The following is a 57267-nucleotide window of genomic DNA, read 5'->3' on the forward strand; positions in this document are numbered from 1 at the left end:
AGATCAACCTAAATGGAGGGCGCTTGCCTTTCACCGACCGAATATTCGACGGCTATCCAGGCGTCGGCCCAGGGGTCAATCAACGACCTGCCGTTGGCCGTGCTCTCGATATGCCTCGATATTGGCAAGCCAGAAACGCCTCGGCGGGAATGGAAAAGTGATCCTGCTGATGCCTTCGCGGGCTGCATGAGTTAGGCTCACACGGGTGTCCTAGCCATACCATGATTGCTTGATTGTACCTGCAGCAGCGCAAAACACCGATGGCTATGCGGGTCAGCTCCTGCCGAGAAATGCCATTTGAGACATTGGAACAAAACGGAATCGTACTTGGAACATCGTCCGTCATGCGATCTGAACGCTGCCTGACTCATCCCGCGAGCGAGATGACGGTGCACAGTCTCCCACAGGCTATCTATCAGCTCTAAAATGAAAAAACACCCACATCGCAATCAAGGCGCCGAGGCATCCGTCATCAAACCTGTAACATCAAGATTTGTCCAGCTATCAGATCTTCACGAACGCTGGACCGTGTGGGACCGTGATGCCCGAATGCCAGCAGTTTTTGGTCGTGAGGCATGCATTGGCTTAAGCAGGAAAGCAGCCGACGAAATGTGCAAAATCCTCATTGAAGTCCATGGCGCTTCCATCCCGTGGACGTGGGAGAAGACATGAAGCTGTCAAGAGAACGTTGCAGACTTGCCCCCCATCGCGTTGTCCGACGTGAGCGCTCCCGCGGATTTGCTTCGACAATATTACAATAGCAAGCAGAATTCCCCATAATAAAATCGAATTGCAACCTGATTCATGCATGCGTCGTCTCGCTTGTGTTCAATTACGAGGAAGACGATGACTAAGTATAAGCTCGAGTACATTTGGCTCGATGGGTACACTCCGGTACCGAACCTGCGTGGCAAGACGCAGATCAAGGAATTCGATGCATTCCCGACGCTGGAACAGCTTCCGCTCTGGGGCTTTGACGGCTCCTCGACCCAGCAGGCTGAAGGCCGCAGCTCCGATTGCGTGCTGAAGCCGGTCGCCATCTATCCCGACCCGGCCCGTACCAACGGCGCTCTCGTCATGTGCGAGGTCATGATGCCGGATGGCGTCACGCCGCACGCATCGAATGCCCGCGCCACCATCCTCGACGACGAAGACGCCTGGTTCGGCTTCGAGCAGGAATATTTCTTCTACCAGAACGGCCGTCCGCTCGGCTTCCCTGAGCAGGGCTACCCCGCTCCGCAGGGTCCGTACTACACCGGCGTCGGCTATTCCAACGTCGGCGACGTTGCCCGCGAAATCGTCGAAGAACATCTCGACCTCTGCCTCGCTGCCGGCATCAATCACGAAGGCATCAATGCCGAAGTGGCCAAGGGCCAGTGGGAATTCCAGATTTTCGGCAAGGGCTCCAAGAGGGCGGCCGACCAGATCTGGATGGCACGCTACCTCTTGCAGCGCCTGACTGAAAAGTACGGCATCGACATCGAGTATCACTGCAAGCCGCTCGGCGACACCGACTGGAACGGCTCGGGCATGCATTGCAACTTCTCGACCAAGTACATGCGCGAAGTCGGCGGCAAGGCCTATTTCGAAGCGCTGATGGCGCAGTTCGAAAAGAACCTGATGGACCACATCGACGTCTACGGTCCTGGCAACGACAAGCGCCTGACCGGTAAGCACGAAACGGCTCCGTGGAACAATTTCTCCTACGGCGTTGCCGACCGTGGTGCTTCGATCCGCGTTCCGCACTCCTTCGTCAAGAACGACTACAAGGGTTATCTGGAAGATCGTCGCCCGAACTCGCAGGGCGACCCCTACCAGATCGCTTCGCAGGTTCTGAAGACGATTTCGGAAGTTCCGCTTCTCAACAGGCAGGCCGGATGACGTGAAAAACTGAACGCACCGATTGCCTGCTTCAAGCCAGGTGTCGGCAATTGGCTGCAATCCAGCAACGCCCGCGGCGCAAGCGGCAGATTGCCCATGAAATGCCATGGCCAATCTGTCGCATGGAGGTGACTTTGGCCCACGGCTTGCACGTCCCCCTTGTTCGATTGTCGTGCATACTTCGAGACAGCTTTCGGATGAATATTCACCGCAGCAAGATCATTGCGGCGAGGAGATAGATGAATCCTTTGAAATGGATTGCTCTGCGGTCGTATCGAGTGGCGAAGCGTCGGAAGTGCTTCATAAGTTTTTCCGAGCCGCACACCGAGGATCTGCCCAGTATCGAGCTTGCACCGCGCAGATTGCGCAATCGCTATTCCGAAAACGCGCTTGAAGCCTGCTCACGCGGTCCATACGATCATCCTAATTTCCAGCGGCAAACCTTGCCTGGCCTCGGTGAGCGTTTAGAGATGCGTGTAATCAACCGGCACCTTCAAAAACCGCCTCCCATCTAGCGCTTTCAGCGGGGGCCGGCCACCGTTCAGGTTGACCTGCAGTGCGAGTAGCATAAGGTCGGGAAGCGGCAATGTGGCGTCTCTCGATTGACGCCATGCGACGAAATCTACCGCAGAGCGCCCCGCTAAGTGGATATTTTCCCGCTGCTCGTCGATCGAGCATTCCCAGGCAGCAGTTCGACCTTGCGGCGGATAGTCATGCCCGACCATTAATCGCACCTGTTTGGGAAGCGCTACGATGGCGGAGATCGTCTGCCAGAGTTCTTCGGCGCTTCCTCCTGGAAAGTCGGCTCGAGCTGTCCCGACGTCCGGCAAGAAAACGGTATCGTTTACGAACGCTACGTCTTCATTGTACAGAATGATCGATGCGAGTGTATGCCCTGGTGCATAGGCCACCGCGAGGTCGACACTGCCGATGGTAATCGTGTCACCATGTCGAAGCAACCGGTGCCATTGCCGTCCATCGACAGGCAGCTCCGGTAGATCATAGCGCTCCCGCCACATCTGCTGAACGATTGCCACTCGTTCGCCGATTGCCGTCGGCGAGCCAGTGCGGTCTGAAAGATACGCCGCCGCCGACATATGATCGGCATGCGGGTGGGTATCGACGATCAATTCCACTTTCAGCTCATGCCTCCCGACAAAGCGAAGCAGCTCGTCCGCGCTGGTGGCGCTGAATGTCGCCGAGCCTCTGTCGAAGTCGAGCACCGGATCGATGATGGCGCACGCACGGCTGGCAGGATCCCAGATGATGTACTGGACCGATCCTGTCGGTTGATGGAAAATGCCATGAACATTTGGTTGCATCGGACTCCCGCGCCTATGAGACATTGTTGATAATTGTGAACCGCCTCAGTCATCGTATCGATGTCGTCCGCCTCATCCGAAGAGTTTGAATTGTAGTCCGAGGGGTCGCCGCTTGCCGATGGCTGGCGCTTCGAGGCCTATAGGCAACCGGAGCTTGGCTTGTAGCGCTGAAATCGAGCTGTACTTCCACGGTTTGCCATTGACAACGACATTTGCGAACGAACCACCGCGGGAGTACTCCTTCGACAACCTCAATGTTTCTACATCGCCAAATTTATTGCAGTCGATATCACCCGTATTTCAAATATCCGCTGATCTATTACAGATATAGTTGAGAACTTTGCATGATCACAATGTAAATGTGAGACCAGCCCAACGACAGCGGCAGACCGCCATCGGACCCTTGGCGGCCAACCTGCCACATAGTGACCGCCACTCAGTCATCAGGTGTTGGCGACATCGGCGATAGGCGGGCGGCTTGCGCCGCCCCACAGAATTTCACGCTACTTCGAGACGGCCTTGGCTGCCTCGTCAATCGTATCAGCGATGGCCTTTGGTTGCGTCATGAACAGCGCATGGCTAGCGGATACTTTGGTTACCTTCGCGCCGATGCGCTCCGCCATATGTATCAGCATCTTCTGGTCAAAGGCTTTGTCTTCGGTCGCAATCACTGCCCAGCTTGGCTTGGTCCGCCAGGCAGCGTTGGTGAGCTTTGTGCCGAAAACTGACATGTTGATCGGAATCTGCGAGTCCCGCATCAACGCAACATCTGCATCGCTTACATCACTGGCGAAAGCAATCTTGAAATTCTCAGGCTTTACATATCCAAAACCATCCTTGGTAGTTTCGATTACGAAGTCGGTCTGCGGTGCGAAGCCCTCATATTGCTGGCCGGTCGTCTCGCCGGCATCGGGAGACAGGGCAGATACATAAACGAGACCGGCGACCTTCGGATCAACGCCAGCTTCTGTGATGACAGTTCCGCCCCATGAATGTCCAACGAGAATAGCTGGTCCCGTCTGTCGTTCCAGAGCCCGATTGGTAGCTGCAACGTCGTCAGCGAGTGAGGTGAGCGGGTTTTGCACAATAGTGACTTTGTATCCGCGCTCGGTGAGATTGTCATACACGGAACGCCAGCCGCTGCCGTCTGCGAATGCACCATGAACAAGGACTACGTTTTTGACAGCTTGGGTGTCCGGAATCGTCTGTGCGCTTGCCGAGTTGATGACAAGAAGAGCGCCGGCCGCAGCGAGGGCGCCAATCAATTCGAATTTCATGATCCTTCTCCTTTTATAGCGCAATAACAGTTATCGCGATAACTTATCTAATTTCACAGGAAAATTCTGTCAAGTCATTATTTATCGCGATATTGTTTTTCGCGATTGAAATGCAAATACTCCGGTTGAAGGAGGACTCATGCACAAGATTGCGAACGACAAACCGGTCCCGCTCGGCGACCAACTTTGCTACGCGATCTACTCGGCTGGCGATCCAACGCTTCTACAAAACATTGCTCGATGACCTCGGGCTTACTTATCCACAATACCTCGCACTGAACGTCCTGTGGCGATCCGACAACCAGGTGCCCACGGCTACCTTTCCGATATCGATTCCATTTGACACGAGAGACGCGTGTGGCGCCGCGCGATTGAGATCAATTACGCTGCCCCAGGTTTTACAGAACTGAGTGGCGTAATGGTTCATCCGCTGGTCGGGCCGCCAGTGCGAATTGCTGGTCTTAAACCCTCCTTATATTCACCGAGCTCCGCTGTAAGATTCAAGAACTGGGCGCGGGCTTCCGAGCATCACGGTTAGCTTTACGCACCGCTGATCTCAGATCTGACGACAGTTTGTAAAATCGCTCCGCCCCCGCACATTTCGAGTTCGCAATTCGGCGGCAAGAATCACCGATCTGAAAAGGTGACATGATTTCGGATCTCCCCAATTCGTAGCATAAGCTAAGACATAACGCGCGAAATGTGCTTTCTTAGTTGCTCTTTTTATGATCGAAGTTAAGCTAGCTTATGTGAAATTTTTGGCGATTAAACATGCAAGTTACACAAAAAATGAAAGAATCTTCCGAAGAGTCTCTCGACCGGATTGATCTCAAAATCCTGCGTGCGCTGCAATCTGAAGGTCGCCTCACCAACGCTGACTTGGCTGAAAGGGTCAATGTCAGCGCCGCCACCTGTCATCGACGCACCCAACGGCTGTTCCAGGAAGGTTTCATCACAGGCGTTCGCGCCGAAGTCGCGCCGACGGCCATCGGGCTAGGCGCACTGGTCATGGTCGGAGTGGTGCTCGATCGCTCAACACCGGAGAGCTTCGCAGAGTTCGAGGGCGCCGTAATGGTGATGAAGGAGGTGCTAGAGTGCAACCTCGTAGCGGGTGATTTCGACTACCTGCTGAAGATAAGGGTGCGGGACATGGCCGATTTCAATAAGCTCCACGGTCAAAAGCTGATTGCGCTCCCCGGCATTCGACAGACGCGGACCTTCTTCGTGATGAAGGAAGTCAAGGAAAACGCGAGATTGCCGTTCTAGATCGTGACGGCACCAAATGCGTTGGTGCAATGTTCCTTGATCTGAAACCGTTTTTTCCCCGGTTTTCAGAAGCGCCTTGCGACAACTCAGCTTTTAGCCTGTGGTTCATTTGGCCAGTTGTTGCCACATTCAAGTCAACCCATACATCGTGGGCGCAATGGAATTCCGAGCACCCCGCCGGGCTGTTACTTTGGCGGCAGTACTGGAATTTCCTCGTCCGCCACCGTCTCATATCCGTCGAAATCGCCTGAAACGAGATCGTCGGGAAGCGGATAATATGGAGAAAAATAGAGCGCAGCAGGGCCTGCAAATCCAAGCCCGCTTAAGTTCGACAGACGTGAAATGCATCCGCTGAAAATATTGATGCTGCGTAATTTTCTCTTCAAATAAGATGGTGTAATCACGTGATATACTTTCACGACATCGTCTCCAATTTCCATAAATCGCAACAAGCTGCAGATAGCAGACTCGAATCGCCGCGTTTCGCGTTCGTGTCCAAGGCTGGAGCGAATGTTGCATTTGAGATTGCTGCGTTCGGAGTTCGCAATGTCGCAAGGTCATCACCGTCAAGCCGGCGCCCCGACAGAATTCCCAAAAACGCTTCGTGTCGCGTTCTGCTCGCGGAATTATGGCGCTGTGGGATCGCAGCGGTGGTGCTTTTGAGCATCGTTGCGATGCTTTCCCTCGCGGTCTTCTCGATAATTGCCAGGTCGGTTCCGACGTATTTTGAGTAGCTGGCGCCGGCTCCGCCAGGCGGTTTTCTACAATCCAGATCGTCGCCTGGTCACTGGTGACGGCCCCCCACTGCTTCCGGCGCAATTGGTCAGCGGGCTAAACCCCGCCTGACGGATTTCGTCAGCTAAGCCGGCAAAGCCAGCTCGGGATGAGTGAACGAAGAACGACCTCGTTTTCGAAATACTTCGGTAACATGGGTGTTCGATACATCTCCTGCGGCATCCAGAGGTGGGGTGACAGGCACCGATAAACGGTGACTTTCTCCACCACACGGCTGTCGCTTGTATAGTTGGAAAAGGAAAACATATGAGCTTGCGTATCAACGATATCGCCCCCGATTTTACCGCCGACACGACCCAGGGACCGATCAGCTTCCATGATTGGATCGGCAGCGGCTGGGCCGTCCTGTTCTCGCATCCGAAGAATTTCACGCCGGTTTGCACGACCGAACTCGGCGCCATGGCCGGCCTTGCGGGAGAGTTTTCCAAGCGTGGCGCCAAGATCATCGGCATCTCCGTCGATCCTGTGGAAAGCCATGCCAAGTGGAAGAGCGACATCAAGACCGCCACCGGCTTCGACGTCGAATATCCCCTGATCGGTGACAAGGACCTGAAGGTCGCCAAGCTTTACGACATGCTGCCGGCCGGCGCCGGCGAGAGCTCGGAAGGCCGCACGCCTGCCGACAACGCAACGGTGCGTTCGGTCTTCATCATCGGTCCCGACCAGAAGATCAAGCTGATCCTGACCTATCCGATGACGACGGGCCGCAATTTCAATGAGATCCTGCGCGCCATCGACTCCATCCAGCTGACGGCCAAGCACCAGGTAGCGACGCCAGCGAACTGGAACCAGGGTGACGACGTTATCATCACCGCCGCGGTGTCCAACGAAGACGCAATCGCGCGTTTCGGCTCCTTCGATACGGTTCTGCCTTACTTGCGCAAGACCAAGCAGCCTGGCGCCTGATATATCCCAACGGGCCGGCGACACATTCGTGTTGCTAACTGTCTGACGCGATTTGTGGATGAGCCAGGTTGCGATGCAGCCTGGCTTCTGAGCGCTTGGCCTCGATCGCCCGCCATTATGCGATCTGTCCACGAGGGGCTACTATGCCGATCGCCGGGAGAATGTGTAGGCACAAGCTAGTCGCCGATATGGCACTTGCCTCGATGTTTGCCGTGCATGGCGGTCCTAGCTGGCTTGCCCCGTTGGGCAGGTCTTCAAAGGCAATTCGTATTGCCATCGTCAAGCCCAGCGGCAGAGGCCACGCGGTTCTGGTCGTCGACGCCAGCCGCGAAGACCATGGTACTCGACAACAGTGGGAATGCGCTCAACGGCTGGCAGAAATGCGGGACGACGGATGCCGACACGACTACAGCTCATTGACGGGAGGCCATGCACTGGTCGCGAACGCAGCCGTCAGCAGCATGACGGGCGGCGGCAGTTACGGTGAGCGCTTCCGCCCTCTTGCGCAGTGCCGCGAGAGCCGAACACGGCGAACATCACACTTTCCGGCACCGGACACTTCATCAGCCTGGCTAGCGACGACCGTCCGGCGCGCGCTCCCCTCCAGCGGCTGCGGACACTCTGATCGGCCCACTGTACTTGCTTAGATCCAGGAATGTATCGGAGGCTCGATATCATTTAAGTAGTATTGTCCGATCGCATGGAATTTCCAGCGAACGGGGTCGTGGAGCGTGTGTGTTCGCGCATCGCGCCAAAGGCGGTCCAAATTCAACTTCTCGAGGGTCGAGCGCGCTCCTACGAGTTCGAACAGCTTATTCGATGCAAGGAGGACAAGTTCCGTGGACAAAACCTTCGCTTCCGCAATTGCGATTTTGGCCAAGCCGATCGTCCTTTCATCAACATTGGCGATCGTGGCATCAAGCTGACGTCCGCTGCGTTCAAGCATTGCTTCGGCAGCGTTGTATTTGATTTTCAGGTCCCCAACAGCCGCGATCGTGTAGGGATCATCACTTGCGCGTTCCTGTCCGCTGTCGATCCAAGGGCGCGCATAGGTCTTGATGAGATCGATTGTGACATCGATAGCATATTTGGCAATCCCGAGGTCGATCGCGGCATGGATAATTTGGCTCTGCGGACCGACGGCGCTCGGCTTTTCGTATACGATGTGGGCAGGCAATACTCTAGAGGCAGCAACGCGCACGCTATCCAGCACCACCGTGCCGCTGGCGGTCGTGCGCTGGCCGAAGCCTGACCAATCGTCTACAACTGTTAGTCCGCTCGCGGTTCGATCAGCCACGGCAACGACGACATGGCCACCTTCATCCAATGCCACGATCGGGACCAGGTGAGCGAAGAGCGCGCCGGTCGAGTAAAATTTCTGTCCCGAGACGAGAAACTCATCTCCGTCACGGACCAATCGGGTCTCAAAATCTTCGACATTCTTGCCCTTAAATTCCGAAAACGCGTTTCCCAATCTCTGGCCGGCGAGCACCATGCCGAAGAGATCTCTCTTCTGCTCTTCGCTTCCGGTGAGTCGAATGACGTCGATGATTTCAAAGTTACTCTGCGGCATTTGCGCTAGCGAGGCATCGGCTGAAGCAAGGAGTGTGAAAACCTTGGCGACCGTGACCTGCGAAACTCCTGCACCGCCGTAGTTTTTCGGGATTGTGATCCCCCAAAGACCGCTCTGCGAAAAAATATCGACCTCCTCGAACGGAAGCGTTCTATTTCTGTCCCTTGGGCCGGCGTCGGCAAGAAAGCGCAAGCGCAAATTCTCGGCAATCGCAATCGCTTCCTCGTCGCTGCTGATCACGTGGGCATGTTCTGTTGGGGGGCAGGGCGCCGACTCCGGAGCTGGCATGGACTCCGATTCTTGAGAGGCTTTCGGGATAGTATTACTCATGGCATCGTCTTCCTAGTCATTGGTTGGCTACTAGTTCGAGGAAGCAGCTATTCGACCGCGGTGAAAGTGATCACCTTGACCGAGGAACTGCGAACTGTGAGGTGCAGTGGGCCGTCGAGAGGCAAGCGCTCCGAAGCCGAGGCCTTGCCCGTATTCAGGAAAGGCAGTTACAGCTTCCTACATTTCACGATCGTTGCTGGTATGGAGTGCCGTACGTCATTCGTAACAAAGCGGTCTATCCCGAGCGCAACAACAATCGCCGTCTGGATCGCCAAGCCGTTCGCTGGAATGTGCCAGCACGAACGGACGCTCCGCAAACTTAATGACCAAGGGCCGGAATCTCTCTAATTCATGAAGGTCGAGGTCCGGGGCCCGGCATGCTGGACTGTATGGCATAACCTCGACCTGATCCGCGATTACAACGATCATCTCCTGGTCTCTCGAACACGAGGGGATGTGGCAACCTATATGATGATCAGCGGGGTCGATGTTGATATGCTCGGCGCGGTTGCAGATCCAGAGGCGCGCCCAGATGACGATGCTGCCGCGGTTGAAGCCACCTTCTACGGGCGGGTCGCATTTTTTCGTGGTTACCGTCCGGTTGACCATCGCCGGAGAAAGCCGGCTCCCATTGTTGGAGTGTACAAATGATTTTGAATGCCTTGGGACAGGCTGAAGCTGAGGCAGTAGTCGAAGGATGATTTCAAGGACCGTCGCCGAAATCGCTTTGCTGAAGGGCAAGAGCGTCGCCGATATCGAGGGTTACCTCCAGCGCGCACTGCCGCGCTGGAGGCAAGATCAACGGGGCAGGCATTCGGAGGCGTGGCTGATCATGCAGATTCTTGTAATGAAGGGATGGATACTTTCGCGAGTCCCCCCAAGCTATTCCACAATAGCTTTTGCACCCTCTGAAGCGACAAAGACAGCCTCCGGGCAAACTGATCATTCCGACATCTCGTGCGGACGGGCAATCGGTTATGTGTCACAGGACCAGCCTCTAGCTGCCAACGGTCATTTACATCATGGACGTCAGTTCAGCGCTTTAGAAGCGCTGAAAAACTTGCAGTGCCTTTAAAGGCTGCGGTTGTTGCGCCGCCCACCGTCCACTATCCACTCAATGTCACCACGGCCGATCCCGATATCGTTGAGCATGTTGTCGTCTAGTGATTGAAGGTCCCTTATCGCCTCTCGAATCCTCTTTCGACGCACCAAAGCAGCATAGACTTGCTGCAGTCGCCCGAGGGATGTCCGCTGGTTCACTCTCATGGTCTTCTCCGACGTTTGCTTAATAAGTGTTCGCGACGCACAAATAATGTGCGCGTCGGGTCCAAATCTTTGGCGCGCTGGCTATCGGAGTGTTTCTCTAATGCGGAAAACCATTTCATATGTAGTACACATTCAGTGATGGGCGGAGCTGTTCCGCCCGCCGTGCCCGTAAGCTCGCTTGGTCCAATGCAAAGGACAAATGGCCAAGTTATCCCTCGCCGTGTCGACAGGCTGCCGCATTTTCGAACATCGTGTCATTTGCAACAAGCAGGCCGGGAACTGAAACAGCGCCATAGCGCATCGCAGACATGATCACATGCCGAGAGACGGCTTGAGTCCTTTTTTGCATGATAGGCGATCACGCATCCGAAGGCCGGATTAAAGGTCAGATGTGCTGGTGACTTGGCTTAGAAGAAACCGCGATGAACAATTCAACATTGAGATTTGATGTCATTTTGATGCCAACCGAGAGGTGGATGGTATGGGACGACCATCACGAAGCGCCCGCCACGTTTGGCGGGGAAATCCTATCGGGCCTGCATCACGAGGCGGCTGCCCGGCTCGCTGATATTCTTAACAAGGTTTACCCGCGGACGACGGGGTAATCTCCGCGTGGAAGCAACATTCGCTAGCTGGAATCAATTACGGCAGATCTCGCAGTTGCAAGCAAAGAATCGGGCCCAAACTAACTACAATTTCCTAGTCATTTCCCTTATGCGGATAAAGTGAACGCCGTGAAAAAAATCGAAGCGATTTTCCCCCCTTCACGCGTCGGTGATGTGCGCCAGGCATTGCTGGATCTAAACTTACTCGAGTTCGTGCTGTCCGATGTTAAGGATTTTGCGCCGCGAAACCGCAGAGTGACCCGGTATCGAGGTGTTGAGCATGTCGCTGACGACAAATCCGCCGTCAGGCTAGAGATTGTTACCAGAGACACCCAGACGGAAATCGTTGCGGAAGCTATCTTGATGGCGCTTATCGGCTATGGCGCCGATACCAGAATTCTGGTGAGCGACGTCTATGAAATATTGACTCACTAACGGTATTGCTGAAGATTCCGCAATTTCCCGCTCGTGCGACCCTTCGGGCGATTGGCTGACTGCAATCAGTAGCGCGAGTCCCGCGAGCTGACTTGCGGCGAGCAAAATCATCGATCCGCCGAAGTGTAACGGCCGCTTCCAGAACACAAGTTCCAAACCTGAGATCTCAACGGCTTGCTTATCGATTAAGCGCCTCGGTCTCAGCCTATAGCCGACGTCGCGCTAGGAAGCGCGAGATCATAATTGACTGCAGGAATGACACATTGACATTCTTCCGCCGGACCGCGACGAGATGTTTGCTGCGGATGCAGCGACTTGTCCGTGTTGTCGAAAGCTACGTCTGGCCTCAAGCATGGATGACGATGGCTGCGGGATCTGCGACGAATGCCTGGCACCGGGGAATGGATGAAGCAGGTGATTCCGTTCGGCAGGCTCGCCGCGACTGAAGAGGTCGCCAAAGCTGTTCTGTTTCTGGCGTCGAGCGAGAGCAGCTTCGTTGGAGGCGAGGAGCTAATGGTGGATGGCGGAATCGTAGCAGTTTGAGGCCGGTAGAGAGACCGGCCCTGCCATATTGCCTTTAAGTGGAAGACCGTAATCACCTCTAGCGGCGATAGGCTTCACCAAAAAAAGCGGATCAGATGCTCATTCACAAGTGCAGACTTTTCTAAGATAGACATGTCGACAATGTCGGCTTCCACAAAAGCGAGCGAGCCGAGCAACTGTCAAGGCAAAGGGCGCGTGGCTTCTCTTCCTGCTACCCTATTCGCAGGACCTGAACCCGATCGAGGTGGCGTTCTCGAAACTCCAGGCGCTCCTGCGAAAGTGGGTCGCCAGGCCTTCGATGCCATCGCACAAGCCTTCGGCCTCTTCTCAGTCACTCAATGCCGAAACTTCTACCGGGCTGCTGGGTATGCGGCAGAATAGATGTGAAAGGCTTTAGCGTGAGTGTCCTTTCGACGCCGGGCGAGAGCAGGCGTCAGACCTGAGCCATACCCCCATCGACGGCTATTTCTGCCCCTGTCGTAAAACTGCTCTCTTCACTTGCAAGGAAGAGGGCTGCGGCCGCCACCTCATCAGGTCTACCCATGCGCCCAAGAGGGATCATACTGGACAGTGCGACTCGAATTTCCTGTGAGGCCGCTGCCATCATCGCCGTATCGGTCGGTCCAGGGCTGACGACGTTGACGCGGATGCCTTTCGGAGCGAGTTCGTTTGCCCATGTGCGTGTGAACGATCGGACTGCGGCTTTCGTCGCACCGTAGACCCCATAGCCCTTGGTGCCGATGTCTCCCGCGATGGAGCCGATCAGCACAATCGTTCCGCCGGGCTGCATGATGTCGATGGCACCCTGCGCCGCGAATACGAGGGATCGGACGTTCAGGCCGAATGTCCGATCGAAATGATCCTCGGAAATGTCTTCAAGAGGTGCATATTCCGATAGGCCAGCGTTCACGACAAGCACGTCGATGCGACCATGTTCCGAACGGATCCGGTCGAAGACGCGCTGAAGATCGGCGCTGTTACTGGCATCCGCTTGGATCGTGCGGATGCTGCCCAAGCCGGCTACGTCTGGTTGGCTCTCCGCAACCTTGCGGCTGGTCGCGTAGACCTGCGCTCCCTCTCTGGCGAACCTCTGAGAAACGGCTCCGCCGATGCCACCGACCCCGCCGATAACGAGGGAAACCTTATTTGCTAGTCTGCTCATGCTAACTCCATCATCAGTGATGATGCTTAGATATATACTCTATACCTACGGTCAATTACGCACTATATGTAAAGCAGATATCAGGGAGTATATCTATGGCTGCGACGAACGAAGGTCCGATCATCAAAGCTTGCACGTCTCAAAGCCACAAAGCTGTCTCCGCCGAGGCGTTGCTTGACGTTGAGAAGGCGCGGCCCGTGCTTGAGCAGATCGCCAACAAGTGGTCGGTCCTGATCCTCACCGTCCTGTGTACCAGACCGTCACGGTTCAACGAGATCATGCGGCGCCTCGACGGTATCACGCACAAAGCGCTGGCCGACGCGTTGAAGCGCTTGGAGCGTAATGGACTCATTCGCCGTGAAGTGCTCACGACAACGACACCGGTCGGCGTCGAATATACCATCACCTCGCTCGGCCGCTCCCTTCAGCAACCGTTCGAGGCGCTCTATGCGTGGTCCATGACCTACGGTCCCGAGCTTGAGCGCGCGCAAGAAGAATACGATCAGGTTCGAGGCTAGCGCGACAGGTATCGGCCGAAATTCACTTGCTCGGCCGGGCCGGTCATCACGCGGCCCCGTTGACAAGATGGTGCGACACGGTCGAGATGAACGCACGAAGACGCTGAAGACGTCGTAGGTCCCGGTGATATCCCATCCAGATGTCTCGCGCCGGCGGCGACATTGGCAGTTCCAGTCTCCGGATACCGGCGATCTGATCGCCGACCACGCGGGGCAGGACGGCGATCCCGACGCCTTGCCTACACATGCGCCCCTGGACGTTGCGGTTATTCGATCGCAGGATTGGTTTCGCGTTGGGAAAACTCTCGATGAGCCAAGCGATATCGGGGAACTGCCCGGTCGACGTATCGTGAGTGATCAGCCGGAAACCAGCCCCGTCGCCATATTGGGGATCGGGCGACTCCTCGGCGATATAGACCCCATACTCCAGCCTGAAGAGCCGCCGCTGAACAACATCGGCAGTGTTGAACGGAACGATGCGAAAAGCGACGTCGGCCTCGCGCTGGGCGAGATTGAAGAGACGCGTGCCGGTGAGGATCTCGACGTCGACATTGGGGTAGGCGTTCGAGAAATCCGCCAATATGGGAGGCAGTACATAGGCCCCAAACCAGTCTGCTGATGATATGCGCAGACTGCCTTTGAGATTCTGCTCCTGCCCCGCAAGCCGGCGCTCCATGGCCAGCGCTCCCTCTTCCATCTGCTCCGCCAGCGCGATGATGCCGTGGCCCTCTTCGGTCAGGATAAGACCGTCCGCAGTCCGCTGGAATAGCGTGTGGCCGATCGCCTCCTCAAGTGCACGCAGGCGCCTGCCCACAGTCGGATGGCTTGTCTGAAGAGAACGCGCCGCGCCGCCGAGCGTGCCGCATCGCGCAACAGCAAGAAAGATTCTGACGTCACTCCATTCCATCGGCCGCCCGCACAAAACTGAACGTAGAGAATACATTTATGTCAGTTAACGAACAAATCTAAATACCTAAATTCCTGTCGGTGCTCGGAGGCGTCTCGTTTGTTTGGAAGGCCGCCTCCATTCCGCTCATAGCCACTATCGGAACGGCAGGAGATGAACATGCAAATCGGATTTATCGGTCTCGGCAGCATGGGTTCGGCAATGGCTCCGAATCTGGTGAAGGCTGGCCATGATGTTCGAGCCTGGAACCGGAGCAAGGTCGCCCAGGATAGCGTTCCGGGGGGCACGCTTGTCGAATTCGCGGCGGATGCATTTCAGGCTGACGTCGTCTTTACGATGCTATCCGATGACACAGCCATTCGGGAGGTGATCCTCGATGCCGGCCTGCTTGCAAGCGCGCAACCAGGGCTGATCCACGTTGTCACATCGACGATCTCGGTCGCATTCGCGCGAGAACTGGAGCTGCTGCACGAAGAAGCGGGCCTTGGCTATGTGTCCGCACCGGTTCTTGGGCGACCGAACGTAGCGGCGAGCGGGCAGCTCAACATTCTGGCGGCCGGGAAGGCCGACGCAGTTGCCGCGATCGAGCCGTTGCTCGCTACTCTCAGCAAAAAGGTCTGGAAGCTGGGGGAGAACCCCACTCGGGCGAATACGGCAAAGCTCGCCTGCAACATGATGATCGCCATGGCGATCGAGGCTATGGCTGAGAGTGTCGTGCTGACCGAAAGCGTCGGGCTCGACCGGGCAGATTTCTTCGAACTCATCCTGGGCACCCTTTTCTCGGGCCGCGCCTATGAGAGCTACAGCGCGCAGATCACGGAACAGTCCTTCGAGCCCGGTTTCAAAGCCAAACTCGCACTCAAGGACATGCGCCTGGCGACTGAGGTCAGCAAGGAGATCGGACGCACGCTCCCGATGCTTGAAGCTGTCCGCGAGGGGCTCGACAAAGCCGTCTCGGCAGGCCTCGGCGAGAAGGACTGGTCGATCATGGCCGATATGACGGTTCGTGGCGCCCACAGTTTGCAGTCGTTCGAAATCAACTCGGAGAAGAAGTCATGAAAACTTGGCTCATCACAGGCTGCTCAAGCGGCTTCGGTCAGCGGCTCGCGCTCGCTGCAGCAAAGCGCGGGGACCGGGTCATCGCGACGGCCCGTAATGTCAAAGCGATCGGAGAAATGGCTGAGCCTTTCGGCGGCCGCATGATCTCGTTGCCGCTCGACGTGACGGATGCGGCGGCAGCCAGGGCCGTGGTTGCAAAAGCGGTCGAGACATTCGGCGGCTTTGATGTGCTCGTGAACAATGCCGGCTTCGGACTGTTCGGTGCGATCGAGGAAGGCACCCCCGAAGAATATCGGCCGATGTTCGAGGTGAACGTCTTCGGTCTGATCGAAACCACCAGAGCAGCCTTGCCTGTCCTACGACGCTCGGGCGGAACGATCGTCAACATGTCATCCGGTGCAGGAATCGCCGGCGGCGCCGGTGGCGGATATTACAATGCCGCCAAGTTTGCCGTGGAAGGCATCTCCGAAGCGCTCGCCGGCGAGCTGAACCCATTCGGCATCCGCGTGCTGATTGTCGAGCCTGGGCCGTTCCGCACCGATTTTCTTGGACGTTCGATCACGATGGTGGCGAACGAAATGCAGGAATACGCCGCGAGTTCGCGCAAGCACTATCGCGAAACCAACAACGGCAATCAGGCAGGCGATCCCGACAAAGCGATCGCGGTGATCCTGCAGGCAGTCGATTCCGAGGACGCCCCGCTTCATCTGCCCCTCGGGCCCGTCGCGCATTCGATCGCTGAGCGAAAGCTGGCTTCCTTCCGCAACGATATCGACGCGTGGCGCGACATCACGATTGCCACCGATTTCGACCAGCACTGAGCGCTAGCCGCAACCTCTGTTTTGAACTTTAACATCGACTGGAAAATTATCATGATCGCAACTTTGAAGGGGTTTACCCAACAGCTGGTGCCGGTGAATGGCATCAAGATCAACGCTGTCACCGGGGGCTCCGGCCCGCCGATCCTTCTGCTCCACGGCTGGCCGGAAACATGGTGGGAATGGCACCATGTGATGCCGCTGCTGGCCGAGCATTTCAGCGTGGTGGCCATGGATCTGCGCGGCGCGGGCTTTTCCGACTGCCCGCTTGACGGCTATGACAAGGCGACAATGGCGCGCGACGCGCACGAGGTCATGGTTGCACTTGGGCATGAACGCTACGCCGTGTGCGGCCATGACATTGGCGGAATGGTGGCGCTGCCGCAGGCCGCCACCTATCGGGAGGCTGTTACCCACCTAGCCGTTCTCGACGTTCCGCTTCCTGGCTGGACGCAATGGGAGGCGACGACGGCAAGGATCTGGCACTTCAGCTTCCATATGAACCGGGATCTACCGGAGCGCCTGGTCCATGGCCGTGAATACGACTATGTTTCCGCCTTCATGGCGGAGCGGTTCTACGATCACAGCACGTTCGATCCGGGGGACATCGAGATCTACGCGAAAGCGATGGCCCTTCCTGGCCGCACGCGCGGCGGCATGGAATGGTATCGCACCCTCGCCGCGACCATGCAGCCGCGCGCGAGTACAAGACGGAGCCGCTCGAGATACCGGTGCTAGGTCTCGGCGGAGAGCATCGCTTCGGTGCCCATATGGTCCCGATGCTGAAGGAGTTCGCCAGCAATGTCACGGGCGGCTCGATAGCGCGGTGCAGCCACTATGTCGCGGACGAGCGCCCGGATGAAGTGGCAGGCGCTCTGATCGAATTCCTCAAGGCTAATTGAAACTCTACGACCGCCCCGTCGCGCGCCGTGGGGGCGCCTATCGCGGGCGAGTTGCGCCCGATCGCGGTTGATCGATTAATAGGAAAGGAAACTGTCATGACCGCACCTGTCATTCGCGGCGTCAATCATATCGGCATCACGGTGCCCGATATCGAAGCAGCAAAATCATTCCTGGTGGAAGCGTTCGGCGGCCAGGTGATCTACCAGTCCTTTGGACCGCAGGACCCGCCGCGGCAGGGACCCGAATTCGAGCGGGCCACTGGTGCTTTCACCGGAACCGTGGTGCGTGCACAGGCGATGGTCAAGATCGGAACCGGACCTGACATTGAACTCTTCGAAATGCACGGCCCCCAACAAGCCCAGCCGGTTCGAGCCAGCGACTTCGGCATTACGCATTTCGGCGTCTACACCGACGACATCGACGCATCGGTAGAGCGCTTCGAAAAGGCCGGAGGCATTCCGCTCACCGCGCCGCGCGCTATTCCCTATGCGACTGAGAAAGGTCTTGGAAACAAGGTCTGCTACTGCCGCATGCCATGGGGCACGACGATGGAGTTTATTACCACCCCTGACCGCATGTCCTATCATGACCAGACGGACCTGCGCAGGTGGCAGGACGAGGAATGAGCAGAGCGCGAAGACAGTCTTCTTAATTTCGTCGCGGCGATGCAGGCGTTATCGGACGGTTCGACGAGCCCGTAGCCGCACGACCGTCGTCCTACAAACGGCGACATTCGTAGAATTTCACGTCCGCGTGCTTCATTGGCTTCCAGGCCGAATAACATAGAAAGGTATGGATATGTTCGGAATAACACCGCTCGGTTGGCTCCACACGTTGGGAAGTCTTCCTGCAATACCCGCAGCCGCCTACATGATTTTTCGATTTGGGCGGATCAAGCCAGATAGCGTACCAGGATACATTTATTTCGTTTGCATGCTGATTGGGAGCTTGACGATATTTCTCGTGGCAAAGGCACCAATTAGCCCTGCTATCGCGCTTGTCACTTTGCTCTGTCTGTTTGGCGGCTACGCGATAAATAGGCTCGCCTTTTTTGGGCGCCTTCGGAAATACATCGAGACGTTCCTTTTGAGCCTTACGGTCTTCTTGCTGATGGTTCCATCTGTCTCAGAGACCTTACGACGTGTGCCCGACGGTCACCCAATTGTAACCGACCCGGACTCGATAGTCTTGAAAGGTGCTCTGGGGATCATAGCGGCAATCTTTGTTTTTGGTCTCGCGGCTCAGCTTTACCATTTGGCGCGGCACGGCGATCGTGCACGCTGAGACGCGGCAAAAGCATCACGATACCGTCCAGCGGCAAATACCTTATCGACGTCTACCTGATGCGCAACGCGGCCCGTCGAAACGAAACGGCGAGCTATGACCTCGGTGACCGCTGTCGACAAGGTCCACGTCCTAATCAGCTCGATGTTGCTCTTCTCGTGTTTCGCCATGCTGCCTAGATGGTGTGAACCGCATGGTCGGTCAATGCATCCGGTCCGCAAGATCGTGATGAAACTGTGTAGCGGTGTCCGACGACCAGCGGAGACGCAATCAGGGTCTCGATCAATGTTGGAAACCGGCAACCAAGCAGCAGTCGCAGGATGCAACCTCGGGCGCTCAACCTCTCGCGAACTCGCGGGCAGCCTGAATGAACGCGGTGAAAGCGGCCGGGGGGTTCTTCCTGCCGGGGTAGTACAGAGCTAGTGGCGCCAGCGACGGTGTCCAGTCTTCCAACACACGTACAAGCCGACCGGCAGCGATGTCATCCCGCACGTCCGCCTCCATAACGTAGCCGAGACCGATGCCATTTTGCGCCGCGATCCTGACAAGACTTGACTCGTCCAAGGTGATCGAACCCTGCACGTCGATCTGTAGCGCTTCCCCGTCCCTCTCGAATTTCCATCGGAACAGCGCGTTGTTGGGAAGACGGGCGCGGATGCAGCGAAACCGGTAGAGGTCGGCTGGGACGTTTGGCGTGCCATGCGTACGCAGGAATTCCGGCGACGCGACAACGGCGTTGCTGCGCTTGAGGCCGAGTGGTACGGCGATCATGTCAGCGGGGACAAGATCCGCCGGCCTCAGGCCAAGGTCGAAGCCCGCTGCGACGATGTCGACGATCCGGCCTTCAGTGACCAGGTCGATATGCACCTGCGGATAGCGCTGGAGGAACGAGAGGATCAGCGGTTCCATCACCTCTCGGGCGGCGGTGGCAAACGCATTGATGCGCAGTGTGCCGGTCGGAACCTCCTGTAGCGACTGGGCCGCCTGCATCGCGTCACGGATATCGGTCACAGCCGGCCCAACCCGCTCGACAAAGGTTCGCCCCGCATCGGTCAGCGACACGCTTCTTGTCGTCCGGTTGAACAGGCGGATGCCCAGTCGCTGCTCAAGCTTCCCGATGGAATTGCTCAAGGCAGTGGTGGATATGCCCAGATCAAGGGCGGCGGCTCGGAAAGACCCGATGCGGGCGATCGCCAGAACGGCATCGAGTTCAGCGAGAACGGATCGGGTCATTGTCCCTCTTTTCGCAACGTTTCATCCTCGTTTATCCGGCTTATCCCGTCAATAAGGGTGATCTACCTTTCTGTCAGTCGACTTCAAAGAGTCGAACCACACCCGTCGATACAGAGAGAATGACTGGAGGACCGAATGACGATCAAATTACCAAAGGCCATCGAAGCCTATTTCGAGGCAGACCGGACAGGCAGTGCGGATGCCATCGCTGTCACCTTCACCGAAAACGGCATCGTGAAGGATAAGGGCAAGACCCATATGGGACGCGATGCTATCCGCGCATGGATGGCCGATGAAGCTCAGCAATACAGCTACACCGTGGAACCATTTTTGATCACCATCGAGGACGGCAAGACGCAGGTAACGGCACACACAGCTGGCGACTTCCCTGGCAGCCCGATCGACCTGCGTTTTGTCTTCGCCCTGTCGGGCGACAAGGTAGCTGAACTGGAGATCACGATATGAGCGCTTTTCTTACCCTTGAGGGCCGTCGGGCTCTCATCACTGGCGGCACTGCGGGTGCAGGCGCGGCAACCGTGGCGCTGTTCAAGGAACTCGGCGCCCGTGTGCTCACCACAGCTCGCAAGAAGCCGGCGGACTTTTCCGGCGCGGCCTTCGTCGAAGCCGACCTGACCACTTTGGATGGCGTCCAGACCGTTGTTGACGCCGTTCACCAGGAGCTCGGCGGACTGGATATCCTCGTGAATATGCTGGGGGGCTCCTCGGCACCTTCCGGCGGATTCGCTGCGCTCACCGAAGACGAATGGGAAAAGGAATTAAACCTCAACTTTTTCCCGGCTGTTAGGCTGGATCGCGCTCTCATTCCCGGGATGATCGCCCAGGGAAGCGGGGTCGTTATTCACGTGACCTCGATCCAGCGGGTCCTTCCGCTGCATCAGGCGACGACCGGCTACGCATCAGCGAAGGGTGCGCTCAACACTTACAGCAAAAGCATCTCCAAGGAGGTTTCTCCGAAGGGTGTGCGGGTGGTGCGGGTTTCTCCCGGCTGGATCGCCGATCCGGGCTCCAATGGTCTCGCGCTTCGTATCGCGGAGGAAGCCGGCATCAGTTACGACGAAGCTGTGCAGACGATCATGGATTCCCTTGGTGGCATACCGCTGGGCCGGCCGGCCAAGCCGGGAGAAGTCGCCGACCTGATCGCCTTCCTTGCCTCGGACCGAGCTTCGTCTATCACCGGGACCGAGCATGTGATCGACGGTGGGACTGTTCCCACAGCTTGAATATCGAGGCCAATCTACCGCCCTTGCAGGTCAGGCGGGTGCATCCCACCCGCCGATCTGGGAGTAGATCGCATCGCGCAGATACCGCACGTCTCGGTTCAAGGCCGCGAGCTGCGGCGGTGTCTGGGTCGAGGCTGCAAGCAAGGTGTCGCTGAGGCAGCCGGCCCTGTGCTGTAATGCGCGCCCCTGGTCAGTCAGCGCCACCAGAACCTGGCGTTCATTGCTGAGATTTCGTGTCCGGCTCACATGCCCGGCAGCTTCCAGGCGTTTCAGAAGAGGTGTCAACGTGCTGGATTCCAGAGCAAGCTGGTCGGCAATGGAAACCACGGTCTGCTCGTCGCGCGCCCATAGAACGTTCAGGACGAGATATTGCGGATATGTCAGCCCAAGCTCGTCGAGCAGCGGCTTGTAGGCGCGCTGAATTGCGATGCCGGCGGTATAGATCGCATAGCAGAGTTGGTCGCGCAGGGGCGGGGGATCGTTGTGGCGTTGGGTCATTTTGAACTCCTGTGCTGACACATATAATCGAAAATATCACGAAAACCAATATCGCGATAAGAATCATGTTGACGTAGGGTTTCAACTCTGGCAGCTTGCTGCATATCGCGATAACAATTATCGCAATTGATGAGGAGAAAGTCATGACACGCAAGACCATCACCACGATTGCCGCAATCGCATCTGCAGCCTCCCTTTCGGTCGCCTTGCCGGCCAAGGCCGCTGAATCGCTTCCTCAAGATCAATCCGTTAGAAACGTCGTTCTGGTTCACGGTGCATTCGCGGACGGCTCCGGCTGGAAGGGTGTCTACGACAATCTCACGAGACGAGGCTATCGCGTCACCATCGTGCAAAACCCGCTGACGTCGCTTGCGGACGATGTTGCCGCCACCAAGCGTGCCCTTGAGCGGCAAGACGGTCCGGCCATTCTCGTTGGACACTCCTGGGGCGGCTCCGTCATCACGCAAGCCGGGATCGATGAGAAGGTGAAAGGCCTTGTCTATGTCTCTGCGCTCTCCCCGGATGCTGGCGAGACGACGGCGCAGCAGTACGAGGGATTTGCGCCTGCGTCCGAGTTCGTTATCGAGACCACGAAGGATGGTTTCGGCTACGTCAGCCCGGCCAAGTTCAAGTCGGGCTTTGCCCACGACGTCAGCGACGCCGATGCCGCGTTCATGAGTTCGTCTCAAGTGCCGATCAACATGTCCGCGTTCGGCACGAAGCTTGAAAATGCCGCCTGGCGGACCAAGCCGAGCTGGGCCGTCATCGCCACCGAGGACAAGGCTTTTGATCAGGCCATGCTGATCCACATGGCAGAGCGCATCAAGGCCAAGATCACCAAGGTGTCAGCAAGCCACGCCCTGTTCATGACGCAGCCGACGGTTGTCGCAGATACAATCGATGAGGCTGCCAAGTCTGTCTCGGCAAAGAAGCAATGACCTAAGACACCTTCATCGGGACAGACTGCACTGTCCCGATGACGGTGAGCACAGCCCGTTACAGCAAGGTGTCTCGGCGACGAAGCAGCCACGTAAAACGCCGCAAGGACTCCGACAGAAATCCATTGCGTGTCGGCGCCTTCCGCTCCCCAGCATTTTCGAAATTTTCCAAAACACATTCACGGAGGTAACCACGTGAAGCTCAATACGTATGACCAAAATCCGCCCGCTCCTCAGCGCGAGGCCGATCATGTTTTCGACTTCATCGTCTGCGGCGCCGGGTCGAGCGGTTCCGTGGTCGCAGCGCGACTGGCAGAGGATGGGAATGCCAGCGTTCTCCTGCTTGAGGCAGGCGGAGACGATGCGGCAGAGTCTGTTTCGAACCCTGCGCAGTGGCCTCTCAATCTCGGTTCGAGCCGTGATTGGGGTTTTGTTGGGCAACCGGCACCCGGCTTGGATGGCCGACGTCTGCCTCTCAGCATGGGCAAGGGACTTGGCGGAGGCTCGAGCATCAATGTCATGGTGTGGGCCAGAGGGCACAAGGCAGATTGGGACCACTTTGCTGCCGAAGCGGGCGATGACGCCTGGGGCTATCAGTCGATCCTTGGGTATTATCGTCGGATCGAAGACTGGCGCGGCGCTCCGGACCCAATGCGTCGCGGTGTGGGAGGGCCGGCGTATGTTGCGCAGCCGGAGGCTCCCCAGCCGGTCGCCGAGGCTTTGTTGCGTGCGGCATCCACGATCGGCATTCCAGTCTACGACACGCCGAACGGTGAAATGATGGAAGGTCCAGGCGGCGCATCGATTGCGGAGCTGCGGATCCGGGATGGCAAACGGGAATCCGTTTTCGGATCTTATGTCCGTCCACTCCTGTCGCGTCCAAACCTGACAGTGCTCACCGGTGCGATGGTCTCGCGCCTCATCTTTGTTGGCAAGCGCGTCTCGGGAGTTGAGGTTCTTGTCGATGGCCAGAGACGACAGTTCACGGCGCGTGCCGAGACGGTCCTGTCACTTGGCGCCATCAACACGCCAAAGGTGTTGATGCAGTCCGGAATTGGTCCGAAAGAAGAGTTGCACGCCCACGGCATTCCTGTCGTTCAGCACCTGCCGGGTGTCGGTCGCAATCATCAGGATCACCTCGCTTTCGGCTGCACCTGGGCCTATCGAAAAGCGGAAGCTATCGGTGGTAGCGGCTGCGAAGCAAAGCTCTACTGGAAAAGTGACTCGCGTCTTTCCCAGCCCGACATACTTCAGTGCCAGTTGGAATTTGCCGTGCCGTCGCCGATCGAGACAGGTCTCGAGACGCCTGAACATGGCTGGACGATGTTTAATGGTCTTGCCCAACCCAAAAGCCGTGGTCGGTTGCGGCTCTCCGGCCCAAACGCAGATGACCCTATCCTGATCGAACCAAATTCTCTCAGTGAACCGGAAGACATGGCTGCGGCCTTGGTCGCTGTGGAGTTGTGCCGCGACCTCGGAAACAGCGACGCCTTCAAGCCCCTGGTAACCGGCGAGACAGCGCCGGGTGCGCGCGACAGATCAGCAATGATCGACTTCATACGGCGCTCGGCCGTGACCTATTGGCATCAATCCTGCACAGCCAAGATGGGACGCGACAGCATGTCTGTGGTCGACAACGAGCTCAAGGTCTACGGCATAGATGGACTTCGCATCGCTGACTCCTCGATCTTGCCGCGCATCACCACTGGCAACACGATGGCGCCGTGCGTGGTTATCGGAGAGCGGGCAGCAGATCTCATGCGGAAAAAGCATAGTCTCGCTGGCCTGAGAAAAGGCCTCACTTAGGCCATTTCAAGAAAAGATTCAGGTTGTGCTCGGCGGTCACCATTGGCCGCCGAGCTTCAATTGGAAACGGGTTCCCGTCGGGCGAAGCTCCAATGGCTTGCCAGTCACTCGTCAACAGCGAAGTCGGTCGAGACCGAGACGGTGCGCCATTCATCTCTGCATCCGCAATATCTATCCAAGCGGCAAACCCTATGCCTGGGAGTTAAGCCGCTCAGGCAGATCATCGAGTTCGAGCCGACCGAATCTCTTTCGCTCGATGACCGTGAACTGATAGTCGAGACCACGCTTTCGGGCGTGGGGTGGCTTATGTCTGAGAGGAACGGGCGCGTCCGTATGTCCAGAATGGCAGCCTGATCGAATGCCTGGCATCCTGGAGTGCGCCAGAGGACTGGCATTATCTCTACTACCGACGCGAAAATACCTGTCGGTCGGTTTGCGCGCCGTTTATCGAGGCGCTGCGCGTCTGAATGGGGTGATGAACAGACGGCTCGATTCCCTTCAAGGCGAGGAGGCCGACCCCAGCTTTACCATGGCGAGGCGGAGCAGAACGGTGATATCTCCACGCCGCCATCAATAGATGTGGCATCTCCAGTTTAACCGACGCGTTTCTGGTTCCCGCTGGACATGCCCCCACGAAACACGTGTACCTCAACGTCGAACGCGAACAGGACGACATCTGAATCGGCCCTGGCTGTGAGCTGGTGATCAAACGAGCGCGTGAACGCGCTTTCGCCGGTTGTGAGCGTGACGTCGCCAAAATCTATCGCCCCGTCGAAGACATAGAGCATAACACCTGCAGTTTCATGATTTCGTTGACGAGAGCAGCGAGAACAATTGGCGTTTGATTGCCGGGCCGCAGGGGGCGCCGCTAACCGTGCGATCGAACGTCCGGGTGTTCAACGCCCGCATTACGAAGGACACCCGGCTAACCCTGCCCGCTGCGGGCGATTCCCGGACGGGCTCGAACCGGGCTGTCACTGAGCATCAGCTCTTCGTGCTTTGTCCGCAGTGGGCACAACGTCATCCAGGACTACAGCCATACCGGCCTGACCCTGCGCGAGCATCCGATCGCATTCTGCGGAACGATTGCAATTCTATCGTCCGACAGGATGCTCGGACAACGACGTGTCGAACACCAGTTGGTCGCGTACAAGGACCGCAAGCTCACCTTCGTCGCGAACGCCGAATTCGAACCAGTCGATAAGAATCCTTGCCGTCATCTGGGCGCGCAGGCTTCCTGTATCGCAGCCGTATTCGGCGCACCAATTCTTGAGGAGGCGGTCCAGGATCTCAATCGCCTCTGTGGTCAGCGGCTCTTTGGGCCAGTCCGTTGTTGCCATGTCGTTCCCCAGTCTGCGCTATCTTACCGGGCGGCGCGCGTGACGCTATAGCGCGCGGGTCACATTCTTTAGCAATTTTGCATAGGCGCTCGATGCTGTGCGGCGTCCTCTTGAAATCAAGCGGAACAACGAGGCGGCACGTCTCTTTCGTACGGACACTGGGTGAGGTCTGCCATGCGCGGAATCCTGCCCGTCACGATGAACGAAAACCCGGTGAACGCCGTTATGTGGTTGCAGCAAAAGCCTTAACTGCCAAAAACCGATTGTTAGGTATCCGTACAATGGAAGCGCCGCCACTTGAACGCAAACTCGCCGCAATACTGGCCGCCGACGTCGAGGGATATTCTCGGCTGATGAACGCCAATGAAGAGCATACCCTGGCCCTGTTGACCCATCATCGGGCCATCATCGACCGGCTTATCGAAGCGTCGCACGGTCAGATTTTCGGGACGGCAGGCGATAGCGTCCTTGCGGAGTTTCCGAGTGTTGTCCAAGCATTCGACTGCGCTGTCGCAATCCAGCAGTCACTGTGGCACGCCAACAGTCGGTTTCCCGATGACGAGAAAATGCAATTGCGTATCGGTATTAACGTCGGTGACGTAATGGTCAAAAGTGGCGATATTTTTGGCGATGGAGTGAACATAGCGGCGCGCCTGGAAGCGTTGGCGGAGGCAGGCGGAATCTGCGTTACCCGAGGCGTTCGTGATCATCTGCGCGACAAGGTCGAAGCGAAGTTCGAGGATTGCGGCGAGCATAAAGTGAAGAATATTGCCCGACCAATTCGGGTGTTTCGTGTCGTATTCGATGAGCGCGCGCAGCCGGGCAACATCGACGAACCGCCTGTCGACGAGATCGACAACAGCGCAAACGGCGGGCAGTTGAGGAGTGCGGATGCTGAAATCGTGTTCTGGCAGTCAGTGCAAGCCAGCGAAAGCATGGAGGAATACCGGCTTTACCTCGACAATTACCCAAATGGCAAATTCGCTGAACTGGCAAAATACCGTCTATCCGATTCGGCGCAAGCAGAGGACCCCTCTGTCGAAGTCACATTCTGGGAGTCAATCAGGGACAAACAAAACCCCGCGCTAGTACGAGCCTATATGGAAAAATATCCGCAGGGCAAATTCCGCTCCTTGGCAAAAATCTTGCTGGAGGATCTCTCGGCTCCGTCGCCATGAGATCAGCCCGGTCCGCCATGAGACATCTCTTTGCTTTGGGAGCGTTCTCAATCGATAAGTCGAACGGTCAGGTGTTCGCCCGGTGGCTTAGCCTGCATCTTCTCGCATGGATGATGACCGCACAACGTAACGCGCAGGAGTCTGCTGAGCGCTCTGATTCAATTGCTTCCGCAACACTGTCCGCACGTGAAAGAGCTGCTCGAACCTCAGCCTCCTCCCAACCCAGCCGAGACGGCAGAGTCATCAGCCGAGCCTGTTTTTTGGTTGAGGAAGATCTCGAAGTCTCGTCGAGATGGCTGCGTGCCGTGGTAAGACACTGCTGTGCGGGTGGCAGCGCCTTCGGCGTAAGTCGGAGATGCGACATAGGGCATTGGTATTGTCCTGGCGTTTGAACAAGACCATCAACAAGACCAACGCTTGGCGATGCCGAGAACTCTGCCCGATAACATCATTTCACGCGTCGACCCGGCTCGGGTTCATGACGGGGCAATTGCTGCGAGATTTCTTGAAATTCAGCGTAGATGACGTATCTCGCCCTATAAAAGCGGACTTGGTCGCCCTTTGCCCTCACAGTCGTTGAGCTCGTCAGCAAGGTCTTCAGCGTCCCGTTTGTCGAGCTGAACGAGATCTCTTCCGTTCGTGGCCGCTGGCAAGCCCGTGATAGAATCAAGGACCTGCCACTTCGCACTGCCGTCCCTTGTAACCCGATATCTTCTCTCATCCCCAGGCCGAATGTTGCCAGCCCGATTGGCCGGTCGGTCCCGGCTGACACGCTCAGAGCACATGGGAAGCAAACAGTGCGATCACCACGAGGACCGTCATGCCGGTCACAAGCGACCACAAGATCGCCTTTACTCGAGGATTGGTTCGGATTCGAGTGGCAATATCCAGAGTCGGCGGTATTCCAGCCGACTGGCTAGTGTCGAGATGTCTTGTCATGGGATAGCCTCCTTGGCTGCCGGTGAAACGTCCGACGACGATCGCCGTTCCATGCGAATCAAGGTTTGAGCAGCCTTTAAGCCAGCAGACCGCTTGAACCGAAATAGAGTACCCCCCCCACATCGAGGCTATGACGGCAATAACGAAATACCCGTACTCGGTCTTGAGTTCGGGCATATCGAAGTTCATGCCGTAGATGCCGGCAATCGCGGTTGGAACGGCTGCGATTGCCGCCCACGCTGCAAGCTGGCGCGTAATGGTCCCTTGACGCTGCTGTTCGAGGAGGTTGCTGGCATCGAAGACCTAGGTGATGACGTCTTTCAAGCCAGCGACCGTTCCTTCGACGCGGCGCGCGTGGTCAAGAACATCCCTGAAGTAGTTCTTGGCCTCGACGTCGACACAGGGAAGGTCGAGATGCACGAGCTTGCCGCAGACCTCGGTCATCGGACCAAGCACTCGCTGAAAGCGAATCAACTGTCTGCGAAGTTTGAACAGCCGCTTGATTTTTGAGCGTCCAAGAATGGAGTGGAGCATGTCACGTTCCGTTGCCAGCACATGATCCTCGATTGTCTGACGACGGGCAAATAGCCGCAGGATTGACAGCCAGGAGGCGCCCCGTCCGCCGTAGCCGACTGGGATCTGGGCAGATGGTAAGCCGCGCTTTCTTTCAGAAGCCGGATCTGCTCTACCGGCCTGCCACCCTGCTTGTCGCGCTCGACCGCGTCATGATGGAAGATCGCCTCCAGCTCGACAGCCCGGGCAACGAAGGGATCCGGTGTATCGCGTTCGAAAGACATATTTGCCCCGTGTTTCTTGGCCTTGCGGGGGCTCAAAGGCTCGGCGAATGTCGGTTCAAGTCCAGCAATATCTATTTGAGGTCACGGCAAGAGATTCTTTCTCGCCGCCACACATCCGAATTTCGCTTCGGCGAAATGCTAAGGGATCGTTCTGGATCCGCGAAACCGATCAACAGCGTAATGCACTATGTCGCGCCTAAGACGACAGCAAAGTTCCATAACGTTTATGCAGCGAGTTTTGGTTTATTAGGCACTTAGCTCGTCTGTGAGGCGCCGCCGGTGCAGTGCCCTTCATGAGCAGGGACCTCAATCAACGCCTACTGTTCTCCAGTCTCATCGTCGGCGATTTTGCGCAGGAGATATAACAACGCGATGCGTTCCGCCGGATTGAGACGAGCGACGGTCTTTTCGCTGATGAGGTAGGCTTGCGGATACATGTCCTGCAGCAAGGCTTCCCCCTTGGGCAGCAAAGAGATCACCACCTTGCGGCCGTCGGCCTCGTCCTTAGAGAGATCGATCAGTCCGCGGGCCTTCAGCCGCTCGACTATGCCACGGATGGTCGCCTGGTCCACGGACGTTGCCTTCACGAGCTCGACCTGCGAGCTGGGACCGAGATCGTGCAGCGCGCACAGCGTCACGAACTGCACCGACGTCAAGTCCGGATCGCTGGCATTGGTCTGGAAAATCGACAGATGGCGCTGATAGGCCTTGCGCAGGAGATGCCCGACTTGCTCCGTCACTTGGTAGCCATTTTGAGGCGCCGGAGCTTCTGGCAGCTGTTCGGTCTCTTTTGCGGTCATCGTCGATGTGGTCCATCAGTTACGGCGTCTTTGGCGGGAATGCAGGAAACACCACAGCATGTCGCGACGGTCAAGGCGTGGCACACCGCAACCCGCTCCGCGCGATTTCACGCGGAGCGCTGGCACGCCCGGTTACTTGAAGTTGTGCTTCATTTCCTTCACGGCGATGTCGCCATCCAGAACCATCGGCTCATCATCGAGGAACAGCGAGCAACCGCGCATCGGGATATCCAGATGGCACGCGGTGTCGTTCGGGCCGCCGAGCTCGTTGTTAGGGCCGGTTGAGAACATCACGTTGCCGTAGAAGGAGCGTGCCTCCATTCCCATGCCACCCGGGAATTCGCCTGGTACCATGCGATGCCACTTGGCGTTCTGATTGAGACCCCAGCCGACATGGCTCATGCCCATGCCACGCGGGTCGTTGAAACCATCCATGTAGGACTTGACCAGCTCGGCATCGAGGCCGCCGCGAATATCGGTGATCCATCCGTTTTCAATCGTGTAGATGATCGGGTCGCGCACGTAGATGTTCTGCGGCAGCAGGATGTCGCCCGGAGCAACGACGATTGTCCCGTCGACGCCATCGTCGTCACCGCCGGTGAAGACAAAGCCGGACGGCCAATGATCCCAGCGGCCCGGCTCGTCCGTGCACGCATATTCCGTGATGGCGGGATAGGTGTTGAGCTTGTAGGTCACATCCGTGCCATGCGCAGAGGTGATCCGCATCACCTTCGCCTTGGAGAGCAGGTCGCCGGCAAATTCGACGCGCTCTCGCAATTCCTTTGTCGGCAACATGCGGGCGAGAAGCTCCGGCGGTTCCACAGCGGTGAGAATACGGGTGCCGGACGCCTGGATCGCCATCTGTTCCGGGCTGAAGAGCAGGAAGATGCAATCGATCAGCATGTCGGCGGCCTTAAGGGCCTCTACCGCATCCGGCATGGCTGCGAGGCCTGTCTGGCCGACCGCCCAGGCACCTGCGGGTGGCACCGGCGGCAAACGCATGTGGTACATCTTGGCGCCGAGACGCATGCCGGCGGCCATGAAAGCGTCGGCGTAATCGAGGCGCTCGTTGCCCTGGGTCAGGACGATGAGTTTTTCGTCCTCGTGGACGCCCGACATCTTCAACTGATGCAAGCAAATTTCCGTGAAACTGAATTGATCCATGCTCGTTCCCCTATCTTGTTTGAAGGCTTAGGTTTGAAGTCTGGGGCATTTCTCCCTAATTAGGTGCGGTCAGACCTTAGTTTGGCGATTTCCGCGATCGCCTCCTCCCTCGAAACGACATCCCCATATTTGCTGTCGATGTCGAAGAGATTGGCATTGTGCGGATCTGGGTGCCGGTCGCCGACGCACTCGCGCACCACGATGCCGCGGAATCCGTGCTGGACCGCATCCACGGCGGTGGCGCGAATGCAGCCGCTGGTTGAACAGCCGGCCATGATCACCGTGTCGATCCCCTGCGCATGCAACTGGGAGGCAAGGCTGGTGCCGAAGAAGGCGCTGGCATATTGCTTGACGATGACGAGTTCGCCGCTGGCAGGCTCGACGCCGTCGCAGAATTCGGCCAGCACGTTGCCTTCGACCATTCCTTTCATGACAGGCGACTTCTTCACCCACATCCCGCCATCGGCGCAGTCTTCCGCAAGATAGAGGATGCGCGTATGGATAATGGGGATGCCGGCCTCGCGGGCGGCATCGATGAGCGCCGGCGTCTGCGCGACCGCGTCAACCACGCCAGGGGCGTAGAGAGGCGCGCCCTCGGTGGTGTACCCCTTTAGGAAATCGATGACGAGGAGGGCAGGGCGCTGGCCGAAGCCGATGCGGTTGCCCCAGACGCCCTGATAATTGCTTTGCGCGCTCTGCATGATCGGCCCCTCTTCAGTATGCGCCCGACAGAAGTGCGCCGGCGCCTGGCACGACGGCTTCCAGACCGAGCTTCTTGAGCATGCAATAAGTGGTTGCGACGGCGGCGGTCAGTACCGGTTTGCCTGTCATGGCTTCGACCTTGGCGATGACGGGCAGCGATGGCATCTGCACGCAGGCCGATAGCACGATCACGTCCACATCGGTCAGGTCGAGCGTCTGCACGATCGCCGGAAGATTTTCCGGGTCGTGGCGCGCCACATCCAGATTGTCGGGGATCTCGAGTGCCCGCCAGTCCACGACCTCGAAGCCTTCCTCGCGGATGTAGTCGACGACCAACTCCGTCAGCGGTTTCATATAAGGCGCGACGACGGCGATCTTCCTCGCCTTCATCACCTTCAGGCCCTCGATCAGGGCGCCCGCACTGGTCACGACGGGAATATCAGTGCCATTCTCCTGGGTGCGACCCATCAGGCGCTTCTCCGACTGGCGGTGATAGCCGAGGCCCATCGCCATGATGGCGACCAGGCACGCGTATCCGAGGACATCGACGCGGGCGTCGGAGAGCTCGACGGCGCAACGGTCGGATTCGGCGTCCATTGCCGCCAGTTCCTCCTTCACCACTTTCTTCATCCGCATGCGGCTGGAGTGGAAAGTGAAGCGCTCGGGCCGGATGGACTGGCGTGCCGTCAGCATGGCGGGAATTTCGGTCTCCATCGTCGTGTTGGAGCTCGGAACGATCTGGCCGATACGGTAATACTTCTGCACGGGTGAAATCCTTTGCTTCGCAAAAAAAACGGCACTCAAGCAAACGGCGGTGGATCATCGCGCCACCGTCGCTTCAATCAACGGGAGAGAAAATCTCCAAGCGCGGCAAAGAAGCCGTCGAAATCATCCCATGGAATCATATGCCCTGCATTTGGCACCCGGGTAATTTCCAGCCCCGGATAAAGCGAGCGGGCCTCGTCCACGTCGACGCTTTCGATCACGCCGCCACGGCCGGCGACCATCAACATGGCCGGCTGCTTGAGCTTCGACAGATCCGGAAAGATGTCGTCCTTGTGGAAGTCCTCGAAAGCGGTGACGATCGCAGGCTCGTAGCAGCTGTGCAGCCATTCGGCGCGTAGCTTCAGTTGCTCGTCGGTCCATGTCGGGCAAAACGCCTTCATGCCCTCCGCGTCGATGCCCTTCAGCGCCAGGCGGATGCTGTCGACATACCAGGTCAGCTTGCTCGGGTAGGCGCGGCGTCCGGGGCCGGAGACCGGCGGATCGATCAGCGCCAGCCTCGAAAACGCCTCCGGCGCCGCAACGGCGGCACGGATGGCGATGCGCGCGCCCATCGAATGGCCGAGCAGGGCGGGAGTAGCAAGTCCAAGCGCCAATGCGAAGCCGACGATGTCGGCGGCCATGGCGTCGAGGCCGTAATCGAGGTCGGGGCCAGTCGACGACAGGCCGCGGCCGCGTACGTCGATCACATAGACGTCGTAACGCTCGGCCAACCGTTCGGCGACGAAACCCCAGGTGATCGCGGGGCTGGTGATGCCCGGGATCAGGATGATCGCAGGGCCTTTGCCGCCATAGCGCAGATAGTGCTGGCGGATGCCGTTGGCGAAGACGTTCGCCCCGTACAAGGCGCCGCCGCTCATGCCGCGGTCTCGCTCTTCAGGGGGGCGGCATAGATATCATAGCCGTAGACCCAGGCCGGATCCTCCTGTTTGAGCAGGAAAGTGTTGGCGTTCGAAACGCTCTGGACACGCGTCGCGCGATCGCGGCGATTGGTCTCATACAATCCGAAAGCGGTGCGGAAGTCGTTGACGCCGGTTTCCTGCAGGCAGCGGGTCAGCATGGCGGCGTCTTCGATCGCCATCGCGGCACCCTGCGCCATATGCGGCTTCATCGGATGGCACGCATCTCCAAGTAGCACAAGGCGGCCCTTGCTCCAGAGCGGCAGCGGGTTACGGTTGAACAACGGCCATTTCGTCACCCCATCGGTGCTTTCGATCAGCGCCTGGATGATCGGATGATAACCCTCGAACGCCGCCGCCATCTCGTCGCGGCTGCTGTCGACGAAAGCCGAATCGAACTCCCAGGCCGGATGCGGAACGCCGGTGACATAGTAATATTCGTCGCGCCGAGCCGTCGTGTAGTAGACCATCATATGGCGGTCCGGACCCCACCACTTGACGCAATCCTCGAATGTCAGATCGTATTTCTTCAGTTTGTCGGACGAGATCAGGGCGCGATGGCCGACCCAGCCACTGTAATTCGGCTTCTCTTCGCCAAGCAGCGTTTCGCGAACGCGCGAATTGATGCCGTCGGCGCCGATCACGATGTCGGCGCGTATCGAGGTTCCGTCTTCGAATTCGATCAGCACATCGGTGCCGCTGTCGTCGAGGCGAGCCAGCTTCTTGCCGAAATGCAAGGTGCCTGGCTGCAACGCATCGCACTGGATGGCCTGCAGGTCGCCGCGGTGAACGGTGCAATAGGTCTGGCCGTAGCCTTCAAGCGGAACCCGGGCGGTGTATTCGCCGGTAATGCCGTCGCGGCTGAACCAATGGCTCGGCGTGCTGCTGATGCCGATCACCTTCTTGTCGACGCCGATGCGCTCGAAAATCTTCAGGACGTTCGGCCCCATATGAATGCCGGCCCCCAGGCGCGAGAATGCCGGTGCCTGTTCATAGACGTTGACGTCGAAACCTGCGTGTTGGAGCAGCGCACCCGCGACAGCGCCGCCGAGGCCGGCGCCGATAATCGCGATCTTTTCTTTTCCGTTAGACATAGCGACCCTTCTTAGCTGTCTTTCGACGCATTGTTCCTACGATTGGAAGCTTGACAAAAATTCTAGCGCATACACTCTAAATAGCAATAGCGACGCGTTGATTTTTATCAAGATGACACAAAAAACGCCTTGCCAATTGGATATACTAGCAAAATCCTGATGGTGAAATCCGACTTGTCTTTTGTCATTATAAAGCGTATGCACTTCTTAATAATAAAAGGGGCAATAGATGCGAAGAGTCGGTGACTGTCGCATCGTTATGGTTTGCGGACGTCCGGGCGATGTCTGCTGCGTAGCGGTACGGCCGATGGAAAGAGGCGAGGTCTGTGTTTCGTTCTCCGGGGCGGAGGGCCTGCTTTGACACTGCCAGTTTGCTTCAGTTTGAATGTGAACGATGCCGTCGAGAGCGTCGAAGCTAGCCCGGAAACACCCCTTCTCTATATCCTCAGAAACGATCTCTCCCTCAACGGCCCGAAATACGGTTGCGGGCTCGGCGAATGCGGCGCTTGCGCCGTTCTCGTCGATGGTCGCTCCGTGCGCTCCTGCACCGTGCCTCTGGGTGCCGTCGGCACCCGCCGCGTCACTACGCTTGAGGGTCTCGGCACGCCCGAGCATCTGCATCCAGTCCAGGCGGCGTTTATCGACGAGGCCGCCGCTCAATGCGGATATTGCCTGAACGGCATGATCATCGCCACCACAGCCCTGCTCAATCGCAATGCCGATCCCGACGAGGACGCGATCCGCGAGGCGTTGCGCCATCATCTGTGCCGTTGTGGAACGCACATGGAAATACTTGCCGCAGCCAGGCGGGCGGTCGCCTATTCCAGGGCCGAACGGACGCGACGATCCACGCCGGACGATATCTCACCAAAAGCCGCGAAGGAGGTCTCCCCGTGACCGACCACCGCCAAGTGCCGAAATCCGCCTATATGTCGGCCGCCGACATGCTGCTTGTTGTCAACGATACAAGGCTTGGCGACGGTGCCGAACTCTACATCGCGGTGGGCGCCGATAGCCGTGTGACTGCGTTCAACGGCCATGTTGATCTAGGGACAGGCATCCGCACCTCTCTGGCGCAAATCGTCGCCGAAGAGCTCAGCATGCCGTTCGAGCAGGTAGACATGGTGCTCGGCACGACCTCCGCCGCGCCCAACCAGGGCGCGACCATCGCCAGCGAAACGATCCAGATCACCGCAGTGCCGCTGCGCCAGGCCGCCGCCACCGCCCGCCATCATTTGCTCGCCAAGGCGGCTGAGAAGGGCGGCGTGCCGCTTGAGCGGCTGCGACTGGAAGACGGCATCATCCGTGCCGATGGCGGCGAGAACTGGCAGCTCAGCTTCGGCGACATCGTCGCCGGCAGCCACGTCAGGCTGTCGATCGATAAATACGCGGCCCTTAAGCCGGCCTCGGACTATAGACTGGTCGGCTCGTCGCGGCCGCGCGTCGATATCCCCGAGAAGGCCACGGGGCGCTGGACTTATGTGCATGATGTGCGCGTGCCCGGCATGCTGCATGGCCGCGTCGTTCGCCCGCCTTATGCGGGGTTCGATCACGGCGATCATGTCGGAAACAGCCTGATCTCTATCGACGAAACATCGGTTGCGCACATCAACGGGCTGGTCGGCGTCGTCGCCCTCGGCGATTTCGTCGGCGTGGTCGCGACCCGTGAGGAAAACGCCATCGAGGCGGCCAAGAGCCTGAAGGTCGTGTGGCGCGCGCCGCCCGAGTGGCCGGATCTCAACGCGCCGGAAAAGGCGCTGCGTGCCAATCCTTCGACGCCACGCATGCTAGCCGATTCCGGCAATGTCGATATGGCGCTGGCCGGCAGCGCCCAGCCAATGAACCGCACCTATGTCTGGCCCTACCAGATGCACGGCTCGATCGGGCCATCCTGCGCGGTGGCCGATTACAGTGACGCAGGGCTGACCGTCTGGTCGGGAACGCAGAACCCGTTCCCGATGCGGCGCGATCTGGCGCTGCTGCTCGACATGCCGGAAGAGCTGATCCGGGTCGAACGGCTGGAGGCGGCTGGCTGCTACGGTCGCAACTGCGCCGATGACGTCACAGCCGACGCGGCGCTGCTGTCGCGCGCCGTCAAGGCACCGGTCCGGGTGCAGCTGACGCGCGAACAGGAACATGCCTGGGAGCCTAAGGGCGCCGCCCAGGTCATGGATGTGCGCGGCGGTCTCGATCTGCAGGGCGGTCCGTCCGCCTATGATTTCGAAACCCGCTATCCCTCCAATCTGGCGCCGACCCTTCCCTTGATCCTTACCGGCAAGGTGCCGCCAGTTTCCGACGTCGTGCACATGGGCGATCGCACCGCCATCCCGCCCTATGCCTACGGGAACCTCCGCGTCACCGTGCACGATATGCCGCCGATTGCGCGTGCTTCCTGGTTCCGCGGCGTGTCGGCGATGCCGAACACATTCGCCCACGAATGCTACGTCGACGAGCTGGCCGCCGCCGCCGCCGTCGATCCGGTTGAGTACCGGCTCCGTTATCTCCACGACCCACGCGCCGTCGACCTGGTGCACGCGCTTGCCGAACGGGCGAAGTGGGTGCCGCATACGACGTGGGGCACGCTCAGCGGCGAAGGCGATCTGCTCTACGGCCGTGGATTTGCCTATGCCGTCTACGTCCACGGGCCGTTTCCGGGCAAGGCCGCCGCTTGGGCGGCATGGGTTGCCGATGTCGCCGTCAACAAGAAGACCGGCGAGATCGCGGTTACCAAGGTGACATGCGCGCAGGACTCGGGAATGATGATCAATCCCGACGGAGTGCGCCACCAGATCCACGGCAACATCATTCAGTCCACCAGCCGGGTGCTGAAGGAAAAGGTCGAATTTTCCTCGACCGCGGTGCAGTCGAAGGAATGGGGCGGCTATCCGCTGATCACCTTCCCCGAGGTACCTGATATCGACGTGCTGATGGTGCCGCGGCAGGACGAGCCGCCGCTCGGCGTCGGAGAGTCCGCCTCGGTTCCCAGCGCCTCGGCCATCGCCAATGCCGTCTACGATGCCACCGGCATTCGTTTCCGCGAACTGCCCCTGACGCCGGAACTGGTCCTAGCCGCGCTGAACGGCAAGACGGACGAAACGCCAGCCACCCCGGTCGCGAAAAAGCGGAGATGGTGGAACGTCGGCCTGTCGGCGATCGGTGCCGTCGCCGCTCTGTCCGGTATCGTGACCATGGCATCGCCATGGCGCCCGGCGATCGGCACCATCCAGCAGCCGGATGCCAATGTCTACAGCGCCGCCACCATCGAGCGCGGCCGGTTGGCGGCGGCGGCCGGCGCCTGCAATGTCTGCCATGTCGGAAACGACGGAACACCCTTTGCCGGTGGCCGGCGCTTCGACACGCCATTCGGCGCAGTTTACGCCACCAACATCACGCCTGATGTCCAAAGCGGCATCGGCGCCTGGTCCTACCCGGCCTTCGAACGTGCCATGCGCGAGGGCATCAGCCGCGACGGCCATCATCTCTATCCCGCGCACCCCTACACCTCGTTCGCCGGCGCCGAGGATGCCGATCTTCAGGCCCTCTACGCCTACATGATGACGCAGCCGCCGGTCGCCGAAAAGGCGCCTGAGACGAAGCTCAAATTCCCCTACAACATCCGCGCGATGATGGCGGGCTGGAACGCGCTGTTCCTGAAGGCGCAGCCGTTCAAATATGTCGGGACCCGCGATGCGCAGTGGAACAGGGGGGCCTATCTCGTCGAGACCTTGGGCCACTGTTCGGCCTGCCACACCGAGCGCAATGTGCTCGGCGCGGAAAAGAGCGGCATCGCCCTGCTTTCCGGCGGCTTTGCCGATGGCTGGGAGGCGCCGGCCCTGAATGCGTTCGCCAAGGGCCCGGTCGGCTGGACGTCAGACGCCTTCTATGACTACCTGCGCACCGGACATTCTCGCGATCACGGCAGTGCCGCCGGCCCGATGGCGCATGTCGTCGAGGTCATGCAGCCACTTCCGGACAGCGATATCCGCGCTATGGCCACATACCTCGCAAGCCTCAACGAAGGCCCGGCCGAGAGCAAGGCGCAGAGCGAGGCCGCCCTTGCCGCGAGTGAAGCGGCCAAGGCTTCCGCCGCGCGGATTTCGCCGAAGGGCGAGCGGCTGTTCAAAGGCGCCTGCGCCACGTGCCATTCTGGAAACACGATCCTGTCGTCGCTGGCGCTCAACAGCAACCTGCATGCGGCGACGCCGGACAATCTCATCCAGGCAATCCTGAACGGTGTCGAGGCGCCGGCAATCCTTGCGCAGACCACCGGCCGCCAAGCCCCTGAGGTGATGTCGATGCCGGCTTTCCGCCAGACGCTGAACGACGGCCAGATCAAGGATCTCGCCGATTATCTGAGAGCACGCTTCGCCCCCGACAAGCCGGCCTGGACGGAAACGACCAAAGCCATGCAACGCGTGACGGCGGCAATTCACTAGGGAGCAGACGATTGGAGCAGATCCGAACCGGGCAGGACATCGATCGCCGCGACTTATTCGAGAACCCGACAGCCGCGTTTCGCCCGTCGGCCTACTGGTTCTGGCATTCGATCCCGACAGAGGACGTTTGCCACGCGCAGCTCGCCGATTTCAAACAGAAGGGGCTCGGCACGATCCTGATCCAAGCCCGTCTCGCAATGTCGCGCGATGACTACCTGTCGCCGGCCTATCTGGATGCCTATCGTGTTGCGGCTGGGATTGCCGGCAAGCTGGGCCTGAAGCTCGGAATCTACGACGATTACAACTGGATCAGCGGTCACGCCGGCGGCCGGACGGTCGTGGACCGCGACGACCTGCGCGAGCGCCACCTGTTCTGGTCGTGTTCGGGAGAGGCGCGGGGCGAGATCAGCGGCATCCATCCGCCGTTCACCCGGACGATGGGTCCCGATATCGTCGCGTGGCAGTATGAGGGCAGCATCGTCGAGTGGTGCCAATGGACCGTCGAGGCAGCGCTGCTGCATCCGTCGATCGGCATCGACAGTCTCGATCAGGTGGTCGACGTCACGGCGCGGACATCCATCATCGAAAGCGACGGAATATCCTGCACCCATGCGTTCGACGGTGTACCCCCCGAGGGGCAGATGCTCACGGTTTTCGTCAGCGCCCGGTCGACGACCTCCCGGTTGATCAATTATCTCCTGCCAGAGGCAGCGGAGCGGTTCATCGAGGTCGGGCTCGACCCGCTGGTCGAGGTGCTTGGTGATCTGGTGCCCGATCCCGTCGGCTTCGTGTTCTACGACCAGCCGGCGGCGGGTTTCTACAAGTGGAGCCAGATCTCCGGTGACCTCGGCAACAGCCTGCTCTATGCGCCGACGCTGCCGGACGTCGTGTCGCGCGGCACAGGCGTAACCTTCGCCAGGGCCCTGCTGGCGCTGGTGCGTGGCGTCGGGCCTGAAACCCTGCGGCTGCGCGCCCAATTCTACGCCGCCTATTCGGCCCTGATGAACGAGGCTTTCTCCGGCACGTTGCGCCGATGGGCGGAGGGCAGGGGGATTGTCCTCACCGGGCACGAAATCCTGCCGCATGTCAGTTCCTGGTCGCTGAACGGCGGATTTACTAGCATCGACCCCAGGGTGGCGCTTGCCGTGGATTTCTTCGGCATCGATGCCTACCGGCACGAGACGGCCGTTGATTCCAACAATTTCGTGGCGCAGCTGGCGCCGAAGCTCGGCGATTCCGTTGCCCGTTCGAATGGTCGCAGCCGATGCGTCGTCGAAACCTACGCCAGCGCCGAGCGAACGCCCGTTCGCGCCGCCGGGCAATGGGAACTCACCCTGGAGACGATGCGGGCGCAGGCCATCCGGCTTCACTGCCTCGGGACCCGACAGTTCCTCTGGCACGGCGTCTACCAGACGGACGGGCGCGACAACGATCCGACGCCGTTTTCCAATCCACGTTTCGATTTCGGGCCGGGCATCAATTTCGAGCCGTGGTGGAGCTACCACGATCTGTTTGCCGAGGAGACGGCACGGATTTCCGCCTTCATCGAGCCGGCCACGCCCCGCACGCCGGTTGCGATCCTTTATCCGCTTCAGACCGCCTTCGCGGAGGGGCCGCGCCACAGCCACGCCACCCATATCGGCGCGTGGTGTGAAGGGCTTCTGGCCAGGCGCTGCGACTTCATGTTCGTCAGCGAGGCCGACGTGGCGAAGGCGAGGATCGAAGGCGGCCGCATGCTGGTTTGCGGGCTTGCTTTCGATGCGGTGATCCTGCCATCGGTGACGGTGCTGGAGACAGGGGACACGCTGCGGGCGCTGGAGGCGTTCCGCGACGCCGGCGGCGTGGTCTGGTCCTCCGGCGATCGCCTGTCGACCGTCTGCGATACCCTCGATCGCGAGACGAATGAGATGGCGTCGACGCATATCGATCGGATCCCCGGCGGCAGCGATATCGACGCGCTGCTGGCACGGCTTGCGCCGCCCGGACCCGTCATTACCGGCCATTGCGCGGACCGGCCGTGGCAATGGGTCGGATACGACGCCGATGGCTGGTGGCGGATCGTTCTCTTCAATGATGGCCCAACGCCGCTGGAAAGCGAGATTTCCCTCGGTGACGGATTCGACTGCGAAGGCTGGTGTGCCACGACGGGCGAGGTGGCGGAGGCCGCCGTCTTCAGCCACCTGGCGGTCACGCTCGACCCGCAGGAAGCGCGCTGCATTCGCCTGCGTCAGACGGCGCAGCAGGACGCGGGAAAGGGCCGTCTCATGACCCGGCCGTCGCTTGACGCCGCGTGCGCCGTCCCGGTTGTCGATGGTTGGCGTTTCGCGCCGGGAGCCGATGCGGCATTCGTGCCAATCTCGGTCGAGACCGGATGGGAGACGCAGGGATTCGTCGATTTCTCCGGGACCGGTATCTACCGGCTGGCGCTGGAGATCGGCGACGAGGCCGATTGGTTTTTAGAGTTGCCCGAGGTCGCGACCGTGGTCACCGCCCGCCTCAATGGCCGGCAGATCGACCGGCGCGGCTGGCGCCCCTACCGCTTTGCTCTGGGGCGGCTGCTTCCAGGCGTCCATTCGCTGGAACTGCGCGTCGCCAACACGGCCGCAAATCGCTACTACATCAACACGCCTTATCTCGGTGACACCGCCGACAAGAGCGGCTTGTCCGCCGCACCGAAGCTCATCCAGCTGGCAAACTGACCGGAAGTTACAGACCCATGCTACAATATTCGACCATACCCCTGATGCGTGCCTGGAACAGCTGGTCCAACCGGCCGGCCGAAACGGTCTTCCTGCCGCTCGGCGTGCGGATCACACCGGTTCTCTATTCGACCCGCAGCAAGACGACCTCCGCGATCGAGCCGCGACGCGATATGGTTCGCCTCGGCCGTCACACCATCGACGGCTCGCTGATCGAGCTGGAGACCGAGCTCAGCGGCACGACCGTCGCCTTTTCTACGACGAAGACAGACCCCTTCGCGATCCGCGGCAGTTGGAACGGCAAGGTATCGGCCGAGTGGGGCCTGCGATTCTGGCTGACGCTAGCAATCTCCTCAGATGGCGGCGAGGTCGTGGTCCATGACGCGGGCCGCAACATTACGCTGCTGAAGGTAGGCACGCGATTTGTTGCGGTCGCGACAGCCGAGGCGCCGGTGCATGTCACCGGCCATGACACGATCGACGCGCTGCGGGCGGACTTCGAGGAAAACGGTTATTTCTATACCGCCACCCGCAGGAGCGAAGCGCCGGTGATCGCCCTGCGCTTCAATCTTGAGATGATGCGCCAGGGCGCCTATGCCGCAGGCGTCGCCGACAGTGCCGAATTGGCGATCGCCAAGGCGCAGACATGCCTTGCCGCCGGCGCGCCAGCTGCGATTGCCGATGCGCAGACCGGCATGTTCGAGGGCGCGCTCGACGCGATGCGTGACGTCGTCGCCTGGAACACCATCTGGGACGAAACCAACGCGCGTTCCTACACGGCGGTCACCCGGATCTGGAATCTCGGGAAATTCGCCGTCTGGTTCAACGACCAGATTTTCGCCGCCCTTCTTGCGGGCGTGTTCGACGCCGATCTGGCGCGCGAGAACATGGCGACCGCGATGGCCGGCGCAACCCCGCAGGGCAATATCGCCTGCATCGTCACCTCCAACGATGCCTGGGTCGATCGCACCCAGCTGCCGTTCGGCGCACTGGTCGTCTGGCAGCTCTACCAGCGGACCGGCGAGCGGTCGATGATCCAGGCAAGTTACGAGGCGCTGGTGCGCAATCGGCGCTGGTGGCAGGACAACCGCGATCCGGACGGTTTCGGCCTGCTGTCCTGCGGCACCTCCGACGTAGGCGAGGGCCTCTACAAGGGGACGGCCTTTGCCGCGCGCAACGAGACCGGCATGGACAATTCCGCGACCCATGACGAGGCGATCTACGATCCCCTCACCCGGACGCTGTCGACCTTCGATCTCGGCCTCAACTGCGCGGCCGCTCTCGATGCCGAGATGCTTTCGAAAATGGCCGCCGTGCTCGGCAAGCATGACGATGCCCGCGAATTCGCCGCCTTGGCCGAACGTCAGCGGACGCTGATCTCGCAAACGCTCTGGGATGAGAGCCGCGGCATCTTCGCCAATCGCCAACGGCGCGGCGGTTTCGTGCGCTCGCTGTCGCCGACCAGCTTCTACCCGCTGCTGTGCGGCGCCGCGACGCCGGTGCAGGCGGCGCGTCTGCTCGAGCATCTGAGCGACGAGACGACTTTCGGCGGCGATTTCGTGCTGCCGAACGCAACGCGAGACGATCCGGCCTTCGCCGACAACGTCTACTGGCGCGGCCGCATCTGGCCGAACGTCAACTATATGGTCTGGCTTGGCCTGCGGCGCTACGGTTTCGTGGCGGAGGCGAGCAAGCTGGCAAGCCAGAGCTACGACCTGTTCATGAAGAATTGGCGCGAGCATCGTATCGCCTCCGAAAATTACAATGCCGTCACCGGCGAGGCGATGGACCAAGGCGATACCGATCCGTTCTACATCTGGGCCGCCATGCTGCCGCTGATGGCTGCCAGTGAGATTGTTGACTTCGACCCGTGGACCGGATGGACGATGGATCATGCCGGCCGGGATGTGGTGCTCGGACCTATGGTCTCGCCGTCGGGAACGCTCGAGCTGGTCGTCAAGTCCGGAACCCTGGTGATGACATTGAACGGGCGCGCAGCGCTGAAGACAGATTTGCGCACCACGCTGTCGCGCATCGTCTTCGCCAACGGGCGGGTGTCCTGCACGATTGCTCCGGTCTCCCAGGCTGGTTTCATCGAGTTGCCAGGCTTGGCATTGGGCGATGTTGATGCTGTCCGTATCAACGGGCAGGACATCAACTATGTGTCGGGCGGCGACGGAATACGCGTCATGATTGCTGAGCACGCGGAGGATCGCCGGCTCGACGTCTCTTTTTCATCGTCAAGCGCTCACTAAAGCAAGGCAGTGCTTGACAGGCCTCGATTCCTCACAGATAGTTTGTGTACATATAAAAAAAGACTGATGCTAAAGTCAGAGGGTTGAACGAACAGCTTGCAGGTATCCGTGGATTCATGCCGGCCGCTCAGCGAAGTGATGTGCTGTTTTTGCAAAAGTGGTGTGCCGCTGCGTCGCAGCGCGCGCTTCATTTCGCCGAGACGTCAGCGCCCCACGGACAATGCCCATCTGCTTTTAGTATGTATACAAATGATTAAGCGCGCTTTGGCACGTTGTTTGTTTTCAAGCTAGCCGATCCGTTGAGGTCGATGACCGCGGGTCATGATGGTCCATGACTGTGTATCTTCAAGAGGGGTGCCACAATGACTGAACTCACCAGACGCAACACAATGAAATTGATGTCCGCAGCATTGATTGCTGGCGTCAGCATCTCCACCTTGCCGCGCAAAGCCTTTTCGGCCGGATCCATCACGGTCCTCAACTGGCAGGGCTACGGCACCGACGAAGCCTGGTCGCTGAAGGTTTTCACCGAAAAGACGGGCATCACAGTCGTCCATGACTACTACAGCTCGGAATCGGAAATGCTGACCAAGATGCGCACGAATCCGGGCGCCTACGATCTTGTTATCCTCAACGCCGCGCGTTGCGCCCAGGCGGTTGCCGAAGACTTGCTGCAGCCGATCGATTTCAGCAAGGTTCCAAACGCGTCAACAGTCGACGAGACCCTGCGCGCCAACCCGAACTTCAGCAAGGATGGCAAGGGTTATGCCGTTCCGTGGGTCTGGGGCATGACCTCGCTTGCCATCCGTGAAGGCATGACCGTTCCCGACAGTTACGCGGTCCTCGCCGACCCGGCCTATAAGGGCCGTGTTGCCATGGACGACGACGCCATCATCAATGTCGGCGTTGGCGCGCTGATGAGCGGGCAGGACATCAACGATCCCAAGGATCTGGCAGCTGTTACCGCCGCGCTGAAATCGATCAAGCCGAATGTCAAGTTGCTGTGGTCGACGGAAGATCAGTGGAACAAGTCGTTCGCCGCCAAGGAATTCGACCTGTCGCTGTTCTGGTCGGGCGGCTCGGTGCGATCCAAGCGCGTTTCCAAACTTCCGGTTCAGTTCGTAGTGCCCAAGGAAGGCGGCGTCGGTTGGGTCGATGGTCTCGGTGTTCCGGCATCGGCTCCGAATCCAGAAGGTGCTCTTGCCTTCGTCAACTGGATGATCGATCCGATATTCTATGTCGAATGGGCAACCAAGATCGGAGCCCCCGCTTCTTCAAATTCGGCAGCCCTTTCAGCACTTCCTGCCGACGATCTCACCCGCCTGGTGCACAAGACCGAATATTTGAAGACGACGTCCTTTGTCTCGGGCATTCCCGACGACCGGCGCGAAGCCTTCAACAATATCTGGCAGGAAGTGAAAGCCTTCTATGCAGAATGATCGTCTGATATCAGCGTCAGAGCGCGGACCTTCGGGTCCGCGCAGCCGGCGCCCGCTCCCGCCATGGGTTTCGACGACGGCGCTGCTGCTGCCGACCTATGGGTGGCTGACACTTGCCGTCTTTCTGCCGCTGCTGACCATGTTCGTGTTCAGCTTCATGTCGGCGACACCGATGGGCAAGGCCCCGATCGTCTTTACGCTGAAGCAGTACCGCGCGTTCATCGATCAACCCTATCTGGTCGGGATCGGCATCACGTCGCTGCTGATCGGCTTCTGGACGACGCTGTTCTGCGCGGTTCTTGGTTTCCTGGCGGCCGTGGCACTGGTCCGCTCGACCTTCGGCAAGACGCGTGAGATGTTGTTGATCCTCATTCTCCTGCCATTCTGGACCAACGGTCTTGTGCGCGTCTTTTCGTGGACCATGGTGCTGCGCGAAAACGGCTTTCTCGACAGTCTGCTGCATATGATTGCTCCGGACGCGGGTTCCATCGGCTTTCTCTACACGCGCTATGCCGTGGTGGTTGGTCTTGTTCACGGCTACCTGCCGTACATGATCCTGACCTGCTACATAGCGCTGGTGGCCATCGACGACGCGATCATTGAGGCTGCTTCAAGCCTCGGCGCGCGCTGGTGGACCATCCTGTTCAAGATTTTGGTGCCGCTTGCGGCTCCCGGGCTGATCTCCGGCGCCGTTTTGATCTTCATTCCAGTCATCGGTTCATTCATGGAACCGCGCATTCTGGGCGGTCGTGTCGGCGTGACCATGGGAACGGTGATCGAGGATCAGTTCACCCAGGCCTTCAACTGGCCTTTGGGCGCATCGTTGTCCTTTACGCTGCTGGCTGTCGTGCTCGCAATTTTCGCAACCTTCTCCGGTGTCCTGCGCCGCGGAACGGTCGCTTGAGGAAGGGATCATGAAAACGCTCGGTCCAATCTATCTCATCGCCATCCTCATCTTCCTCTACACGCCCATTCTCGTGATGATGGCGATGGGGTTCAACGCTTCGCCACTTTACGAGCTGCCATTCCATTTCTCGCTGCAATGGTACGACGCGCTCTGGGACAACAGCATCCTTCTGACGGCGGGTCTGAACAGCCTGGTGATCGCGAGTATCACCGCGGTTCTGGCGACGGCTTTGGGAACCATGGCGTCCGTTGCGCTGTCGCGCCGGACCTTTCGCGGCAGAAGTCTCCTGCAACTGATGCTTCTGCCGCCGATTGCCATTCCCTGGCTGATCACCGGCACGGCCATGCTGATCTTCTTTTATTGGACCGGTATCGGGCGCGGCATGCATGCCCTGTTGATCGGCCATGTGGCACTCGCCATCCCCTACGTTGTTCTGGTCGTCGGCACGGGTTTCAAGACAATCCGCGCCGACCTTGAAGAAGCCGCGATGAGCCTTGGTTCGACACCGGTTCACGCCTTCTTCTCGGTGACGCTACCGCTGCTTTATCCGAGCATCCTTGGCGCCGCGCTCTTCGCCTTCGCCGTGTCGCTCGACCAATTCGTGATTTCCTACTTCCTCGCAACGCCCGGGTACACCACCCTGCCGGTGCAGATCTACTCCTCGATCCGCAAGGGCTTCACCCCTGAAATCAACGCGATCTCCACCGTGCTTCTGCTCGGCTCGATGACGATCATCCTGATTTTTGCGCGCTTCGCCAAGCCCGGAGACACAAGTGACAAACGTTAAAGTCAATTCCGTCGCCAAGACCTACGGCACCACACCGGTCCTGTCCGATATCACCACCGAATTCCCCGAAGGCTCTTTCACCAGCCTTCTCGGCCCATCCGGCTCCGGCAAGACCACGCTGCTGCGCATCATCGCGGGCTTTATCAAGCCCGACCAGGGCGTCGTCACGATCGGCAACAATGATGTCACCGACATTCCGGTCTGGGGCCGCAACATCGGCATGATGTTCCAGTCCTACGCGCTGTTCCCGCATATGACGATTGCCCAGAACGTCGCCTTCGGTCTCGAACGCCGGGGCATCAAGGGTGCTGCCGCCCGCAAGGAAGTCGACCGTGCGCTGGAAATGGTGCATCTGCCTGGCTTTGCCGATCGCATGCCCAAGCAGTTGTCCGGGGGCCAGCAGCAGCGCGTTGCGCTGGCCCGCGCCATGGTCATCAAGCCGAGCGTGCTGCTCCTCGACGAGCCGCTGTCGGCGCTCGATCGGCGCCTGCGCCAGGAAATGCAGGTCGAACTGCTGCGCATCCAGCGCGAAAGCGGCCTGACGACGATCTTCGTCACCCACGACCAGGAAGAGGCGCTGACGCTGTCCGACAAGGTAGCGATCCTCGACAAGGGCCGCATCGTCCAAATCGGCGAGCCGGACACCGTCTATGAGCGACCGCTGACGCGCTTTGCCGCCGAATTCCTCGGCGACTCCAACTTCCTCACCGGGACGGTGGAGAACGGCGCTGTGCGTCTCGCCGATGGGACGGTAGTTCAGACCACCGGCACTTTGCCCGCAAGCGGTTCGGACGTCACGCTCGCCGTGCGTCCCGAGAAGATGTCGATCGCATCGGGTCCGACGGATGGCAACAGCCTGACGGCGCGCATCACCACCGTCATCTATGCAGGTCCCGTGCTGTCCTATCTGCTGGAGACGGCAGACGGTCTGCCGCTGAAGCTGTTTGCACAGAACCGCGATGGCAAAGTCCTGAGCGATGGCGACACCATCACCCTGACCTGGGCCGCGGAACACACCGTCCCGGTGGCCGACTGATGATGGCACCCGCGCCACTCTCCAGGAATGCGCTGCATGTCGTCATCGACATGCAACGCCTCTTCGCTGAGCAAACGGCGTGGTATACGCCAGCGATCGAAGGCATCCTTCCCAATGTGGTGGCGCTGAGCAAAGCGCGGCCCGCTGAGACTGTCTTTGCTCGCTTCATGGTGCCCCAAAATGCCGAAGGTGCCACGGGGCGCTGGAAGACCTACTATCGTCGCTGGTCATCAGTGACGCTGGATGAGCTTGATATCGCCATGCTGGATCTGGTCGCGCCGCTTACAGCGATCGCCGCTCCAGGCTCCATCGTCGACAAGGAAACCTATTCGGTCTTTGGCTCGCCCGGGTTTGCTGCGCGTTTGCAAGGATCGGCAACGGACACGCTGATTTTCTCGGGGGTCGAGACCGACGTCTGCGTCTACGCGAGCGTTCTTGATGCGGTCGACGCCGGCTACCGGGTCATCCTCGCCGAGGACGCACTGGCAAGCGGCGACTTGAAGGCGCACGCCATGGTCATCGAGATCCTGGCGCCAAGGCTTTCGGAGCAGATTGAAATTCTAACGACAGAAGCCATTCTGAAATTATGGCGAGAGTAAATTCGGCAGCGCCATTGCCGGTCACGACGATGAACAGGCAGATTTGAGAGATCCGATGGACGTTCCGTTCAAAGACAAAGGCGGCCGACAAAAGACCGCAGCGACCGAGGCGCCCGGCGAGCAGGCACAGTATGCGCTTGGCGAGCAGATCGGCTTCTACCTGCGACAGGCCAACCAGCGGCACGTGGCGATCTTTGCGAGCCTGATGGCCGAGAAGCTGACCACCACCCAATGGGCGGCGCTCGTCAGGCTGAAGGAGCTGCAGCCCTGTTCGCAGGGCAATCTCGGCCGCGAGACTGCCATGGATATGGCGACCATCAAGGGCGTTGTCGATCGACTGGTGAAGCGTGGCCTCGTTCACACCGCCCCCGACTCGAGCGACGCGCGCCGGCTGGTGCTGACGCTGACGCCGGAAGGCGAGGTGACAGTCGCCCGCAACCTGTCGGTCGCGCTGCAGATCTCGCAGGAAACGCTGAGCACGCTGACGCTTGCCGAGCGGATGATGCTGATGGAACTCCTTCAGAAGATCTGTTGACACACGCCTGATCCGCAGTACCGGAGACCACTCATGTTCCAACCCAGCGACGCCGAAATTCGAGCGCTTGTCGATCAGATGACGGTGGCCGAAAAGGTCGATCTCCTGAGCGGGCGTGGCCTGTGGAAGACGGCATCGATCAGCAGGCTCGGTGTTCCTTCGATCGTCATGACCGATGGGGCCCATGGGGTACGCTACTCGACAACCCAGATCGACGCCGGCGATAACGACGAAGACAGTCTGCGGGCGTTCCTCGATCTCGTCGGGCAACAGGGCGACGGATCGGGCGGCATGTTCGGGGCCACCCGTCCAGCCACGTGCTTTCCCAACGGCAATCTGCTCGGCTGTTCGTGGGATATTGATCTTGCCTACCGCATGGGGGAGGCGCTCGCGGCGGAATGCCAGGAATTTGGCGTTCATCTCCTGCTTGGGCCAGGCATAAATATCCGCCGCACGCCGCTTGCCGGCCGCGGCTATGAATACTACTCCGAGGACCCCCTCATCAGCGGGGACATTGCCGCAGCCGTCATCTCGGGCCTACAGGACAATGGCGTCGGCGCCTCGTTGAAGCATTTTGCCTGCAACAATTCCGAGATTGAACGGACAACGACCAGTTCCGATGTAGACGAACGAGCTCTTCGCGAAATCTATCTGGCGGGCTTCGAACGGGTGATCGGAAAGAGCGCGCCGTGGACGGTGATGAGCGCTTATAACCGGCTGAACGGCATCCAGGCAGCAGAAAATCACTGGTTGCTCGGCACCGTGTTGCGCGAGGAATGGGGCTATGACGGGCTTGTCGTCTCCGATTGGCACGCGATTAAGGACCGTGGTGCGGCGATCGCTGCCGGGACTGATCTCGACATGCCGGAAAGCCGGCCACGCAAGGCCCGCCTGCGGGCGGCGATCGAGGCTGGTGATGTGGCGCCCGAGGTGATCGATGCCGCCTGCGCTAGGGTTCTGGCGTTCGTGCGCAAATGCAAGACGCAGGAGCGGCGCGACACGGTCGCCGATCTCGACCGGCACCACGCTCTGTCGCGGGAGATTGCAGCGGAATCGATCGTCTTGCTGCGCAACGAAGGCCGGACATTGCCGCTTGATCCGAATAGCACCGGCCGACTCCTCGTCGTTGGTGACGGCGCTACCATCCCCGTGATCCAAGGTTCCGGTTCGGCCACGACCAATCCCTATCGCGTCGACAGCCCCTTCGTTCAGATTGCCGCGCGGGCAGGCACTGACTTCGAGGTGCAGCATCTGCCATTCTCCCCTGCCGCAGAGGTCAATATGCAGGCGTTGATCGAGGCGACCGTCGAGGCGGCGTCTTCTGCCGATTTCACAGTGGTGTTTGCGGAAAACCAGAAGAGCCGGCACGGCGAGGGCAACGACCGCGACACACTGAAGCTGGCCGCCAGCCATGACGCCCTCCTTCATGCGCTGGCTGCATCCGGTTGCAAGGTTATCGTCGTGCTCTCGATGCCGGATACTGTCGAAATGCCGTGGCTCGAGGATGTCGATGCCGTGCTCGCCGCGTTCTATGCCGGGCAGGGCGGCGGCGAAGCGATTGCCCGCGTTCTGTTTGGCGAGCAGAACCCCTGCGGCAAACTCTCTGCCAGCATGCCCGTGCGGATGCATGACATTCCCGGCTGGCACACCTATCCCGGTGAGCAAGGGCGCCATCTATATAGCGAGGGTGTTTTCGTCGGCTATCGCTTCTACGATCTCAAGGCGATCGCCCCGGCGTTTCCCTTCGGGCACGGTCTCAGCTACACGACCTTCAGCTATGAGAATCTCTGGATCGACACACAGGAAATCGCTGCGGGTGTGGCCTGTACCGCGAGCGTTACCATCCGCAACACCGGGTCTGTCGCCGGCAAAGAGATCGTTCAGCTCTACGTTCGTCCGGTAAAACCCGGCTTAAAACGGCCGATCCGTGAACTCAAAGCCTTCCGCAAACTGTATCTGGAGCCCGGCGAGGCGAAGATGGTACCCCTTACCCTCGTTGAGCGGGACTTCCAGTACTTCGACGCCGTCCGCTCCGCATGGGTGCTTGATGCGGAGGCTTTCGTCATAGAAGTGGGTGCATCATCACGTGATATCCTTCTGGAGGCCATTTTACCATGCCGGCCGGAACGTCCAGTACTGCCCGTGCTTTTGCCCAACTCTCCAGCGGCGCTGGTATTTGCCCATCCGAAGGCCGAGGCCGCTCTGGTTGACTTCTTTGTCGCCACGCTTTCGATCTCCAGTGCGGAAGCCATGGCGCTTCTCGCGAAGACAAAGGGTTCCTTCCTCGGCTTTTATGACACTCTGAGCTGGTACGTCGGCGATAGCGTCAGGGAGACGGATATCACCCAGGTCTTCGCGAGCTTGAACGACACTTGCGTGGAAGATTCGCTGGAATGACAGCTGTATCACATCCAAACGATCCGTTATTGACGGCCGAGACATGGATGGATGAAAGTCGCGCCGTTGCCATCGCAACCGTCATCGAAACCTGGGGCTCGGCTCCACGTCCGGTTGGCAGCCATCTGGTCGTCGACGCAGACGGCAATTTCGAAGGCTCGGTTTCCGGCGGCTGTGTCGAAGGTGCGGTCGTCACGGCCGCGCTTGATGTGATTGCCGGTGGCGCGGCGCAGATGCTAGAGTTCGGCGTCACTGACGAGACTGCCTGGCGCCTTGGACTGTCCTGTGGCGGGCGTATCCGCGTTTATGTCGAAAGGCTCGACTGATGCAGCTTGCCAGCCTGCAACGCCTAAACGCTGCGCGCCGCAAACGGATCGCTGCGATTCTGCTGGCTGATCTTGAGAGTCATACCGAACGCATCGTTCTAGAGGGTGATCGGCTTGACGGGCCGATCGCAGATTTGATCGAAGATGCCTTTCGCTCCGGCCGCTCGATGGCGTTCGACGCAACCGAGGGCAGAGGGTTCTTGAACGTCTATTTACCTGCGCCGCGTATCGCTATTATCGGCGCCGTGCACATTGGCCAGTATCTGACGCAGCTAGCAGGGCTTGCCGGTTTCGATGCGCGCGTTATCGATCCGCGCACGGCCTTTGCGACTAGCGAACGCTTCCCTGGTGTGCCGCTCTCCACCGACTGGCCGGCCGATGCTTTTCTGCTCGATCCGCTCGACCGTTACACGGCCTTGGTTGCACTCACCCATGATCCGAGGATCGATGATCTTCCGCTAGCGGAGGCGTTGCGGAAGGGCTGCTTCTACATCGGCGCGCTGGGTAGCAGAAAGACGCATGCTGCGAGGATCGACAGGCTTGCGTTGGAAGGTTTCACCCCCGATGCGCTTTCAGCCATTCATGCTCCGATCGGGCTCGATATCGGGGCCTCCAATCCGGCCGAGATCGCCGTGGCGATATTGGGGGAAGTTATTCAATCACTGCGGTCGCGCCATCTTCCGTAATCTGGGGACGGAGCACCATGAAATTCGGTCAGTTCTCCATCGACGACGCTAACGGGCGTGTGCTTGCACATTCGCTGAGGTTGCCCGAAGGCATTTTTTCGAAAGGCCATGTTCTGAAAGACTGCGACCTCGCGCGGCTGAAGCAGGCTGAGCTTCGCCACGCAACGGATGCGCGCATGAACACGGATGAGGAGAAGACCAACTCGGCTGGATGGGGGGACAGTCCATCGGGACCGAAGAAGCGACGGCGGGCCGGGTCTACATCCCCTCGACCGTCACCGTATAATCGTGGCCGACAAAGCAGCGGTCGACAGGCTCAATGCCATCGATCCGGCGATTACCTTCGCCTGCCTGGCCGACCACGCAATGGTTGGCGTCGGTACGATGATCGCGAAGTTCAAAATCATTCCGCTTTCGGTTCATTGCTCGACGACCGACGAGGCCTGCGCATTCTGGCGGGTGAAAGCCCGATGAAGATGATATATTCGAATGGGTGTCGGGGGCCTGCTGATGGAGATCCAGATGCGGCCGACGCTATATGAGGCCTTGGAGGAAAAGTCGCGGTGAAGCCAATAGTGGCGATCGTACTTCTGGCTGCTGGTATGGCGACCCGCATGGGCCAGAAGGGCAGCCACAAGCTGCTGGCCGAGTTTGACGAGGTTCCGCTCGTCCGCCGTTCGGCGTTGACGGCGAACAGTAGCCATGCCGAAGCCGTCACTGTGGTCGTCGGCCATCGCCAGGACGACATCCGCAAGGTACCCTCCGATCTGCAATTGAACGTCGTCGCAAATCCGGATTATGCGTCCGGGATGGCAAGCTCCCTGGTGATAGGCTTTGCCGCTGCCGAGGCGAATGGTGCTGACGGTGTCCTCGTCATGCTCGCGGACATGCCGGGTGTGACCAGCAGCGATCTCAACCGGTTGATTACGGCCTTTCAAGATGGCAAGGGTGAATCGATCGTTCGTGCCGTCTCGCAGGGCAAGCGCGGAAATCCCGTTATCCTGCCGCGGTCGCTGAACGATGCCGTTCTGCGGTTGAAGGGCGATGTCGGCGCCCGCTATCTGATCAAAACCTCCGGGCTGCCGGTGATTGAGGTTGAGATTGGCGAAGCGGCGCAGATCGACGTCGACACGCCCGAGGCCATCACCGCGGCAGGGGGCATTCCTGCGGAAAGCTGACGCGACTCCATCTCGCATATGTTCTCATCTATAGCCACAGTTCCATAAATACCTTATGCCAGCGGCATTTAAACAAGGAATCGACGGTTCGATTCCCTTCAAGGCGAGGGTTGACGACAAGATCACCGCCCACGCCTCGGTAAGGGAACTGGAAGGCGCGAGGCCGCCTAAAAAGGTGAACCACCTAGTACGTTTTGACCTCGCGTCGCGCCGGCGTTCAATCGCGCCGGAATGCCGGACTATTCCGGTCGAGTAGCGCCGCTCTCAGGTCAGCTCATCGGCAGCACGCTTGACGCTATGGACAGCGCGACCAAGGACCAGATTCGGCTTCGCTGACCCGTAGCTACCGCCTCAAGCCGTCATCACGACACGTCCGAAGGGGCGCGCCTCGATCAGATAGCGGACAGCATCCGGCGCCTGGTCGAGTGGGAACTTCTTGGCGACGGTGGGCTGGAGCTTTTTTTCCGCCAGATATTCCCGGAGTTTTGCCTGAGCCGCGCCCAGCTTTTCCGGGGTGAACAGTCTCATCGTAAAGCCTCGGATCGTGGCGGCCTTCCAGATAATGTCGGTCACATCGACTTCCGCTTCACGCCCTCCGGCATAGCCTACAACAGCGAGCAGTCCGCCCTGTGCGAGTGATCCCACCGAGTCTTTCGTCAGCTTGCCGCTTACGCCGTCGATAACGACGTCTACGCCCTTGCCGTCAGTAATGCGCATCACGCCGTCCTTCATGCTCTCCCTGGAAAGGTCTATGACATGCTCGTATCCCGCGGCTTTGGCCTGCTCGGCCTTGGCCGTCGTACTGGCCGTGGAGATCGCCTTCGAAGCTCCAAAAACCTTTGCAAGCTGCACCGCTTCCATGCCAACCGCACCTCCGATGCCGGGAGCAAGGACTGTTTGGCCTTCCTTGAATTGCGTGAACTCTGTGAGTACCAGATAGGCAGTCAGATATCCCGCACCCGCTAGGAAGGCAGCAGCGTGGGCGTCGTCAACATGGTCCGGTACCTTGGCCAGTCCGGCTGCGGGAGCGGCGACGTATTCACGCCAAGTGCCATCAGCGACGAGACCAAAACCACGTCCGGTCACGAACACCCGCTCACCAACTGCGAAGTCCGCGGAGTTGGATTCGGCGACGATGCCTACGCCCGTCTGGCCGCCGATCCGCGGCAGGTTTTCAGGGGTTGCTGCGTAGAAGTGGCCGGATCGGAATGTGTTGTCGAGAGGATTGATGCCGAACGCCTTCATGTCGACGAGAACCTCGCCGTCGGCCGCCTGGGGCTCTGGCAGGTCCACCACCCGGTTCTGATTGTAGTCGCCGTACGCCTGATACTGGACCGCTTTCATGTCGAATTTCCTTTTGTGTTGGGATAAAAGTTGCTTGGAGCCTCAGGCGGGATTCCGCGCGAGAAAAGCCTTGGCTGCGTGAGCGGCACCCCACAGGGATCCAGGATTGATCCTGTCGGGGTAAAGCTCGATCATGTGGTGATATAGCTCCTGCGCGGTGGCAGTCTGACTATCGAGCCGATCAAATGCCTCGATGTACTTCCGGGTGGCGACGAGATGCGCCGCAGCATGGTCTGGATCGAGCGGACCATGACCAACAACGACATGGCGCGGTTGGAGCGCGGCGATTTTGTCGATGGCGGCAATCCACTCCAGGCGTCCAGCATGATCGGACTCGCCAAGATACGGATGTGTGTCGTTGTAGGCAGCATCGCCCGCAACGACGAGACCTATCGATGGCACAAACAAGCTGGTCGTGTGGTCGGTGTCCGTGTGGCCGACATGGATGGGAACTAGCTTGACACCTTCCAGTTCGAACCCATTGGAGCCGACTTCCTCTGCGGCCACAAGCCTTTCAGGGATCTGGCCTGGAAATCGCTTCTCCCAGTTCTCGGCAACGAATTCAGGCGTAATGATCTTATGCATCAGGGCAACGACCTGTGGCAGGGCGATCGCGCGGGCGGTTGGAAAGCGTTCCAGAAGCAGTGCAAGCCCAAAAAAATGATCAGGATGGGCATGGGTGATGTAGATCCAGCGTAGGGTCTTTTGACGCGCCTCTATCCAGTCCCCGAGTTCGCTGTTCTGCTGGTCGCTGAGCAATGTGTCAACGAGAACCGCATCGCTGTCACCGTAGATGAGTGTGACCGCGTTCGATACCCATTTTAAGTCGTCTCTGCCGGACGGAACTCCTTGCGTTGCGCTCTCGCGCCTGCGGATAAACACGTCCCATTTCAGAGGTAGGGAACTGTTGTTTTTCGCCATGATTGCACTCCAGCAAATATGGTTTAACTTTGCTACTGGATTAGCTATACGCAGTTGGTTTAACTTTGCAACTGCTTTTTTCCATGGTATTGATTGTAAGATTGTAGGGGCGGCCGTCGTCCTCGTGTTGAAGGAAACTGACATCTTGAAGGGAAAGCGCACGAGTTTCGAGAAAAGCGCATGCGCCATAGCGCGCTCTGTGGGCGAAATCGGAGACTGGTGGTCTCTGCTGATCGTTCGCAACGCCTTCTATGGTACGCGTCGATTCAGCGACTTCCAGAAAAGACTGGGTCTGGCAAAGAACATTCTTGCAGCCCGCCTCAAGAAGCTGGTGGACGAAAAAATCCTGGAGATGATCCCAGCTTCGGATGGCAGCGCTTATCAGGAATATGTGCTGACCGAAAAGGGCAGGGATCTGCATGTGATCATTGTCGCTCTCTGGCAGTGGGGGGAGAAGCACACGTTCGACCCCGGGGAACTCAAGGCAAGCATGGTGGACAGCAAGCGCCACGAGGTGCTGCTCCCTGTAGTACTCAAAGCGGCTGACGGACGTGAACTGGACGGCTACGGATTTGAGTGGCAACGGTACGAGGGAACGCAGTAGGCCCGGAAGTAATCAAGGTGCTTGTGCTCGAAGAGCATTGATAAGGGTTGCCGGACGCGCCGGCTACACGTCGCAGAGCGCTTTCGGGAACGCTTATCGACAAACCTTCGGAACATCGCCACGGTCACGCACGCATGCCGCCTGACCGAACCTCCTGGACGACGCTGCCGAATGCTTCCTCCAGCAAGTCGACCATAGGACGCGCGCCTTTCTCCTGATTGAAGATGTCTCCGGCAATGCGCATCGCCCCGACCGAAAGCATCGCGACGACACGCAATGCCGTCGATCGCTCGGGCTCGGGCCATCGCTCTCGGAGCGCTTCGTAGATTTCAGCTTCCTGCTGCACGTATGATACCTGCTTGCGCGCCTGGATACTCGGGCTTGTCCGCATCAACCGATCCATCTCGATCATGTCGTTCGTCGGAATCTCGTTACAGACAGCGACAACTGCGTCCCGAACCGCGTTGATCGGCGTCGAGCTCGCGGGAGCCTTTCGCACCGCATCGGCCAACATCTCGCCGATCCCACTTTGCAAGGACAGCAAAATCTCATCCTTCGACGTGAAGTAGTAGAAGAAGGTTCTGCGTGAAATTCCTGCTGCGGTAGCGATTTCGTCGAGCGTCGTGTGATCGAAACCTTTCTCGAGGAAGAGAGCGATCCCTTTCTCGGTGATACGTTTCTTTGTCTCGCGCTTCTTCCGTTCCCGAAGGCCGCCATCTGCCTCAACGTCACGCTCGGATTTCTTCATCGCGGCCTCTTGTATAATTACACTCAGTGCGATATTAATTTTACACCAAGTGCGAAAAATATGAAAGAGACACGAGATGGCAAGGTGGGATGAGGCAGATATCCCCGC

At 59.1% G+C, this 57267-nt stretch carries 53 protein-coding genes and 5 pseudogenes (2 of these 58 running past the window's edge); 38 read left to right on the forward strand and 20 right to left on the reverse strand.

Annotation, left to right across the window (positions count from 1 at the left end):
- Window positions 1–161 carry the end of an MBL fold metallo-hydrolase gene (locus tag A6U98_RS20900; protein ID WP_064652387.1) on the forward strand. It extends 784 nt beyond the left edge of the window, so the window shows 161 of its 945 coding nt (coding positions 785–945); its start codon lies beyond the left edge, outside the window; the stop codon is at window positions 159–161.
- 685 nt (window positions 162–846) lie between these two features.
- Window positions 847–1881, forward strand: a complete 1035-nt coding sequence (locus A6U98_RS20905) for a glutamine synthetase beta-grasp domain-containing protein (protein ID WP_064652389.1) — start codon at window positions 847–849, stop codon at window positions 1879–1881.
- 464 nt (window positions 1882–2345) lie between these two features.
- On the opposite strand, the gene A6U98_RS20915 is transcribed toward A6U98_RS20905, so the two are convergent.
- Together A6U98_RS20915 and A6U98_RS20920 are read right to left on the reverse strand one after the other, a co-directional pair.
- Window positions 2346–3203: an MBL fold metallo-hydrolase gene (locus tag A6U98_RS20915; protein ID WP_245304542.1), complete on the reverse strand. Its 858-nt coding sequence runs from the start codon at window positions 3201–3203 to the stop codon at window positions 2346–2348.
- A gap of 503 nt (window positions 3204–3706) precedes the next feature.
- Complete coding sequence (locus A6U98_RS20920; protein WP_064652392.1) at window positions 3707–4480, reverse strand: alpha/beta hydrolase; 774 nt, start codon at window positions 4478–4480, stop codon at window positions 3707–3709.
- A 139-nt stretch (window positions 4481–4619) separates the two neighbouring features.
- Between A6U98_RS20920 and A6U98_RS37720 the strand changes: the two are divergent.
- Both A6U98_RS37720 and A6U98_RS20925 read left to right on the forward strand, forming a co-directional pair.
- A pseudogene (locus A6U98_RS37720) lies at window positions 4620–4770 on the forward strand (MarR family transcriptional regulator); the annotation flags it as partial.
- 499 nt (window positions 4771–5269) lie between these two features.
- Window positions 5270–5746, forward strand: a complete 477-nt coding sequence (locus A6U98_RS20925) for an Lrp/AsnC ligand binding domain-containing protein (RefSeq protein WP_064652482.1) — start codon at window positions 5270–5272, stop codon at window positions 5744–5746.
- Between the two features lie 185 nt (window positions 5747–5931).
- On the opposite strand, the gene A6U98_RS36865 is transcribed toward A6U98_RS20925, so the two are convergent.
- Window positions 5932–6165 carry a hypothetical protein gene (locus A6U98_RS36865; protein WP_156667874.1) on the reverse strand — a complete coding sequence of 78 codons (234 nt, stop codon included), beginning with the start codon at window positions 6163–6165 and terminating at the stop codon, window positions 5932–5934.
- 622 nt (window positions 6166–6787) lie between these two features.
- On the opposite strand from A6U98_RS36865, the gene A6U98_RS20930 reads away from it, so the two are divergent.
- Window positions 6788–7447: a peroxiredoxin gene (locus A6U98_RS20930; protein ID WP_064652394.1), complete on the forward strand. Its 660-nt coding sequence runs from the start codon at window positions 6788–6790 to the stop codon at window positions 7445–7447.
- Between the two features lie 643 nt (window positions 7448–8090).
- Here the strand turns inward: A6U98_RS20930 and A6U98_RS20935 are convergent.
- Window positions 8091–9350: an SfnB family sulfur acquisition oxidoreductase gene (locus A6U98_RS20935; RefSeq protein ID WP_082933955.1), complete on the reverse strand. Its 1260-nt coding sequence runs from the start codon at window positions 9348–9350 to the stop codon at window positions 8091–8093.
- 351 nt (window positions 9351–9701) lie between these two features.
- Here A6U98_RS20935 and A6U98_RS20940 point away from each other — a divergent pair, with 351 nt between their 5' ends.
- Entirely contained in the window at window positions 9702–10001 is a 300-nt protein-coding gene (locus tag A6U98_RS20940; protein ID WP_064652397.1) for a hypothetical protein, read from the forward strand.
- A 420-nt stretch (window positions 10002–10421) separates the two neighbouring features.
- Here A6U98_RS20940 and A6U98_RS20950 read toward each other — a convergent pair whose 3' ends face one another.
- Window positions 10422–10616 carry a DUF1127 domain-containing protein gene (locus tag A6U98_RS20950; RefSeq protein ID WP_064652401.1) on the reverse strand — a complete coding sequence of 65 codons (195 nt, stop codon included), beginning with the start codon at window positions 10614–10616 and terminating at the stop codon, window positions 10422–10424.
- 734 nt (window positions 10617–11350) lie between these two features.
- Here A6U98_RS20950 and A6U98_RS20960 point away from each other — a divergent pair.
- The 3 genes and pseudogenes from A6U98_RS20960 to A6U98_RS37725 form a co-directional block, all read left to right on the forward strand.
- Window positions 11351–11656: a P-II family nitrogen regulator gene (locus A6U98_RS20960; RefSeq protein WP_064652484.1), complete on the forward strand. Its 306-nt coding sequence runs from the start codon at window positions 11351–11353 to the stop codon at window positions 11654–11656.
- A 405-nt stretch (window positions 11657–12061) separates the two neighbouring features.
- Window positions 12062–12199, forward strand: a complete 138-nt coding sequence (locus A6U98_RS36040; protein ID WP_245304543.1) for an SDR family oxidoreductase — start codon at window positions 12062–12064, stop codon at window positions 12197–12199.
- 134 nt (window positions 12200–12333) lie between these two features.
- Window positions 12334–12479: pseudogene (locus tag A6U98_RS37725) on the forward strand (transposase); the annotation flags it as partial.
- A 153-nt stretch (window positions 12480–12632) separates the two neighbouring features.
- Here the strand turns inward: A6U98_RS37725 and A6U98_RS20965 are convergent.
- Window positions 12633–13361, reverse strand: coding sequence for an SDR family oxidoreductase (locus tag A6U98_RS20965; RefSeq protein WP_064652405.1), 729 nt, complete (start codon window positions 13359–13361; stop codon window positions 12633–12635).
- A 95-nt stretch (window positions 13362–13456) separates the two neighbouring features.
- Between A6U98_RS20965 and A6U98_RS20970 the strand changes: the two genes are divergently transcribed.
- Window positions 13457–13879, forward strand: coding sequence for a helix-turn-helix domain-containing protein (locus tag A6U98_RS20970; RefSeq protein ID WP_064652406.1), 423 nt, complete (start codon window positions 13457–13459; stop codon window positions 13877–13879).
- Window positions 13880–13925: 46 nt separating this feature from the next.
- On the opposite strand, the gene A6U98_RS20975 is transcribed toward A6U98_RS20970, so the two are convergent.
- A complete protein-coding gene (locus A6U98_RS20975) occupies window positions 13926–14786 on the reverse strand; it encodes a LysR family transcriptional regulator (protein ID WP_064652408.1) in 861 nt (286 codons plus the stop codon).
- A 159-nt stretch (window positions 14787–14945) separates the two neighbouring features.
- Between A6U98_RS20975 and A6U98_RS20980 the strand changes: the two genes are divergently transcribed.
- The 5 genes and pseudogenes from A6U98_RS20980 to A6U98_RS37730 all read left to right on the forward strand — a co-directional run bounded on the left by A6U98_RS20980 (window position 14946) and on the right by A6U98_RS37730 (window position 18850).
- Window positions 14946–15845: an NAD(P)-dependent oxidoreductase gene (locus A6U98_RS20980; RefSeq protein ID WP_064652410.1), complete on the forward strand. Its 900-nt coding sequence runs from the start codon at window positions 14946–14948 to the stop codon at window positions 15843–15845.
- Window positions 15842–16666, forward strand: coding sequence for an oxidoreductase (locus A6U98_RS20985; protein ID WP_064652412.1), 825 nt, complete (start codon window positions 15842–15844; stop codon window positions 16664–16666). Before A6U98_RS20980 ends, A6U98_RS20985 begins: the two co-directional genes overlap by 4 nt.
- Window positions 16667–16717: 51 nt before the next feature.
- Window positions 16718–17565: pseudogene (locus A6U98_RS20990) on the forward strand (alpha/beta hydrolase).
- A gap of 96 nt (window positions 17566–17661) precedes the next feature.
- The gene (locus tag A6U98_RS20995; RefSeq protein WP_064652414.1) at window positions 17662–18192 is read left to right on the forward strand and encodes a VOC family protein; all 531 of its coding nucleotides are present in this window, start codon (window positions 17662–17664) and stop codon (window positions 18190–18192) included.
- A 172-nt stretch (window positions 18193–18364) separates the two neighbouring features.
- A complete protein-coding gene (locus tag A6U98_RS37730) occupies window positions 18365–18850 on the forward strand; it encodes a hypothetical protein (RefSeq protein ID WP_064652486.1) in 486 nt (161 codons plus the stop codon).
- A 336-nt stretch (window positions 18851–19186) separates the two neighbouring features.
- On the opposite strand, the gene A6U98_RS21005 is transcribed toward A6U98_RS37730, so the two are convergent.
- On the reverse strand, window positions 19187–20083 hold the full coding sequence (locus A6U98_RS21005; RefSeq protein ID WP_064652416.1) for a LysR family transcriptional regulator: 897 nt from the start codon (window positions 20081–20083) through the stop codon (window positions 19187–19189).
- Between the two features lie 135 nt (window positions 20084–20218).
- Between A6U98_RS21005 and A6U98_RS21010 the strand changes: the two genes are divergently transcribed.
- Both A6U98_RS21010 and A6U98_RS21015 read left to right on the forward strand, forming a co-directional pair.
- Window positions 20219–20548 carry a nuclear transport factor 2 family protein gene (locus tag A6U98_RS21010; RefSeq protein ID WP_064652418.1) on the forward strand — a complete coding sequence of 110 codons (330 nt, stop codon included), beginning with the start codon at window positions 20219–20221 and terminating at the stop codon, window positions 20546–20548.
- Window positions 20545–21324, forward strand: a complete 780-nt coding sequence (locus tag A6U98_RS21015) for an SDR family oxidoreductase (protein WP_064652420.1) — start codon at window positions 20545–20547, stop codon at window positions 21322–21324. Before A6U98_RS21010 ends, A6U98_RS21015 begins: the two co-directional genes overlap by 4 nt.
- Window positions 21325–21354: 30 nt before the next feature.
- On the opposite strand, the gene A6U98_RS21020 is transcribed toward A6U98_RS21015, so the two are convergent.
- Window positions 21355–21822: a MarR family transcriptional regulator gene (locus A6U98_RS21020; protein WP_003563001.1), complete on the reverse strand. Its 468-nt coding sequence runs from the start codon at window positions 21820–21822 to the stop codon at window positions 21355–21357.
- Between the two features lie 143 nt (window positions 21823–21965).
- Between A6U98_RS21020 and A6U98_RS21025 the strand changes: the two genes are divergently transcribed.
- On the forward strand, window positions 21966–22760 hold the full coding sequence (locus tag A6U98_RS21025; protein WP_064652422.1) for an alpha/beta hydrolase: 795 nt from the start codon (window positions 21966–21968) through the stop codon (window positions 22758–22760).
- A 195-nt stretch (window positions 22761–22955) separates the two neighbouring features.
- Window positions 22956–24566, forward strand: coding sequence for a GMC family oxidoreductase N-terminal domain-containing protein (locus tag A6U98_RS21030; RefSeq protein WP_064652424.1), 1611 nt, complete (start codon window positions 22956–22958; stop codon window positions 24564–24566).
- A 1094-nt stretch (window positions 24567–25660) separates the two neighbouring features.
- Here A6U98_RS21030 and A6U98_RS21045 read toward each other — a convergent pair.
- Window positions 25661–25906, reverse strand: coding sequence for a hypothetical protein (locus tag A6U98_RS21045; protein WP_064652430.1), 246 nt, complete (start codon window positions 25904–25906; stop codon window positions 25661–25663).
- 281 nt (window positions 25907–26187) lie between these two features.
- On the opposite strand from A6U98_RS21045, the gene A6U98_RS21050 reads away from it, so the two are divergent.
- The gene (locus A6U98_RS21050; RefSeq protein ID WP_064652432.1) at window positions 26188–27084 is read left to right on the forward strand and encodes an adenylate/guanylate cyclase domain-containing protein; all 897 of its coding nucleotides are present in this window, start codon (window positions 26188–26190) and stop codon (window positions 27082–27084) included.
- Window positions 27085–28149: 1065 nt separating this feature from the next.
- Here A6U98_RS21050 and A6U98_RS21055 read toward each other — a convergent pair.
- Window positions 28150–28613: pseudogene (locus A6U98_RS21055) on the reverse strand (CorA family divalent cation transporter); the annotation flags it as partial.
- A gap of 57 nt (window positions 28614–28670) precedes the next feature.
- Here A6U98_RS21055 and A6U98_RS37225 point away from each other — a divergent pair.
- Window positions 28671–29078: a hypothetical protein gene (locus A6U98_RS37225; protein WP_064652434.1), complete on the forward strand. Its 408-nt coding sequence runs from the start codon at window positions 28671–28673 to the stop codon at window positions 29076–29078.
- A 59-nt stretch (window positions 29079–29137) separates the two neighbouring features.
- Here the strand turns inward: A6U98_RS37225 and A6U98_RS21065 are convergent, their stop codons facing one another.
- From A6U98_RS21065 to A6U98_RS21090, 6 genes are all read right to left on the reverse strand, one after another.
- A complete protein-coding gene (locus A6U98_RS21065) occupies window positions 29138–29620 on the reverse strand; it encodes a MarR family winged helix-turn-helix transcriptional regulator (RefSeq protein ID WP_064652435.1) in 483 nt (160 codons plus the stop codon).
- Between the two features lie 132 nt (window positions 29621–29752).
- Window positions 29753–30784 (reverse strand): hypothetical protein, encoded by a 1032-nt coding sequence (locus tag A6U98_RS21070; RefSeq protein WP_064652437.1) that lies wholly within the window; start codon window positions 30782–30784, stop codon window positions 29753–29755.
- A gap of 59 nt (window positions 30785–30843) precedes the next feature.
- The gene (locus A6U98_RS21075) at window positions 30844–31485 is read right to left on the reverse strand and encodes an N-carbamoylsarcosine amidohydrolase (protein WP_064652439.1); all 642 of its coding nucleotides are present in this window, start codon (window positions 31483–31485) and stop codon (window positions 30844–30846) included.
- A 13-nt stretch (window positions 31486–31498) separates the two neighbouring features.
- On the reverse strand, window positions 31499–32251 hold the full coding sequence (locus A6U98_RS21080) for an Asp/Glu racemase (protein WP_047620174.1): 753 nt from the start codon (window positions 32249–32251) through the stop codon (window positions 31499–31501).
- A 77-nt stretch (window positions 32252–32328) separates the two neighbouring features.
- Window positions 32329–33129, reverse strand: a complete 801-nt coding sequence (locus A6U98_RS21085) for an alpha/beta hydrolase (RefSeq protein ID WP_064652441.1) — start codon at window positions 33127–33129, stop codon at window positions 32329–32331.
- A complete protein-coding gene (locus A6U98_RS21090) occupies window positions 33126–34262 on the reverse strand; it encodes an FAD-dependent monooxygenase (protein WP_018444496.1) in 1137 nt (378 codons plus the stop codon). The genes A6U98_RS21085 and A6U98_RS21090 overlap by 4 nt, the downstream gene beginning before the upstream one ends.
- 357 nt (window positions 34263–34619) lie before the next feature.
- Here A6U98_RS21090 and A6U98_RS21095 point away from each other — a divergent pair, with 357 nt between their 5' ends.
- The 15 genes from A6U98_RS21095 to A6U98_RS21165 all read left to right on the forward strand — a co-directional run bounded on the left by A6U98_RS21095 (window position 34620) and on the right by A6U98_RS21165 (window position 53542).
- Entirely contained in the window at window positions 34620–35159 is a 540-nt protein-coding gene (locus A6U98_RS21095; RefSeq protein WP_245304544.1) for a (2Fe-2S)-binding protein, read from the forward strand.
- Complete coding sequence (locus A6U98_RS21100; RefSeq protein ID WP_064652444.1) at window positions 35156–38698, forward strand: molybdopterin cofactor-binding domain-containing protein; 3543 nt, start codon at window positions 35156–35158, stop codon at window positions 38696–38698. The genes A6U98_RS21095 and A6U98_RS21100 overlap by 4 nt, the downstream gene beginning before the upstream one ends.
- Before the next feature lie 11 nt (window positions 38699–38709).
- Entirely contained in the window at window positions 38710–41397 is a 2688-nt protein-coding gene (locus tag A6U98_RS21105; RefSeq protein WP_064652446.1) for a hypothetical protein, read from the forward strand.
- A 17-nt stretch (window positions 41398–41414) separates the two neighbouring features.
- Window positions 41415–43652 carry a trehalase family glycosidase gene (locus A6U98_RS21110; protein WP_064652448.1) on the forward strand — a complete coding sequence of 746 codons (2238 nt, stop codon included), beginning with the start codon at window positions 41415–41417 and terminating at the stop codon, window positions 43650–43652.
- 362 nt (window positions 43653–44014) lie between these two features.
- The gene (locus A6U98_RS21115; RefSeq protein ID WP_064652450.1) at window positions 44015–45091 is read left to right on the forward strand and encodes an extracellular solute-binding protein; all 1077 of its coding nucleotides are present in this window, start codon (window positions 44015–44017) and stop codon (window positions 45089–45091) included.
- Window positions 45081–45995 carry an ABC transporter permease gene (locus A6U98_RS21120; protein ID WP_082933958.1) on the forward strand — a complete coding sequence of 305 codons (915 nt, stop codon included), beginning with the start codon at window positions 45081–45083 and terminating at the stop codon, window positions 45993–45995. The genes A6U98_RS21115 and A6U98_RS21120 overlap by 11 nt, the downstream gene beginning before the upstream one ends.
- Before the next feature lie 10 nt (window positions 45996–46005).
- A complete protein-coding gene (locus tag A6U98_RS21125; RefSeq protein ID WP_003554934.1) occupies window positions 46006–46785 on the forward strand; it encodes an ABC transporter permease in 780 nt (259 codons plus the stop codon).
- Entirely contained in the window at window positions 46772–47821 is a 1050-nt protein-coding gene (locus A6U98_RS21130) for an ABC transporter ATP-binding protein (protein WP_064652452.1), read from the forward strand. Before A6U98_RS21125 ends, A6U98_RS21130 begins: the two co-directional genes overlap by 14 nt.
- Window positions 47821–48420, forward strand: coding sequence for an isochorismatase family cysteine hydrolase (locus tag A6U98_RS21135; RefSeq protein ID WP_064652454.1), 600 nt, complete (start codon window positions 47821–47823; stop codon window positions 48418–48420). The genes A6U98_RS21130 and A6U98_RS21135 overlap by 1 nt, the downstream gene beginning before the upstream one ends.
- A 55-nt stretch (window positions 48421–48475) precedes the next feature.
- Window positions 48476–48955, forward strand: a complete 480-nt coding sequence (locus A6U98_RS21140) for a MarR family transcriptional regulator (RefSeq protein WP_064652456.1) — start codon at window positions 48476–48478, stop codon at window positions 48953–48955.
- Window positions 48956–48988: 33 nt separating this feature from the next.
- Window positions 48989–51352, forward strand: coding sequence for a glycoside hydrolase family 3 C-terminal domain-containing protein (locus A6U98_RS21145; protein WP_064652457.1), 2364 nt, complete (start codon window positions 48989–48991; stop codon window positions 51350–51352).
- Complete coding sequence (locus tag A6U98_RS21150; protein ID WP_064652459.1) at window positions 51349–51678, forward strand: XdhC family protein; 330 nt, start codon at window positions 51349–51351, stop codon at window positions 51676–51678. The genes A6U98_RS21145 and A6U98_RS21150 overlap by 4 nt, the downstream gene beginning before the upstream one ends.
- Window positions 51678–52364 (forward strand): XdhC family protein, encoded by a 687-nt coding sequence (locus A6U98_RS21155; protein WP_064652461.1) that lies wholly within the window; start codon window positions 51678–51680, stop codon window positions 52362–52364. Before A6U98_RS21150 ends, A6U98_RS21155 begins: the two co-directional genes overlap by 1 nt.
- 288 nt (window positions 52365–52652) lie before the next feature.
- Window positions 52653–52838, forward strand: a complete 186-nt coding sequence (locus tag A6U98_RS21160) for a hypothetical protein (protein ID WP_064652463.1) — start codon at window positions 52653–52655, stop codon at window positions 52836–52838.
- Window positions 52839–52966: 128 nt separating this feature from the next.
- Entirely contained in the window at window positions 52967–53542 is a 576-nt protein-coding gene (locus tag A6U98_RS21165; protein ID WP_064652490.1) for a nucleotidyltransferase family protein, read from the forward strand.
- 351 nt (window positions 53543–53893) lie between these two features.
- Here A6U98_RS21165 and A6U98_RS21170 read toward each other — a convergent pair whose 3' ends face one another.
- Window positions 53894–54886, reverse strand: a complete 993-nt coding sequence (locus A6U98_RS21170; RefSeq protein ID WP_064652465.1) for a zinc-binding alcohol dehydrogenase family protein — start codon at window positions 54884–54886, stop codon at window positions 53894–53896.
- A gap of 42 nt (window positions 54887–54928) precedes the next feature.
- On the reverse strand, window positions 54929–55807 hold the full coding sequence (locus tag A6U98_RS21175) for an MBL fold metallo-hydrolase (protein ID WP_064652467.1): 879 nt from the start codon (window positions 55805–55807) through the stop codon (window positions 54929–54931).
- A gap of 145 nt (window positions 55808–55952) precedes the next feature.
- On the opposite strand from A6U98_RS21175, the gene A6U98_RS21180 reads away from it, so the two are divergent.
- A complete protein-coding gene (locus tag A6U98_RS21180; protein WP_064652492.1) occupies window positions 55953–56411 on the forward strand; it encodes a helix-turn-helix domain-containing protein in 459 nt (152 codons plus the stop codon).
- Window positions 56412–56535: 124 nt separating this feature from the next.
- On the opposite strand, the gene A6U98_RS21185 is transcribed toward A6U98_RS21180, so the two are convergent.
- Window positions 56536–57159: a TetR family transcriptional regulator gene (locus tag A6U98_RS21185; protein WP_064652469.1), complete on the reverse strand. Its 624-nt coding sequence runs from the start codon at window positions 57157–57159 to the stop codon at window positions 56536–56538.
- 76 nt (window positions 57160–57235) lie between these two features.
- On the opposite strand from A6U98_RS21185, the pseudogene A6U98_RS37735 reads away from it, so the two are divergent.
- Window positions 57236–57267 (forward strand): annotated as a pseudogene (locus A6U98_RS37735) (short chain dehydrogenase); its annotated part runs 103 nt beyond the window's last position; the annotation flags it as partial.

The organism is Rhizobium sp. WYCCWR10014, assembly GCF_001657485.1.
Lineage (GTDB): Bacteria > Pseudomonadota > Alphaproteobacteria > Rhizobiales > Rhizobiaceae > Rhizobium.

Bases quoted from the DNA above. Each gene is read 5' to 3' on its own strand.
- A6U98_RS20905 (WP_064652389.1), top strand. From the start codon at position 847: ATGACTAAGTATAAGCTCGAGTACATTTGGCTCGATGGGTACACTCCG.
- A6U98_RS20915 (WP_245304542.1), bottom strand. From the start codon at position 3,203: ATGCAACCAAATGTTCATGGCATTTTCCATCAACCGACAGGATCGGTC.
- A6U98_RS20920 (WP_064652392.1), bottom strand. From the start codon at position 4,480: ATGAAATTCGAATTGATTGGCGCCCTCGCTGCGGCCGGCGCTCTTCTT.
- A6U98_RS20925 (WP_064652482.1), top strand. From the start codon at position 5,270: ATGAAAGAATCTTCCGAAGAGTCTCTCGACCGGATTGATCTCAAAATC.
- A6U98_RS20930 (WP_064652394.1), top strand. From the start codon at position 6,788: ATGAGCTTGCGTATCAACGATATCGCCCCCGATTTTACCGCCGACACG.
- A6U98_RS20935 (WP_082933955.1), bottom strand. From the start codon at position 9,350: ATGAGTAATACTATCCCGAAAGCCTCTCAAGAATCGGAGTCCATGCCA.
- A6U98_RS20940 (WP_064652397.1), top strand. From the start codon at position 9,702: ATGAAGGTCGAGGTCCGGGGCCCGGCATGCTGGACTGTATGGCATAAC.
- A6U98_RS20950 (WP_064652401.1), bottom strand. From the start codon at position 10,616: ATGAGAGTGAACCAGCGGACATCCCTCGGGCGACTGCAGCAAGTCTAT.
- A6U98_RS36040 (WP_245304543.1), top strand. From the start codon at position 12,062: ATGAAGCAGGTGATTCCGTTCGGCAGGCTCGCCGCGACTGAAGAGGTC.
- A6U98_RS20965 (WP_064652405.1), bottom strand. From the start codon at position 13,361: ATGAGCAGACTAGCAAATAAGGTTTCCCTCGTTATCGGCGGGGTCGGT.
- A6U98_RS20970 (WP_064652406.1), top strand. From the start codon at position 13,457: ATGGCTGCGACGAACGAAGGTCCGATCATCAAAGCTTGCACGTCTCAA.
- A6U98_RS20975 (WP_064652408.1), bottom strand. From the start codon at position 14,786: ATGGAATGGAGTGACGTCAGAATCTTTCTTGCTGTTGCGCGATGCGGC.
- A6U98_RS20980 (WP_064652410.1), top strand. From the start codon at position 14,946: ATGCAAATCGGATTTATCGGTCTCGGCAGCATGGGTTCGGCAATGGCT.
- A6U98_RS20985 (WP_064652412.1), top strand. From the start codon at position 15,842: ATGAAAACTTGGCTCATCACAGGCTGCTCAAGCGGCTTCGGTCAGCGG.
- A6U98_RS20995 (WP_064652414.1), top strand. From the start codon at position 17,662: ATGACCGCACCTGTCATTCGCGGCGTCAATCATATCGGCATCACGGTG.
- A6U98_RS37730 (WP_064652486.1), top strand. From the start codon at position 18,365: ATGTTCGGAATAACACCGCTCGGTTGGCTCCACACGTTGGGAAGTCTT.
- A6U98_RS21005 (WP_064652416.1), bottom strand. From the start codon at position 20,083: ATGACCCGATCCGTTCTCGCTGAACTCGATGCCGTTCTGGCGATCGCC.
- A6U98_RS21010 (WP_064652418.1), top strand. From the start codon at position 20,219: ATGACGATCAAATTACCAAAGGCCATCGAAGCCTATTTCGAGGCAGAC.
- A6U98_RS21015 (WP_064652420.1), top strand. From the start codon at position 20,545: ATGAGCGCTTTTCTTACCCTTGAGGGCCGTCGGGCTCTCATCACTGGC.
- A6U98_RS21020 (WP_003563001.1), bottom strand. From the start codon at position 21,822: ATGACCCAACGCCACAACGATCCCCCGCCCCTGCGCGACCAACTCTGC.
- A6U98_RS21025 (WP_064652422.1), top strand. From the start codon at position 21,966: ATGACACGCAAGACCATCACCACGATTGCCGCAATCGCATCTGCAGCC.
- A6U98_RS21045 (WP_064652430.1), bottom strand. From the start codon at position 25,906: ATGGCAACAACGGACTGGCCCAAAGAGCCGCTGACCACAGAGGCGATT.
- A6U98_RS21050 (WP_064652432.1), top strand. From the start codon at position 26,188: ATGGAAGCGCCGCCACTTGAACGCAAACTCGCCGCAATACTGGCCGCC.
- A6U98_RS37225 (WP_064652434.1), top strand. From the start codon at position 28,671: ATGGTAAGCCGCGCTTTCTTTCAGAAGCCGGATCTGCTCTACCGGCCT.
- A6U98_RS21065 (WP_064652435.1), bottom strand. From the start codon at position 29,620: ATGACCGCAAAAGAGACCGAACAGCTGCCAGAAGCTCCGGCGCCTCAA.
- A6U98_RS21070 (WP_064652437.1), bottom strand. From the start codon at position 30,784: ATGGATCAATTCAGTTTCACGGAAATTTGCTTGCATCAGTTGAAGATG.
- A6U98_RS21075 (WP_064652439.1), bottom strand. From the start codon at position 31,485: ATGCAGAGCGCGCAAAGCAATTATCAGGGCGTCTGGGGCAACCGCATC.
- A6U98_RS21085 (WP_064652441.1), bottom strand. From the start codon at position 33,129: ATGAGCGGCGGCGCCTTGTACGGGGCGAACGTCTTCGCCAACGGCATC.
- A6U98_RS21090 (WP_018444496.1), bottom strand. From the start codon at position 34,262: ATGTCTAACGGAAAAGAAAAGATCGCGATTATCGGCGCCGGCCTCGGC.
- A6U98_RS21110 (WP_064652448.1), top strand. From the start codon at position 41,415: ATGCTACAATATTCGACCATACCCCTGATGCGTGCCTGGAACAGCTGG.
- A6U98_RS21115 (WP_064652450.1), top strand. From the start codon at position 44,015: ATGACTGAACTCACCAGACGCAACACAATGAAATTGATGTCCGCAGCA.
- A6U98_RS21120 (WP_082933958.1), top strand. From the start codon at position 45,081: ATGCAGAATGATCGTCTGATATCAGCGTCAGAGCGCGGACCTTCGGGT.
- A6U98_RS21125 (WP_003554934.1), top strand. From the start codon at position 46,006: ATGAAAACGCTCGGTCCAATCTATCTCATCGCCATCCTCATCTTCCTC.
- A6U98_RS21135 (WP_064652454.1), top strand. From the start codon at position 47,821: ATGATGGCACCCGCGCCACTCTCCAGGAATGCGCTGCATGTCGTCATC.
- A6U98_RS21140 (WP_064652456.1), top strand. From the start codon at position 48,476: ATGGACGTTCCGTTCAAAGACAAAGGCGGCCGACAAAAGACCGCAGCG.
- A6U98_RS21145 (WP_064652457.1), top strand. From the start codon at position 48,989: ATGTTCCAACCCAGCGACGCCGAAATTCGAGCGCTTGTCGATCAGATG.
- A6U98_RS21150 (WP_064652459.1), top strand. From the start codon at position 51,349: ATGACAGCTGTATCACATCCAAACGATCCGTTATTGACGGCCGAGACA.
- A6U98_RS21155 (WP_064652461.1), top strand. From the start codon at position 51,678: ATGCAGCTTGCCAGCCTGCAACGCCTAAACGCTGCGCGCCGCAAACGG.
- A6U98_RS21165 (WP_064652490.1), top strand. From the start codon at position 52,967: ATGGCGACCCGCATGGGCCAGAAGGGCAGCCACAAGCTGCTGGCCGAG.
- A6U98_RS21170 (WP_064652465.1), bottom strand. From the start codon at position 54,886: ATGAAAGCGGTCCAGTATCAGGCGTACGGCGACTACAATCAGAACCGG.
- A6U98_RS21175 (WP_064652467.1), bottom strand. From the start codon at position 55,807: ATGGCGAAAAACAACAGTTCCCTACCTCTGAAATGGGACGTGTTTATC.
- A6U98_RS21185 (WP_064652469.1), bottom strand. From the start codon at position 57,159: ATGAAGAAATCCGAGCGTGACGTTGAGGCAGATGGCGGCCTTCGGGAA.